We start from the raw sequence: 57,671 nt of genomic DNA, 5'->3' as shown, positions 1-57,671 counted from the left end.
AGTGGCGAAAGCACCCTCAGTTACCTCAGCCAGATGGCCGGGCTGGCCGTGCAGAACTTCTTGTCCGCCGCCACCGGCATCGCAGTAGCCTTTGCGCTGATCCGTGCCTTCACCCGCCGTTCCAGCGCCACCATAGGTAACGCCTGGATCGACATTTTCCGCGTGACGCTGTACGTACTGCTGCCGATTTCGCTGCTGATCGCGCTGTTCTTCGTCAGCCAGGGCACGCTGCAAAACTTCCTGCCTTATCTGCACACCACTACGCTGGAAGGCGCGCAGCAGACGCTGCCGATGGGGCCGGTAGCCTCGCAGGAAGCGATCAAAATGCTCGGCACCAACGGCGGCGGCTTCTTTGGCGCCAACTCGGCGCATCCGTTCGAGAACCCGACCGTTCTGACAAACTTTGTACAGATGCTGGCGATCTTCCTGATCCCGTGCGCACTGTGCTTTGCCTTCGGTCAGGTTGCCGGTGAGAACCGTCAGGGACACGCGCTGATCTGGGCGATGGCGCTGATCTTCGTGGTGGCGGTGGTCGTGGTGATGTTCGCCGAATTGGCCGGTAACCCGCATCTGAGCGCGCTGGGCGCCGACAGCAACATCAATATGGAAGGTAAGGAGTCTCGCTTTGGCATTCTCGCCACCAGCCTGTTCTCGGTGGTGACCACCGCAGCCTCCTGCGGCGCGGTCAACGCGATGCACGACTCCTTCACCGCGTTGGGCGGCATGGTGCCGATGTGGCTGATGCAGATTGGCGAGGTGGTATTCGGCGGCGTGGGCTCCGGCCTGTACGGCATGCTGCTGTTCGTGCTGCTGACGGTGTTTATCGCCGGGCTGATGATCGGCCGCACGCCGGAGTACCTGGGCAAAAAGATCGACGTCTATGACATGAAAATGACCGCGCTGGCGATTCTGGTCACGCCGACCCTGGTGTTGCTGGGCACGGCGCTGGCCATCGCCACCGACGCAGGCCGCGCCGGCATCCTTAACCCAGGCGCGCATGGCTTCAGCGAAGTGCTGTATGCCCTGTCTTCCGCCGCCAACAACAACGGCAGCGCCTTTGCCGGCTTGAGCGTCAACACGCCGTTCTACAACCTGCTGCTGGCATGCGCCATGTTCGTCGGCCGCTTCGGGGTCATCCTGCCGGTGCTGGCCATTGCCGGTTCGCTGTGCGCGAAAAAACGTCAGCCTGCGGGCAACGGCACCCTGCCGACCTACGGACCGCTGTTTATCGGCTTGCTGATCGGCACCGTGCTGCTGGTGGGCGCATTAACCTTCGTACCGGCGTTGGCGCTGGGACCGGTGGCCGAGCACCTGCAGCTCTGGTTGGCAAACTAACAGACGTCATAGAGAGAGAATAAAGAAATGACTCGCAAACAACGCGCACTGTTTGAACCGGCATTGGTCCGTACCGCGCTGATCGATGCGGTGAAAAAATTGGATCCGCGCACCCAATGGCGTAACCCGGTGATGTTCGTGGTGTATATCGGCAGCATTTTGACTACCGTCATCTGGCTGGCGATCCTGGCCAAACAGACCGACGGCAGCGCCGCCTTTACCGGCAGTATCGCCCTGTGGCTGTGGTTCACCGTGCTGTTCGCCAACTTTGCCGAAGCCTTGGCCGAGGGGCGCAGCAAAGCGCAGGCAGAAAGCCTGAGGGGCACCAAGAAAACCAGTTGGGCGAAGAAATTGGCCGCGCCGCGCCGTGACGGCGCCACCGAGAAAGTGTCCGCCGAAAGCCTGCGCAAGGGTGACGTGGTGCTGGTAGAAGCCGGCGATACCATCCCTTGTGACGGTGAAGTGCTGGAAGGCGGCGCTTCGGTAGATGAAAGCGCCATTACCGGTGAGTCTGCGCCGGTGATCCGCGAATCCGGCGGCGACTTCTCGTCGGTGACCGGCGGCACCCGCGTGCTGTCCGACTGGCTGGTGGTGCAGTGCAGCGTCAACCCGGGCGAAACCTTCCTCGATCGGATGATCGCCATGGTGGAAGGCGCCAAGCGGCGTAAAACCCCGAACGAGGTGGCACTGACCATTCTGCTGGTGGCGCTGACCATCGTGTTCGTGCTGGCGACCGCTACGCTGTTTCCGTTCTCGCAATACAGCGTAGATGCCGCCAAAGGCGGGTCAGTCGTCAGCATCACCGTGCTGGTGGCGCTGCTGGTCTGTCTGATCCCAACGACTATCGGTGGCCTGCTGTCTGCCATCGGCGTGGCGGGGATGAGCCGGATGCTGGGCGCAAACGTGATCGCCACCAGCGGCCGTGCGGTGGAAGCGGCCGGCGACGTCGACGTGCTGCTGCTGGACAAAACCGGCACCATCACGCTGGGCAACCGTCAGGCCTCCGAGTTTCTGCCTGCACCTGGCGTGAAGGAACAGGAGCTGGCCGATGCGGCGCAGTTGTCTTCCCTGGCCGATGAAACGCCGGAAGGCCGCAGCATTGTGGTGCTGGCCAAACAGCGCTTTAACCTGCGCGAGCGCGATCTGCAAGCGCTGAACGCCACCTTCGTGCCCTTCTCCGCCCAAACGCGCATGAGCGGCGTCAACGTGCAGGACCGCATGATCCGTAAAGGGGCGGTGGATGCCATTCGCCGCCATGTGGAATCCAATCAGGGCCACTTCCCGCAGGCGGTGGACGAACTGGTGGCTAGCGTAGCGCGTACCGGCGGTACGCCGCTGGTGGTGGCCGAAGGGCCGCGGGTGCTGGGCGTGGTGGCACTGAAGGATATCGTCAAGGGCGGCATTAAAGAGCGCTTCGCCGAGCTGCGTAAAATGGGCATCAAAACGGTGATGATCACCGGCGATAACCCCTTGACCGCTGCGGCGATCGCCGCCGAGGCCGGGGTGGATGACTTCCTGTCGGAAGCCACGCCGGAAGCCAAACTGGCCTTAATCCGCCAGTACCAGGCGGAAGGCCGGCTGGTGGCGATGACCGGCGACGGCACCAACGATGCCCCGGCGCTGGCGCAGGCCGACGTGGCGGTGGCGATGAACTCGGGCACCCAGGCCGCCAAAGAGGCAGGCAACATGGTCGATCTGGACTCCAACCCGACCAAACTGATTGAAGTGGTGCATATCGGTAAACAGATGCTGATGACGCGCGGTTCGCTGACCACCTTCAGTATCGCCAACGACGTGGCGAAGTATTTCGCCATTATCCCGGCGGCGTTCGCGGCAACCTACCCGCAGTTGAACGCGCTGAATGTGATGCACCTGCACTCCCCCGCTTCCGCCATTATGTCGGCGGTCATTTTCAACGCTCTGGTGATCGTGTTCCTGATCCCGCTGGCGCTGAAAGGGGTGAGCTATAAGCCAATGAGCGCCGCAGCGCTGCTGCGCCGCAACCTGTGGATGTACGGTGTGGGTGGCTTACTGGTGCCCTTTGTCGGCATCAAGCTGATCGATCTGGTCCTGGTCGCCTTGCATATCGCCGGTTAAGAATTAAGAGGAAATGAACATGTCATATTTACGTCCTTCGCTGGTGATGCTGATTCTGCTGACGTTGATTACCGGCATTGCCTACCCGCTGTTGACCACCGGGCTGTCGCAGTTGCTGTTTTCCGGCGCGGCCAACGGCTCGCTGTTGTATCAGGGCGACAAGGTGGTGGGGTCGGCACTGATCGGCCAAAACTTTACCAAACCGGAGTATTTCTGGGGTCGCCCTTCAGCCACCGGTGATTCAGCCTATAATGCCATGGCGTCCGCCGGCAGCAATCTGGCCGCCACCAACCCGGCGCTGGATAAAGCCATCGCCGAACGTGCGGTGCAGTTGCGTCAGGCCAATCCGGCGGCGAAAGGCCCGATCCCGGTCGATCTGCTGACCGCCTCCGCCAGCGGGCTGGATCCACAGATTTCCATCGCTGCGGCACAATATCAACTGGCCAGGGTTGCCGCAGCGCGCCAGCTGCCGCAGGAGCAGATCGCCAAGCTGATTGACGAAAGCACCGATCAGGCAACCCCCAACTTTATGGGCGAATCGGTAGTTAACGTGCTGAAACTGAACCTGGCGCTCGACGCATTGCGGTAATACGCCGCATTCAGCATAGTGAGAGGGTTCGGCTTGCCGAACCCATTTTTGCTTTGTTACGCAAGGAATTGTAATGGTCGAAGAAGAACAGCAGCGCCCCGATCCTGACAGCCTGCTCGCGGTAGCCAATGAAAAACCGCGCGGCCGGCTGAAGGTGTTCTTCGGCGCCTGTGCCGGGGTGGGTAAAACTTACGCCATGCTGCAAGAAGCGCAGCGCCTGCGCGGCCAGGGGCTGGACGTGCTGGTTGGCGTAGTCGAAACCCACGGGCGCAGCGAAACCGCCGCGCTGCTGACCGGGCTGGACATGCTGGCGAAAAAGCGTATCCAGTATCGCGGCAGGCTGGTGCAGGAGTTTGATCTCGATGCCGCGCTGGCGCGCCATCCTGCGCTGGTGCTGATGGACGAACTGGCGCACAGCAACGCCCAGGGTTCGCGTCACCCGAAACGCTGGCAGGATGTAGAAGAGTTGCTGGACGCCGGTATCGACGTGCTCACCACCGTGAACGTGCAGCATCTGGAGAGCCTGAACGACGTGGTCGGCGGCGTAACCGGGGTGCGGGTACGCGAGACCGTGCCCGATCACGTATTCGACGAAGCGACCGAAGTGGTGCTGGTCGATCTGCCGCCGGACGATCTGCGCCAGCGGCTAAATGAAGGCAAGGTGTATATCCCCGGCCAGGCCGAACGCGCCATCGAGCACTTCTTCCGCAAGGGCAACCTGATCGCCCTGCGCGAGCTGGCGCTACGCCGCACCGCCGATCGGGTCGATGACCAAATGCGCGCCTTTCGCGATACCCAGGGGCGAGAAAAAGTGTGGCACACCCGCGACAGCATTTTGCTGTGCGTCGGCCACAACAGCGGCAACGAAAAGCTGGTGCGCATCGCCGCCCGGCTGGCGGCGCGTCTGGGCTGCCACTGGCATGCGGTGTATGTGGAAACGCCGAAGCTGCACCGGCTGCCGGAAAACCAACGCCGGGCGATCCTGCGGGCATTGCGGCTGGCACAGGAACTGGGTGCCGAAACCGCCACCCTGTCCGATCCTTCCGAAGAACGTGCGGTGCTGCGCTACGCCCGCGAGCATAACCTGGGCAAAATCATTATCGGCCGGCGTGGCGAGCAGCGTTGGAAACTGCGCGGCAGCTTTGCCGATCGTCTTGGCCGCCTGGGGCCGGATCTCGATTTGGTGATCGTCGCGCTGGAGAACGACAGCTTCGCACAGCCCGGTAAAGAGCATGACAACCGTAATTTCACCGAGAAGTGGCGCATGCAATTGCGCGGCTGCGCCGTCGCCGTAGCCTTGTGCGCCCTGATTACCCTGCTCTCCCAGTGGCTGCTGCCGGGCTTTGACCAGGCTAACCTGGTGATGGTGTATCTGCTCGGCGTGGCGATCGTCGCGTTGTTCTTCGGCCGCTGGCCGTCTGTGCTGGCCGCGGTGATCAACGTCGCCAGCTTTGACCTGTTTTTCGTTCAACCCCAATGGTCGTTTGCCGTCAGCGATATGCAGTATCTGCTGACCTTCGGCGTTATGTTGATCGTCGGCATTACCATCGGCAACCTGACCGCCGGGGTGCGCTATCAGGCTCGCGTCGCCCGCTACCGCGAACAGCGAGCCCGCCACCTGTATGAGATTTCCCGCGGTCTGAGCCAGGCGCTGACCCCCGAAGATATCGCCAAAACCAGCCGCCATTTCCTCTCCAGCAGCTTCCAGGCCAAAACCGTGCTGCTGCTGCCACAAGAGGACGGCAAGCTGCAACAGATGGTCGGCGAGTCCGGAGGCTTGTTGTCGGTGGATGAAGCCATTGCCCGCTGGAGCTTTGACAAGGGGATGCCGGCCGGCGCCGGCACCGACACCCTGCCCGGTGTGCCTTATCAACTGCTGCCGTTAACCGCCTCGAAGCAGACCTTCGGCCTGTTGGCTATCGAACCCGGCAACCTGCGCCAGTTGATGGTGCCGGAGCAGCAGCGGCTGCTGCAGACCTTTGCGGTGCTGATCGCCAGCGCGCTGGAGCGGCTGCACCTGGCGCGCAGCGCCGAGGAGGCCAAGCTGGACGCCGAGCGTGAACAGCTGCGCAACTCTCTGTTGGCGGCGCTGTCCCACGATTTGCGCACCCCGCTGACGGTGCTGTTCGGCCAGGCGGAGATTTTGACGCTCGATCTGGCGGCCGAAGGCTCCAGTCACGCGCCGCAGGCCAGCCAGATCCGCCAGCAGGTGCTAAGCACCACCCGGCTGGTGAATAACCTGCTGGATATGGCGCGCATTCAGTCCGGCGGCTTTAACCTGCGGAAAGAGTGGCAATCGCTGGAGGAGATCGTCGGCGCATCGCTGCACATGCTGGAGCCGCTGCTGACCCAACACCAGATCAAGGTCGAGCTGCCGCCTGAGCTGGTGCTGGTCAATTGCGACGGCAGCCTGCTGGAACGCGTCTTCACTAACCTGTTGGAAAACGCCAATAAATACGCCGGCATCGATGCTATTATCGGCATTCGCGCCCATACTCTGCCGGAGTGGCTGGAAGTCGAAGTCTGGGACAATGGCCCCGGCATTCCCGAAGGGAAAAAACAGCTGATTTTCGATAAATTCGCCCGCGGCAATAAAGAGTCGGCAATCCCCGGCGTGGGGTTGGGGTTAGCGATTTGCCGTGCCATTATTGAAGTGCACGGCGGCCGCATCTGGGCGGAAAACGGCGCCAACGGCGGCGCCAGTTTCCGTTTTGTTCTTCCGCTGGAGAAACCGCCCGAAATTGACGGCGAATCCTTTGATCTGTAATCACCCTCTGGGAGCACTGTGAGCAGCACGCCAACCAACATTCTGATTGTCGAAGATGAAAAAGAGATCCGGCGTTTCGTGCGCATCGCATTGGAAAGCGAAGGTCTGCGGGTGTTTGAAAGCGAGACGCTACAGCGTGGGCTGATTGAAGCCGGCACGCGTAAACCGGATCTGATTATTCTCGATTTAGGGTTGCCGGACGGCGACGGGTTGAGCTATATCCGCGATCTGCGGCAGTGGAGCGCCATTCCGGTGATCGTTCTCTCGGCGCGCAATGCCGAAGAGGACAAAATCGCCGCACTGGACGCCGGGGCGGACGACTATCTCAGCAAGCCCTTTGGCATTGGCGAATTGCTGGCGCGGGTGCGGGTTGCCTTGCGCCGCCACTCCGGCAGCCAACAAGAAAGCCCGCTGGTCAGTTTTTCCGAAATCACCGTCGATCTGATCAACCGTCGGGTGCTGCGCAATGGCGAAGATCTGCACCTGACGCCAATAGAGTTTCGCCTGCTGGCCGAATTGCTGGCCAACTCCGGCAAAGTGATCACCCAACGTCAGTTGCTGAGCCACGTCTGGGGGCCGAACTACGTCGAACACAGCCACTATCTGCGCATTTATATGGGGCACCTGCGGCAAAAGCTGGAAGCCGACCCGGCCCGGCCGAAACACCTGCTGACCGAGACCGGCGTCGGGTACCGGTTTATGCCTTGAGGTTGACGGGAGCCGCATGCGGCTCCCCTACTGTTGTGGGCCCTTCTTCAACCCCATCATGAACTCCTTGAACGCCTCGCGCAGCGGTGCGAACACCGGATGCTTGCGGTTCTCGATCATCACCTCCGAAAACAGCTTCAGGCCGACGGCGAAGGCCGCACTTTTATCTTCGCCAAAATTCAGATCTTCACGCGATTTGATTCGCTCGACGATGCCGAGAATATCGTCGTGATTTTCCACTTCAAAACTCAACGGCGCTTTATCGACCGGATCGCCTTTGCGATCGTTAAGGGCTTCAACGGTGATACGGAAACGGTGGCCTGGCATCAGTCGTTCTCCTGCGTTGTCGTGTTAATGTTCATTTCACTTTCGATCGCCGTTACTGCAGTGAGCAACGCCTGATTGATACGTTCAACCTGCTGCGGCGAGAGATCGGCGCGCATTACGTTGCCGCGCAGCAAACTGCGCAGGCGGTTCATGGCTTCTGAGATACCTTCCGCCAGGTTGCCGTGATGATGATGACTGCGGCCGGCCCCGGCCAAACGGGCAAGGATCGGATCGACGGCGGCCTGGTGTTTTTGCAGTTCGCTCTGGCCCAACGCGGTGATTTGGTAGCTTTTGCGGCCGTTACCGGTGGTTATCGGCTCGAGGAAATCCTGCTCTTCCAACAGCGTCAGGGTCGGATAAATAACGCCTGGACTTGGCACGTACAAACCGGAGGAAGCCTCGTCGATCGCCTTGATCAGCTCATAGCCGTGGCTCGGCTTGCGCGCCACCAGCGCCAGCAACACCAACCGCAAATCGCCATGTTCAAACATGCGGTGACGCCCACCACGGCCGCCGCGCCCACCACGTCCGTGTTCTTCGCCGTGCTCGCCGCCAAAATGGTGGCGCCCGCCGCGACGACGATGTTCGTGCCCTTCTTCGCCGTCATGGTGGCAACCATGACGGCGGTGTAAACCTAATCGATGGAACATAGGGTTTTACCTCTCAATGAATAGTCAGTTGACGAGGTGATTTAGATATATCTAACTCACTTCGATATATCTAATCTAGATCGATATATCGAAATGTGCAACGGGTCTTTGTAAATAGATATATCTAAATTGCAGGCATAAAAAAAGCGCTGTAAAAACAGCGCTTTTCATCAGGCAGAAAAGAGATTATTTGGCGGAAGCCAGCACTTCGCTGACGATCTCTACCGCTTCATGCTCGATCTTTTCGCGGTGCTCGGCCCCCAGGAAGCTTTCGCAATAGATTTTGTAGGCTTCTTCGGTACCTGAAGGACGTGCGGCAAACCAGCCGTTGTCGGTCATCACTTTCAGGCCGCCGATGGAGGCGCCGTTGCCCGGAGCCGCCGTCAAACGAGCGGTGATCGGGTCACCCGCTAACGTGTTGGCCTTGACCATTTCCGGCGACAGCTTGGCCAATGCGGCTTTTTGCGCATGGGTAGCCGGTGCCTGAATGCGGTTATAGCTCGGTGCGCCGAAACGCTTGGCCAGATCCTCGTAATGATTCTGCGGATTTTCGCCAGTCACTGCGGTGATTTCCGCCGCCAGCAGGCACATGATGATGCCGTCTTTGTCGGTCGACCACGGGGTGCCATTGAAACGCAGGAACGAAGCCCCGGCGCTTTCTTCACCGCCAAAGCCGAAGCTGCCGTCGAACAGACCGTCGACAAACCATTTGAAACCGACCGGCACTTCCACCAGTTTGCGGCCCAGATCGGCCACTACGCGGTCAATCATCGCGCTGGAAACCAGCGTTTTACCCACGGCCACATCCGCGCCCCACTGCGGGCGATGCTGGAACAGGTAGTTGATGGCAACGGCCAGATAGTGGTTCGGGTTCATCAGGCCTTTAGGCGTGACGATGCCGTGACGATCGTAGTCCGGGTCATTGGCGAACGCCAGATCGAACTTGTCGCGCAGCGCCAGCAGGCCGGCCATCGCAGATTCCGACGAGCAGTCCATGCGGATAATGCCGTCGTGGTCCAGGTGCATAAAGCGGAAGGTCTGATCGATAGAGTCGTTGACCAGCGTCAGATCCAGCTTGTAGTGCTCGGCAATGCGCTGCCAGTAGGCAATGCCGGAGCCGCCCAGCGGATCAACCCCCAATTTCAGGCCGGCACGCTGAATGGCGGGCATGTCAACCACGTCCACCAGCCCTTCCACATAAGGTTGTACCAAATCCTGCGCGTGCAAATGACCGCTGTTCCAGGCTTTGTCCAGCGACTGGCGCTGAACGCCTTTCAGCTGTTGCGCCAGCAGCTCGTTGGCGCGCTTTTCAATCACCGAGGTCAGGTTGGTGTCGGCCGGGCCGCCGTTGGTCGGGTTATACTTGATGCCGCCGTCTTCAGGCGGGTTGTGCGAAGGGGTAATGACGATGCCGTCGGCCTGCGCCCCGCCGTTGCGGTTGTGGCACAAAATGGCATGAGATACCGCAGGGGTTGGCGTAAAGCCGTTATTTTCCTGCACGATCACATCTACGCCGTTGGCGGTCAGGACTTCCAGCACAGAAATGAAGGCCGGCTCCGACAGCGCATGGGTGTCTTTACCGACGTAACAAGGGCCGGTAACCCCTTGCTGGCGACGCACTTCGGCAATCGCCTGGGCGATAGCGAGGATATGGGCTTCATTGAAGCTGTGGCGCAGGGCGCTGCCGCGATGCCCTGAAGTACCGAACTTCACCGCGTGTGCGGCGTTGCCCGCTTCCGGCTGCAGTACATAGTACTGCGACGTCAGCTGGGCCACGTTGATCAAATCGCTTTGCTGAGCCGGCTGCCCGGCACGTGGGTTATTCGCCATCGACATATCTCCCTATTCCCTGTCCGGCAACCGGGCAATATGTCGCTCACGGCCACCATGACGGGCTGTTCGCTAAATTAGATAGTGCCGCAAACTTTATCTGTCAGTTCCGCAGGGAACTGCATAGCCTGCATGATGTGTTCAACCATGCTGCGTTTACGACCGGTGTTGGTATTGGTGATCACCCAGTAAGGCGTACCCGGAACGTGCTTTGGCTTGGTATGCGTTCCGTTCGCCAGCAGGGTTTGTTGATCGCCGGCAAAATAGGTGCGGGTACGACCATGCAATGCATCGGTAGCTGCGGCAAAGCCCGCCGCATCGAGGGTATACAGGGTCGAAAGAACCAGCATGAAACGATTCACGGCTCTGCTCTGCTCGGCATATTCGTCCGACAGCAGCAGCTCGCGCACCGCGCGTACGCGATCGCGAGGACGCTGCGCGGCGGCGACTTTTTCCTGCTCGGCGCTCTGAGCACTGGCGGCAGGTGCGGCGCGCAATGGCTGGCCTGCGGTAAACTTCAACATACGGCGCAAAATATCGGACGCGCTCTCACCAATATGTTGCGTGTGGCTGGCAATATAACGGTAAAGCTCTTCGTCGACTTCAATAGTTTTCATCTTTATCCAGTACTGTTTTTTTCTACTTAGAACCTGAAGCCAGATCCTGCATTCAAGCCATGGGATTATAAGGTTAAAAGCGCAAGGGCGAACACAACTATGTGCCTGCGGGCGGAAAAAGCAGACTAATACCTATAGCCGGCGCTGCCAAGCCCGAAACAAGAAAAATCCGAGTTATTATACCCTATGGATTTCAAGTTTCCGCCAACAAGGCTGAAGCTTGAAAGGCGACGGGTATATTCGTCGTGTGTTTTAATCATGATACCCTAATCTGAATCTCTCTCAGTATGAACTTCGCCATGAAATTACATTATCAACTGTTGGCCACCGACTCCTCCGCCCTGCCGGTCGTGCTGATCCACGGGCTGTTCGGCAATCTGGACAACCTGGGCGTGCTGGCGCGCGATCTGAATCAACAGCACAGCGTGATTAAAGTCGATCTGCGTAACCACGGCCTTTCGCCGCGTTCTGCGGTAATGACCTATCCGGAAATGGCGCAGGACCTGCTGGCGCTGCTCGATGAGTTGCAGTTGGAGAAGGCGATTGTGATCGGCCACTCTATGGGCGGCAAAGCGGCAATGGCGCTGACGGCGATCGCCCCCGAACGGGTTGAAAAGCTCATTGTTATCGACGTGGCGCCGGTGGATTACCGCACTCGTCGCCACGACGAGATTTTCGCCGCCTTAAAAGCGGTGAGTGCGGCCGGCATCACCCAACGCCAGCAGGCCGCGGAGTTGATGCGCAGCTACCTGCAGGAAGAAGGCGTGATCCAGTTCCTGCTGAAGTCCTTTCATCAGGGCGAGTGGCGCTTTAACCTGCCGGTACTGATCGACCAATACGAAAACGTCACCGGCTGGCAAGACGTCCCCGCATGGCCGCACCCGACGTTGTTTATCCGCGGCGGCCTGTCGCCCTATGTGCAAGACAGCTACCGTGGAGATATCGCGCGTCAGTTCCCGCAGGCGCGAGCGCACGTGGTTGCCGGCACAGGCCACTGGGTTCACGCGGAAAAACCGGAGGCGGTACTGCGCGCCATCCACCGTTTTCTCGACGAAGCCTGAATAAAAACCGCCCTCTGGCGAAAAAACGCGCTAAAGATAACGGCTTAGCGCGTTTTCGGCTCAGTTAAACATTGTCGTTGCTCTATCTGCTGGGGTAATATGGCGCGCTATAATTTTGCCGCCCTGCTCAGCGTGTTCAGTAACGCCAGGCTGGGGGTAAATTTGGGTTAGGGTTTATTGGCCCGAAGTGTGTTAACCGAACCGTCCGGAAGCGTATACGCTTTTTGATGCAAACTCCCTTGCAGTACCGCTACCTATGGCAAAAGAACAAACGGATCGCACGACGCTGGATCTGTTCGCAGATGAACGCCGTCCGGGGCGCCCGAAAACCAACCCGCTATCCCGAGATGAACAGCTTAGAATCAATAAGCGTAATCAGCTTCGACGCGATAAAGTCCGTGGCTTACGGCGTGTGGAACTGAAAATCAACGCGGATGCGGTGGACGCCCTGAACAAACTGGCGGAACAGCGCAATATCAGCCGCAGCGAGCTTATTGAGCAAATGCTGCTGGCACAACTGGCGGATGAACAGCCGGAACATTGATCTTTGCAGCCGCACATGCGGCGCGGTGTTATGGATGACACCGATCAACACCGTTTTATTCCTCCCGGCATCGCATAAACGCGATAAAACCCCGGGGTAAATCTCTGGCATGATACGCACTTACCGGTAAGAGGCAGATTCTTGCCATGTCATCATTTTAATCGGTGTTATCGCGTTCAACGCTAACATCGTGCAATGCAATTAATTGAATTTAAAGGTTATACGCGATATGGCTAATGTAGGCATTTTCTTTGGCAGCGACACTGGCAATACCGAAAACATTGCCAAGATGATCCAGAAAATTCTTCAGCAGCAGTTTGGCAAAGAGGTGTCGGAAATCCGCGACATCGCCAAAAGCAGCAAAGAGGATCTGGAAGCTTTCGACATTCTGCTGTTGGGTATTCCTACCTGGTACTACGGCGAAGCCCAGTGCGATTGGGATGACTTCTTCCCGACGCTGGAAGAAATCGATTTCAACGGCAAGCTGGTTGCGCTGTTCGGCTGTGGCGATCAGGAAGACTATGCGGAATATTTCTGTGATGCGATGGGCACCATCCGCGACATCATCGAGCCACGCGGCGCCGCGATTGTAGGCCACTGGCCGACCAAGGGTTACCACTTCGAAGCATCGAAAGGGTTGGCGGATGACAATTTCTTCATCGGCCTGGCGATTGACGAAGATCGTCAACCGGAATTGACCAACGAACGCGTCGCAGCCTGGGTGAAGCAGATCAGCGAAGAACTGAGCCTGGCCGATATCGTCGGCTAACCCTCAAAGGTTGAACAAAAGCCCTGCAAAGTGCATAGTGTTGCCAGCAGGGCCGTTCATCGGTAGCACGGATTTCTGCAATAGAAGCTACATGTTTGTAACTTCCCACATCGTCAAGGTAGACTGAGATATCGGTTTATCCCATCCATCAAGACGTTGCGTGTGTAACATGCAATTGTGCCATGATATCTTTGTTAACAACCGGCGGTTTCCATTTAGGGCAACCGGTTCTATAATGACACGCAATTAACTCTTTGTGCCGACCGATGCCACAGGCAAGAATGCCTCAACTTGATTAGCATAGTAACAGGACTGAATCCGCATGACTGACAACAACACCGCATTGAAGAAGGCCGGCCTAAAAGTCACGCTTCCGCGACTCAAAATCCTGGAAGTACTGCAAAATCCGGAATGCCATCACGTCAGTGCGGAAGATTTGTACAAAAAACTGATCGACATGGGCGAAGAAATTGGCCTGGCGACGGTTTACCGCGTACTGAACCAGTTTGATGATGCCGGGATTGTGACCCGTCACAACTTCGAAGGCGGCAAGTCCGTGTTCGAATTGACCCAACAACATCACCACGATCACCTGATTTGCCTGGATTGCGGCAAAGTGATCGAATTCAGCGATGAGTCTATCGAAGTGCGTCAGCGTGATATCGCCAAGCAGCACGGCATCAAGCTCACCAACCATAGCCTCTACCTGTATGGTCACTGTGAAATCGGTGATTGCCGTGAAGACGACACCTTGCACGACAAAAAATAATGCCCTAAACCGGTATTGAGAACCGCCTTAACGGCGGTTTTTTTATGCCTCCAGATGAGGGCAAAAAAATCCCCGGACAGGCCCGGGGAAAATCACATCAGAAAGACAACAATTGCAGCGGCACTTCTCCACGGTACTTCTCTCACTTCCCACTGACGCTCACGTCACCGTCAACTCACCCGCCGACACGCGGATGGGCAAACTCGTCACAATGCATATTCAAGAAACAGCAGCCGATCGAAGAAAATCGGCCAGGCATAGTCGAAAACGCCACGAACGCGAAACCCTTTGTTCAGGTAGATTTGGCAGGCATCGCTGCTTTGCCATACGCATAGCACGATATGTTTCGCCCGGCGCTGCTGCGCCTGCTGCTTAATCAGGGCAAACAGGGGGGTAAAATAGCCCTGTCCGCGGAATCGGCTCTCGATGGCCAGGCTGCAGACAAAGTAATCGTCCGCACCGCACTGGCTGTGCACAAAATCGTCGTAGGCCTCATCAAGCGGCTTTATTTCATCGCGATATAGATAGCTCGCCTCAACGCCATACAACTCGTCGAGACTCGCCGCCGTGAAAAATCCGATAAACGCCCCGCACCGATCGTAAGCCAGGGTAATCAGATCCAGATAGGGGTCGATATTTTGCGCCTGCTGCAGCGATACCAGATCCATCCCGGCCGGGTTGCCGGCAGAGCAGTATTCCAGGTAGCTGGTGGCAAAAAGCAGCTTCGCCATGCGGATCCTGTCCGCTTCGCCAGCTTGCCGCCCCGGCAGAAAATGCAGCCCGCCCTGCGCTAGCGGCAATGCCGCATCGCCCGCTCCGACGGTTAACCGCCAGTAATTGCCCTCGTCGATCTGCCGCCGGTTATCGGCTATCAAATACTCGCCAAAAAGCTGGTTCACCCGATCCAGCGCGCGGTCATGGGACAGCACCGAATAGTAATGGTAGTGATCGATATCGGACCTTATCTGCGCCGGGTAGGCCATGCGCGGCACTTCATCGACGGTAAATATTTCCGCGTGGCGCGCCAGATCCGTCGGTTGCTCAAGCTGCCAATCCACCTGCTCCAGCCGGCTTATACACTGTCGATAGCTGCGCAGTTCCTCCTCCCCGAGCGGCAACGTCTCATTGGTGAGCACATCCTCCAACAGGCGCATGCCGCGGATACCACAGGTCACCGCCTGCGGAACAGCGTCATAATGAACCCCATGATCCTTGCAAAAACTATCGTGGCTAAGGACAGTCCTGCCGATGTGGCGGCACCACAACAGATAAAACGCGTCGAACAGCCTTCTTTCATAAAGGGGGCTTTTATCCGGCACGCCACTGCTTTGCGCCGCATAGATCTGATCCAGACCCGCCAATATTTTGCACAGCGACCTATCGCCGCTGCGGCCAATGATCATCCCGGTTTCATCCAGAAACAAATTCAACCCGCTGACGTGGCTGACCTCGCCATTGGGCAGAAACTGAAGGTAATCAGGCACTTCGGGTTTCAGCAGGAAAAACGTCGCCGAACGGTGCGGTAGAGTGTCGATATCCATATACATTCCGCCCATTTCAATCAGGATCAAAAAGCGAAAGTAGTCAGAAAGCGTGGCGTAATAGCGCTTATCATGGAGCGCGTGGATAAAATCCAGGTTACCGCCGACCCTTTTTTGCGCCAGTTCGCTCAGCGAATGCACCTGCAACCGGTGGTTGCCGGCATCGAACTCCCCCAGCAGACCGCCTTTCACTTCCGAAGCTGGGGAAAAGTACGCCTCATTTTTGAGTTGCCGCGCATCCCATACCCACAACATCCCGACCCATTCGTCGGCGGTTGTGTTGCGAACAGCCTGCTGCGCATCTCCCCATTGGGAAATAACCTCTCTGGCATCGTCGGGAATCGCACCGCCCAACCAAATGCGGTGCAGCAATTTTTCCTGCGCGGCCAGCGGACGAGTAGGAACGCAGAACAACGAGGAGCACTGCGCGGCATCGAATAAACGCCCTTGCTCAACCAGCCACGCCCGCAGCTGGCTGACCCCACGCCGGTACTGTTCCAGCAACGCCGGGGAACGCTGGCGCTGAGATTTCACGAACGCTAACTTCAGGTTATTGATCCAGGCCTCATAGTCGGCACGAAACAGCTCATGCTGCATCAATCCCAAATGCTCGTCATCAAGCTTCATCGTCAGCCTCCCACCAGCGGTGTACAATGGCCGTATCCCTGTGGATTCTTGCTCTGCCAATGCCAGGCGTCGCGAACCATTTTTTCCAGGCTTCTTTTGGCTTTCCAGCCTAATTTTTCCGCCGCCAGCGTCGGATCAGACCAACACTCGGCAATATCTCCTGCACGGCGCGGGTTAATTTGATAGGCGATTTTAAATCCGCAGGCGCGTTCAAATGCCTGGATAATCTCCAGCACCGAATAGCCTTTGCCGGTGCCCAGGTTATACACGTTAAAACCCGGTCGCAGATTATCCAGCGCTTTCAAATGCCCTTCGGCCAGATCCATCACGTGAATATAATCACGTACCCCGGTGCCATCGCTGGTGGGATAGTCGTTGCCATACACCGGCAACACCGCAAGTTTGCCAATAGCCACCTGTGCCAGATAAGCCAGAAGATTATTGGGAATGCCTGCGGGATCTTCACCGATCAAACCAGACTCGTGCGCCCCGGCCGGGTTAAAATAACGTAGCGCGGTGATCGCCATCTGCGGTGCGGTTCTGGCAAACTCCGCCAAAATCTGTTCCACAATAAACTTGGAGGTGCCATAAGGATTCGTCGTCTGCCCGACGCGGCAACTCTCCGTGAGCGGGGTATATTCCGCCGGCCCGTAAACGGTGGCGGAAGAGCTGAAAATAAATTTCCGAACACCGGCATGGCGCATTCTGTCCAACACAATCAGCGAGCCGGAAATGTTATTTTGATAATATTTCAGCGGCTCCTCGGTAGATTCTCGAACCGACTTCAACCCGGCGAGATGAATAACCGCCTGAATATCATGCTGGCGAAAGAGGTGATCCAGTAAATGATGTTCTTGAATATCCCCTTGATAGAAAATCACTTTTTTACCGGTCAGCCTCTCTACCCGAAACAACGACTCCGGCGAACTGTTGGACAAATTGTCCAACACGACAACCTCCTCTCCCCTTTCCAGCAATGCCAATACCGTATGCGAACCGATATAACCGGCACCGCCCGTCACTAATATAGCCATCATGTATCCTTGTTTGTGTTTAAAAATAAACGACTCACTCAGAAACTACTAAACTTCCCGGACTTTCCCCCCCACGGGCAAAGCAATTAAAAGCAGTACTACGGCTAACAAATAAACGGAGAAGTGCGGCCCATATTCGGTCAGAAAACCTTGTAATATTCCGGCCAGGATCACGCCGGTTGAAATACTGTTGGTAAACAACGTGGTGGCCATTCCCGCCCGATCCGGCATCAGATCTTGAAAATACAGCATGCCGACGGTGGCGATAATGCCGATAAATATCGCGTTAAACACCTGTAAAGCCAGCAATCCGCCGGCCGAGGTAAACCACAACATGCCGGCGTAAAACACAATGCCGGCCACCATGGCCCCCGCCATCATCGGGCGTTTGCCTATTGTGTTCACATAACGTCCGGCCAGAATCATGATCGGGATCTCGACTGCGGCGGCAAGCCCCATGACCCAACCGGTCAGGCTATGCGGCAGGCCCAGCCCGGCGGTGATATACAGCGGCACGTCGATCAAATACATGGCGCTGCAGGTCCACATCAATACCGAGGCGCAAAACAGCAGGCCAACGTCTTTATCGAAGGCCCCTTTTTGCCGCAACGGCGGATCAATATCAACGTTGCCCTCTTCGGCTCGCACCACCCCGGGCAATATCCACCAAGCCAGCAGCGTGACCAACAAGAATAGGCCGGCGGCAAAAATAAACATGGCCGTGAAGCCGTAATTCATCACCAGCATAAAAGCCAATGGCGGACCAAAGACCCAGGCAAGCGAAAGCTGGGCGCGCATCATTGCGCTAAACATCGCCACGTTATGCGACGTTTTCTCTCCATATTCACGCGCCAGGGCAAATAATTGCGGTATCGCCGTATTGGCGATAGCGGTTAACAACACGCCTGCCGTAATTAACGTCAAATAATTGCGGTTAAACGCAAACAGCAGGCAGTTGCCCGCAGCCAATAAATAACAGATTAAAATCAGATTGCGCCGATCACGCCGGCGATCTGATTTTTTTGCCAGCAAGAAACTGACCACGATGCCCGTGCCGGCGTTAACCGCGTAAAAAAGCCCGACCCATAACGACGTGACCTGCACTTCAGTAGTAAGAAACAGGCTCAGCGTCGGTATTTGCAGTGCGCCGGCAATACCGGAGCAAAAAGCGACGACCAGAAACGTCAGCCGTATCGAATTCATGATTGATTACCGCCGAACGTTACCGTTGAAAAAAATGGCCCGCCTGCAATCAGACGGGCCACGGTTAAGGCTTACACTTTCTCTGCACGGCTATAACGCTTGCCATCCGGGCTTACCGCCCGAATCTGCACGTCGCCGGCTACCGCAGGTTTGGCTTTGCCGTCATAACGCTGCCAATGTTTGCCGCCATCGATGGAATACTCAATGCCCAGGCCCGGCAGCGAAATATTGGCTTCCAGCTTGCCGCCCACCACGCGGGCGCCCGGAACCGGCAAGCGATAGCTCACCCCGCCCTTGTCCAGTTTCGCCAACTCGCGCTGCCCCAGGATATTGGCAAAACGCAGCCAGTCCCGATCCAATTGCTTGCCGTCGACAAAATGGGTTTCCCCGCCTTTATACTCACGTCCCGCCCGGTAATCCTGTTCCCAACCGGCGCGGTGCCATGCGCGTTCGGCCACCGACAGTGAGCGAGGGAAAATCATGTATTCCATTTGCGGATCGGTGCGTTGGGTTTCACTCCACATCTGCGCGGAGATGCCGTAAGCGCCCGGCCACGGCTTGTCGCTCTTGGCGGTAAAGTGATTGCCGTCGCGGTCAACCGAGGTTTCGGCGTTCTGCGGCAGGTTGTTCGGCGCGAAGCTGAACATTTTCCGTTCGTCGCTGAAGCGAGTTCCCCAGTAGTAGCCGCGTTCGTCCGGGTTCACCTCATACGGGAAGTCCATGTAGACGTAATCCGGGTTGGAAAGGATAACTTCGTAACCTTTGTTCGCCCAATCGTTCGCGCTATCGAAACCGCCCCAATACAGGGTATCCCAGAAGTTCACCCCAACGCGTTGGGTAGCGAATGCCTTGGCGTCTTTCGCATCTTTCAGGCCATCCTGCCAGGCCTGCATTCTGTCAATGCCGTGCGCCTTCACCTGTTGGCTGACTTCCAGCCCGAAATAGCTTGGCAGGTGCTCCATATCGGCCACTTTGCCTTCTTTAATCATCGCTTGGCACACCTGAGATTTCGCCCAAGGTTTGTCTTCCTTGCTCTGATCGATAATGCCTTTGCCCGCCTCCGGCTTGGTCAGATTGGTATAGCCCGCGCCCAAGCGAATGTTTTTCGCCTCATCGCCGCCAAAGTGCCAGGTGCGCAGCGGCTGCCCTGCCTCTTTGTGCATCTGGGCAATCTCGCCGATTACCTTGTCGACAAAGCGCTTGGATGAGTCCAGACACGGATTCAGGTAGCTCTGACGGTTAAAATACTGTACCGAGGTGGTATTTGAGGTATCGGTCGGGTCTACCAGACGGAACTCGTCGGCCTCTTTCTCTTTCCCGACGGCATGCAGCTTTTTGTAGCGCGCCTCCATCGAAACCACCGCCGCACGGGCATGCGCCGGCATATCGATTTCCGGGATCACCTCAATCTGGCGCGCCTGGGCGTATTTGATAATGTCGATGTAATCCTGACGCGAGAAGAACCCGCCATACACGTCGGGCCCCTGGCCGTATTGCGGCAGCAGGCAGGTGGTTTCGCTCAGGTCGTGACAACGTTGTCCCCCTACTTCGGTCAACTCCGGCAGGCCCGGGATCTCGATGCGCCAGCCTTCGTCATCGCTCAGGTGGAAGTGGAATTTATTGAGTTTGTAAGCCGCCATCTGATCGAGCAAACGCAGCACCGCATCCTTCTGGTGGAAGTTGCGCGCTACGTCGAGGAAAATGCCGCGATACTGGAAGCGCGGCGCATCTTTAGCGTCCAGCGTGGCAATATTGGCGCTGCCGTCTGTCGGGACAAGCGACAAAATAGACTGCAGGCCATAGAACACCCCGGCCTGATCGAAGCCGATGACCCGCGCTTCCTTGTTGCCAATCTTCAGCTCATAAGCGCCCGGCACCGCCAGCTCACCTTTAAATTTACCCGGCTGGATATCGGTTTTGATTGGATAACCGCCCGCATTGTTGGTCACCCCCAGCAGCGCAAAGCGTTCAGCCGCCGCGTCGGCAGCAGGCTTGCTCAACGCGCTCAGTTCAAGCGCCACGCCTTTGCTCAGATCCACATCCTGCGGGTGCACTTTCACTTCCAGCGGCGTCGGCACGATTTGGCCACGCAGCGATGCTGCCGGTAAGGTTTTCAGCTCGGCGTTTTTAGTGAAACGGGAGGCCGGCGTCATCAGGATATTGTTGTCATCCTTGGTGCGCTTCCACTGGTCGCCGGTAAAAGGCGCAACGAACTGATTCAGATCTTCGGTATCGGTATTAACCAGAACTTTTGGCTTGGCATCGCCGGAGGTCGCGTACCAGCGCGGCACGAAGTCGGTTTTAAACAGCTGCCAGTATTCCGCAATAATCGGAATTTCCACCGTTTTACCGGCCGGGAACCCGGTAAATTTATCGGTCGGCTCCAATTTGTACAGATCACCGGTCAAATGAGAGACCCTAAACTGGTCGTTATCCACTCTCATGGTCTGGCGGGCACTGTGAAAATAAATCGCCCAGTCTTGGCCTTTAATGTCCTGATTATCGTTGGTCAGGCTGATCACGACTTTATTGCAGGCCGCCCAGTCGGCACCCAGCTTGCCACAGCCCAGGCCGCTGTCGGCCGCGCGGTTGTCCACCATCTTTAAATTCAGTTTTAACTGGCTCAGTTGATCCACCAGCTGTTGATCGGCCATTGCGTTCCCCACGCCGCCAAACAATCCAACGGTCGCCGTCAGGGCAGCAAGCGCGTTCAATTTAAATTTGTTCATCGTTAACATCATCCTTAATTAATTGTTATTTTCGCGGATCTCTTTCCAAATCTTGCCGCATTTGGCGTCGTAGGCCTGGCCGTTACCGCTGTGGGCTGCCTGAATGCAGCTTTGATAATCCATCACGCGTACCGTTTCCTGCGCGGCAAACTGTTGGTGCTGCTTTTCTTGCCGCAGCACGTTCAGCACCGCCTGGCACGACTGCAGTTTTTCCGGCGAACCTTCCGCAGTGTTAATGCAGGCGCTGTACGCCTGTTTCAATTTGGTATCTTCCGGCGGTGCGGCGGGCTGCACACAGGCATTCAGCGTGACCACGGCGGCCAACGCCAGCATCATTTTTTTCATCGTTATATTCCCTTTTAAGCGTCCCCGGCGTCACCGCCGGGGACGGCATCAGAAGATGGTGAATGGCGCGATAACCATGAATTTAACGTCTTTCTCATCCTGGAAGATGTTGCCGTAACCGCCGCTCCAGCTTGGGATATTGGTGTGATTGTCGTACTGGGTGTAATGCAGTTTCAGCAAGGTGCCTTTGGCGCGGCCTTCCTGAACGGTGTACATGGCGTCCAGACTCCAGGCGCTCTCTTTCAGGCGCTGGCTCTGATCGTAGATCGGGTTGGTGCTTGGTTTGGCATCCCAGGCATACACGTAAGAACCGCCCACCGCCATGCCCGGAAGATTCCAGTTGCTCAGGTCGTACATCACGCCGGCATAAACGGCTTTCTCGCCGTTGGCGTTGAAGTCGGAGCGGTTATCCCACCACACGTCGAGGCGGCCGTTGGAGGAGGCGTAGGTTGGCGTCATACGCTGCAGGAAGAAACCCTGATTGCCTTCGGCTTTCACCATGGTGCCTTCCAGCCGCCAGTTGAACTGACCGGTGGTGTAACCGAAGGTCAACGCCTGCAGCCAGGCCAGGCCGTCGTAAATGCTGTTAGCATCGTTTTTGTCGCTGATGCGGTCTTCCGCGCCATAGAACTGGTAGCTGGTGGTTAACGGGTTGCCCAACAGATCGAACTTATAAGACGCCTTGGTGAAGTATTGGTTTACATAGCCCTGGGCCTGACCGAACGCCGCTTCCAGCACCAAATCATTTTTGAAGTCGTACTTGGCGCCTAATGAGTGCAGGTAAGACACGCCGGTTTTTTTATCGTTTTGGCGGAAGTCGTCCATCTCGATATGCCATGGCGCCTTGTACTTGTTGGTCCACATGTAGGAGAAGCTCAACGCGCCGGCATCGCCGTAGTCAAACTTGGCGCCGGCCTCGGCCCCCTGATAGGTGCCAGGCATAAAACTCCAGTGCGGTGCCAACAGCGTCTGACCGCTTGGCTGGATATAACCGGCACGCGCCCAAAGCGGGCCGTATTTGAACTTACCGGCCGCTTTATACAGGCTGATGCCGCCTTTGTCGCCGCTGTAGTCTTCATCATAGGTACGGTTTTTCGCGGAGAATGCGATTTCGTTCGGGTGGCCACTGGCACTGGACTCGGCCAGCTCAATGGCGGTGAACGCGCCCACGTCCAGACCGAACATATCCCAGGCATAGCCCGAAGCGAAATCCAGGCTCAGGTTGGCCGTCGAGTGCGACAGGTTGGTGGTGTATTTATTGTAATCGTCACTGGTCGGATTGAGATCTTTACGGTCGCGCTCACGTTGCCAGTAATAAATACCGCCGGTCAGCGTGGAATCATCGACAAACCCTGCGGCTTTCGCCTCGGGGGCCATGGCAAACCCTGTTCCCAACAGCGCACCCGCTATAGCGAGCGCCAGCGTTTTACGCTGAGCACCGTGCGTACCCATAATGAAATTCCTCTTTGACTTAACTTTAAAAGTTGCAGCCGCCCGTGTTCACCACTGCCCTGCACGACTGCCAATAAAAAACCCAATCGGGTAAAAAAATATTGCGGCGGGGTGAAATCCCCACAGCACTTATTGCTATAGACAGACTATTTTTCGCGACGCGAATTATCAAATGAAAAATGAGAGAGATTTGTCAAAGTATGACAAAGAGCACATATCGATGAGATATCGTTACGCCGCTATGCAATGAGGATGTCGAATAAAAAATTCAATAAAATCAGAATAAATATTGATACAAGGTCAATCAGAGACGATTAATGGTTTCAGCTCAATGAAAATCGTCAGCCAGAAAGGAAACCATGAGAGCGCTCTCCAAATAACATTAATTCGCATCACGAATATATAAGATAATATTAACTGAAGGAGGCTTTATATCAAGGAATTGATGATTAACCGCTGTGATGAAAGTTTTAAATCAGATTGATGAAATGAGGCATGATCGGAGGGGAAAAGAGGCGAACACCATAAAAAAAGCGCAACCGAAGTTGCGCTTTCATCCATCAGCGTTGTATCACGCTCAGGCGTCGATTTTCGCCCAAGTGTCACGCAGGCCAACGGTGCGGTTAAATACCAGATGCTCAGCCGAAGAGTCGCGGCTGTCGGCGCAGAAATAGCCTTCACGTTCGAACTGGTGGGCTTTTTCCGGCTGTGCGGCAGCCAGGCTTGGTTCCACGAAGCCATGCTTGACGACCAGCGACTCCGGGTTGATGGTGGCGAGGAAGTCCTCTGCCGCCGCCGGGTTCGGCACGTTGAACAGGCGATCGTACAGGCGGATTTCCGCCGGCAGCGCATGCGCAGCGGAAACCCAGTGGATCACGCCCTTCACCTTGCGGCCATCGGCAGGATCCTTGCTCAGCGTGTCCGCATCGTAGCTGCAGAAGATGGTGGTGATCTCACCCTCGGCGTCCTTCTCAACGCGTTCAGCCTTGATCACATACGCATTGCGCAGACGCACTTCTTTGCCCAGCACCAGACGCTTGTATTGCTTGTTGGCTTCTTCGCGGAAGTCGGCGCGATCGATATAAATCTCACTGCTGAACGGCACTTCGCGGCTGCCCATTTCCGGCTTGTTCGGGTGGTTAGGCATGGTGACCATTTCAACACCTTCCGCCCGGTTCTCGATGATCACTTTCACCGGATCCAGCACGGCCATCGCACGCGGTGCGTTCTCGTTCAGATCCTCACGAATGCATGCTTCCAGCGCCACCATTTCGACGTTGTTATCCTGCTTGGTCACGCCGATGCGCTGGCAGAACTCACGGATCGACGCTGCGGTATAACCACGGCGGCGCAGACCGGAAACGGTCGGCATACGCGGGTCATCCCAGCCTTCAACGATGTTCTCGGTCACCAACTGGTTCAGCTTGCGCTTCGACATGATGGCGTACTCAAGATTGAGACGCGAGAACTCGTACTGACGCGGATGGCAAGGGATGGTGATGTTATCCAGCACCCAGTCATACAAACGGCGGTTGTCCTGGAACTCCAGCGTACACAGCGAATGGGTGATCCCTTCCAGCGCATCGGAAATGCAGTGGGTGAAATCGTACATCGGATAGATGCACCACTTGTTGCCGGTCTGATGGTGTTCCGCAAATTTAATGCGGTACAGCACCGGATCGCGCATCACGATGAACGGTGAAGCCATGTCAATTTTGGCTCGCAGGCAGGCAGCGCCTTCGGCAAACTCGCCCTTGCGCATTTTCTCAAACAGCGCCAGGTTCTCTTCCACGCTGCGGCCGCGATACGGGCTGTCTTTGCCAGGCGCCGTCAGGCTGCCGCGATATTCGCGGATCTGCTCAGGCGACAGTTCGTCGACATAGGCCAGACCTTTGTTGATCAGCTCAACCGCATAGTGGTGCAATTGATCGAAGTAATCCGAGGAGTAACGGACGTTGCCGCTCCACTCAAAGCCCAGCCACTCTACGTCGTGCTTGATTGACTCAACGAATTCGATGTCTTCTTTTACCGGGTTGGTGTCATCGAAACGCAGGTTGCACTGCCCCTGATAATCCTGGGCGATGCCGAAGTTCAGGCAGATGGATTTGGCATGGCCGATATGCAGATAGCCATTTGGCTCCGGCGGGAAACGGGTATGTACCGACGCGTGTTTCCCTGACGCCAGATCTTCATCGACGATCTGACGGATAAAATTGGTTGGGCGGGCTTCAGCCTCACTCATTTGACTATTCCTCAATGCAAAGCGCTACACATAACCGCCTATGATCCAACAAGCCACGCCCGGAAACAACCGTTTGTTTCACGAAAAATGCGCCGCGCTGCACCGCAATAGACCACAGCACCACAACGGGGCAAATTGCGCCCATAAAAAAGCGGGAAGAGATCGCTCTCTTCCCGCCAAAGGTAGGGTGTGTTCCGTCATGACTCGTTAAACACCCTGGGTACTACTCAGGTAAAACAGTTTACTTCTGGATGTCGAACAGCTTGGTCTGGCCGGCCACCACGGAACCGGTCGCCAGCGCCGCAAGGCCGGCGTAGTCGTCAGAGTTGCTGACCACCACCGGGCTTATCATCGAGCGGGCATTGGCGTTCAGGAAGTCCAGATCCAGCTCAAGAATCGGCTGGCCGGCTTTCACCTCAGCGCCCTCTTCTACCAAACGTTTGAACCCCTGACCGTTCAGCGCCACGGTGTCGATACCCATGTGCACCACGATCTCCGCGCCCTTGTCGGTTTCCAGACAGAAAGCGTGGTTGGTGTTGAAGATTTTCACGATAGTGCCGTCCGCCGGCGCCACCACGGTTTTGTCGGTCGGGCGGATAGCCACGCCGTCACCCACCGCTTTGCTGGCAAAGGCTTCATCAGGAACCTGATCCAACAACACCACTTCACCGGTTACCGGTGCCACCAGCGTCTCAAAAGCCACCTTAGGCGCATTAGGCACTGCTTGCGGCTTGGCTTCGGCAACAGGCGCGGCCGCCGGCGCTACAGTGGCAGCTATCGGACCTGCGGCGACCACATTGCGCATGGCGCTGGCAATCAGCTCCGCACGGGTGCCGACAATCACTTGCACACTTTGTTTGTTCAGGCGGATCACGCCGGAAGCGCCCAGACGTTTCGCCACCGCGTCGTTCACCAGCGCAGAGTCTTTCACGTTCAGACGCAGACGGGTGATACAAGCGTCGATGCCGGTCAGGTTGTCAGAACCGCCGATGGCGCCCACGTAACGGCGTGCCAGGGTAGTGGTTTCGTTTTCGTCTTTACCGCCGTCGGTACCAACGTTGACGTCATAACCGTCGGTTTCGTCACCGGCAACCGCCAGTTCGCGCCCTGGGGTCATCAGGTTGAACTTGTTGATGGTGAAGCGGAACACCACGTAGTAAATGGCGAAGAACACCAGGCCCTGCGGGATCAGCATGTACCAGTGGGTCGCCAATGGGTTACGTGACGACAGCACCATATCCACCAGACCGGCGCTGAAACCGAAACCGGCAATCCAGTGCATGCTGGCGGCGATGTATACCGAAATACCGGTCAGTATCGCGTGGATCACATACAACACTGGGGCCACGAACATGAAGGAGAATTCCAGCGGTTCGGTGATCCCGGTAAAGAAGGCGGCAAAGGCGCCCGCCATCATGATACCCAGCACTTTGGCTTTGTTTTCCGGACGTGCGCAGTGGTAGATCGCCAGTGCCGCCCCCGGCAGACCGAACATCATGATGGGGAAGAAGCCCGCCTGGTAACGGCCGGTGATGCCGACAACCGCTTTACCGGATTCGATAGACTGCTGGCCGCCGAGGAAGTTAGGGATATCGTTAATGCCGGCCACGTCGAACCAGAATACCGAGTTCAAGGCATGGTGCAGACCGACCGGGATCAGCAGACGGTTGAAGAATGCATAGATACCTGCGCCGGCAGAGCCCAGCTTCTGAATGTGTTCACCGAAGTTAACCAGGCCACCGAAGATCATCGGCCAGATATACATCAGGATGAAGGCCACCAGGATCATCAGGAAGGAGATCAGGATAGGCACCAGACGGCGGCCGCTGAAGAACGACAACGCCTTCGGCAACTCAACGCTGCTAAAGCGGTTGTAGACTTCGGCGGAGATGATACCCACCAGAATACCGACGAACTGGTTCTCAATCTTGCCAAACGCGGCAGGCACCTGGTCGAGAGGGATCTTCTGAATCATCGACACAGCGGCCGGTGAACACAGGGTGGTTAATACCAGGAAGCCGACAAAGCCGGTCAGCGCAGCGGCGCCGTCCTTGTCTTTGGACATGCCGTAAGCCACACCGACGGCGAACAGCACCGACATGTGTTCGATAATGGCAGAGCCGGATTTAATAAAGAAAGCAGCGAGAGCGTTGGAGGCGCCCCAACCAGTAGGGTCAATCCAATACCCGACGCCCATCAAGATCGCGGCGGCGGGCAGCGTGGCAACCGGCACCATCAAGGCGCGGCCCACTTTTTGCAAATAACTAAGAATGTTCACCTTTTCCCCCTATGTTGTCCGCGGACGGACCCTATTAGTAGTTTATTTAACTCTCTCACTACCTTTTAGAAATAACGCATGGCACGTATCACTCATGCGGAGTGTAAAAAAATTATTTCGTATCGCAAATTAAAAGCTCCTTTTTTGTGATTTATATCACCAAAAAGTAGTCTTAAGCTGCCACATTGCTAGCCATCACACAAAACTTATTTTATCATTCGAAAAATCATCGGGACTGACGCTTCACGTGAGAATCATAAAGTTGGATTACGCTTAGACTCTTATACAGGCCCGTACAGTATAGCTTTAGTTTACTTACCCAAAGAGGTGTTAGATGAGACTTATCCCACTGAAAGATACTGCACAAGTCGGCAAATGGGCCGCCCGCCATATCGTCCAGCGCATCAACGCATTCAAACCCACTGCGGAGCGTCCGTTTGTGCTCGGCCTGCCAACCGGCGGTACTCCGCTCGAAGCCTACAAACATCTGATTGCGATGCACAAAGCAGGTGAAGTAAGCTTTAAGCATGTTGTGACTTTCAACATGGATGAATACGTTGGCCTGCCGCAGGAGCACCCGGAAAGCTATCATACCTTCATGTACCGTAATTTCTTTGATCACGTTGATATTCCAAGTGAAAACATCAACCTGCTGAATGGCAATGCGCCGGACGTTGACGCCGAATGCCGTAAGTACGAAGAAAAAATCAAATCTTACGGTAAAATCCATCTGTTCATGGGCGGCGTCGGCGTTGACGGTCATATCGCGTTTAACGAGCCGGCTTCATCATTGGCGTCGCGTACCCGCATCAAAACGCTGACTGAAGATACCCGCATCGCCAACTCTCGCTTCTTCGGCGGGGATGTCAGCCTGGTGCCGAAATACGCGCTGACCGTAGGCGTAGGTACGCTGCTCGACGCAGAAGAAGTGATGATCCTGGTGACCGGCCATGCCAAGGCACAGGCGTTGGAAGCCGCAGTGGAAGGCAATATCAACCATATGTGGACCATCAGTTGCCTGCAGCTGCACGCCAAGGCGGTTGTGGTGTGCGATGAGCCTTCCACCATGGAACTGAAAGTCAAAACCGTTAAATACTTCCGCGAATTAGAAGCGGAAAGCGTTAAGAGTCTTTAATTTTTGCAGGGGGCTACGATGTTCGCTTTAACCCAATGCCGGATTTTCACCGGCCACGACGTGCTTGACGACCATGCGGTAATCATCGCTGATGGACTGATTGAACGAGTCTGTCCGCTGGCTGAACTGCCGGCCGGCATGGAAACGCGCGATCTGGGTGGCGCTATCCTGGCCCCCGGTTTGATCGACGTGCAGCTTAACGGCTGTGGCGGCGTACAATTTAACGATTCGCTGGAGGCCATTTCGGAAGAGACGCTGGAGATCATGCAGCGCGCCAACGAAAAATCCGGTTGCACCAGCTATCTGCCGACGCTGATCACCAGCAGCGACGAGTTTATGAAGCACAGCATCGATGTGATGCGCACTTATCTGAAAAAACACCCGAATCAGGCGCTTGGCCTGCATCTGGAAGGGCCGTATCTTAGCCCGCTGAAAAAAGGCACCCACAACCCGGCGTTTATCCGCAAACCGACCAGCGAGATGATCGACTATCTGTGCGCCAACGCCGATGTGATCACCAAAGTCACGCTGGCACCGGAGATGGTGGAGCCGCACTTTATCAAACAGCTGACCGCGGCGGGCATCGTGGTCTCCGCCGGCCACTCGAACGCCACCTACGATCAGGCCCGCACCGGCTTTGCCGCCGGCGTCACCTTCGCGACCCATCTGTATAACGCCATGCCGTATATCACCGGGCGCGAACCTGGGTTGATGGGGGCGATTTTCGATACGCCTGAAGTGTATACCGGCATCATTGCCGACGGCCATCACGTGGCCTGGGCGAGTATCCGTAACGCCAAGCGCATGAAAGGTGATAAATTGGTGCTGGTCACCGATGCCACCGCCCCGGCGGGCGCAGAGATTGACCAATTTATTTTTGCCGGTAAAACAATATACTATCGCGACGGGCTGTGCGTGGATGAGAACGGCACCCTGAGCGGCTCTGCGCTGACCATGATCGACGCGGTGAAAAATAGCGTAGAGCACGTCGGCATTGCGCTGGACGAAGCGCTGCGGATGGCGACCTTGTATCCGGCGCGCGCCATCGGCGTAGACCACCTGTTAGGCACAATCGAAGCCGGCAAGGTGGCAAACCTGACCGCATTTACCCGTGATTTTAATATCACCAAAACGCTCGTTAACGGTAACGAGGTTTAACTTAATGAACAGCGAGTAAAATTATTGATGAGTACTGGCGGACAGGCACAAATAGGGAACGTTGACTTAGTCAAGCAACTCAACGGCGCAGCGGTGTACCGCCTGATCGACCAGCAGGGTCCGATCTCGCGCATTCAGATAGCCGAACTCAGCCAGCTAGCGCCCGCCAGTGTCACAAAAATTACTCGCCAGCTGTTGGAGCGCGGGCTGATCAAAGAAGTCGATCAGCAAGCCTCCACCGGCGGCCGTCGCGCCATTTCCATTGTCTCCGAAACCCGGCACTTCCACACCGTGGCGGTGCGTCTTGGGCGTCACGACGCCACCATCACCCTGTACGACATGAGCGGAAAATCGCTCGGTGAAGAACACTACCCGCTGCCGGAACGTACGCAAGAGACGCTGGAAAATGCGCTGTTCAACGCCATTGCGCAGTTTATCGAAAGCTACCAGCGCAAGCTGCGCGAACTGATCGCCATCGCGGTGATCCTGCCGGGTCTGGTTGATCCGGCGCTGGGCGTGGTGCGCTACATGCCGCACATCAGCGTCAACCACTGGCCGTTGGTAGATAACCTGCAGCAACGTTTCAACGTCACCAGCTTTGTCGGCCACGATATCCGCAGCCTGGCGCTGGCGGAGCATTACTTTGGCGCCACCCGTGACTGCGAAGACTCTATTCTGGTCCGTCTGCACCGGGGTACCGGTGCCGGTATTATCGTCAATGGCCAGATTTTCCTGGGCAATAACGGCAACGTCGGCGAAATCGGCCACATTCAGATCGATCCCTTGGGCGAACGCTGCCACTGCGGCAACTTCGGCTGCCTGGAAACCGTGGCCGCCAACGCCGCGATTGAACACCGCGTGCGCCATTTGCTGACTCAGGGTTATCCAAGCAAGCTGACGCTCGACGATTGCAGCATCGCCGCCATCTGCAAAGCCGCCAACCGTGGCGATCTGCTGGCCAGCGAAGTGATCGAGCACGTTGGCCGTTACCTCGGCAAAGCGGTGGCTATCGCCATTAACCTGTTTAATCCGCAAAAAGTGGTGATCGCCGGGGAAATTACCGAAGCCGAAAAAGTGTTGCTGCCGGCGATCCAAAGCTGCATCAATACTCAGGTACTGAAGGACTTCCGCAGAAATCTGCCGGTGGTCACTTCCGAACTCAATCATCGCTCGGCGATCGGCGCTTTCGCCCTGGCCAAGCGGGCGATGCTCAACGGCGTGCTATTGCAGCGATTGCTGGAAAGTTGAGCCGCCGCTTCAGGCAGGTGTGCATCTTCGCGTTTTTGCCTGCCGTAAATCATGAGAAACAGCAACGATGACAATCAAGAACGTTATATGTGATATCGACGGCGTGCTGCTGCATGACAACACGCCGGTTCCCGGCGCCGATCTTTTCCTGGCGCGCATTCAGGAACAGGGCATGCCGCTGGTGGTGCTGACCAACTACCCGTCGCAGACCGCGCAGGATCTGGCGAATCGCTTTGCCGCCGCCGGGCTGGAAGTGCCTGAGAGCGCGTTTTATACCTCCGCGATGGCCACCGCCGATTTTCTGCGCCGCCAGGAAGGCAAAAAAGCCTACGTGGTCGGTGAAGGCGCGTTGATTCACGAACTATATAAGGCCGGTTTTACCATTACCGACATCAACCCGGACTTCGTGATTGTCGGCGAAACCCGTTCCTACAACTGGGATATGATGCACAAGGCCGCCTACTTCGTGAACAACGGCGCTCGCTTTATCGCCACCAACCCGGATAGCCATGGTCATGGCTTCACGCCGGCCTGTGGTGCGCTGTGCGCGCCTATCGAAAAGATCACCGGCCGCAAGCCGTTTTACGTCGGCAAGCCGAGCCCGTGGATCATTCGCGCTGCGCTGAACAAGATGCAGGCACACTCGGAAGAAACGGTGATCGTGGGCGACAACCTGCGCACCGATATTCTGGCGGGCTTCCAGGCGGGTCTGGAAACCGTGCTGGTGCTGTCCGGCGTCTCGACGCTTAACGATGTCGAAACCATGCCGTTCCGTCCAAGCTATATTTTCCCCTCCGTAGCCGACATCACTATTTTTTAATTCCTGCGGCGGCCTCAATGGCCGCCTCTGCCCCGTTATCTCAATAATAAAACCTTCGCCAGCGTGAATTTAATTTATTCATGGGCGCAAAAGGTTTCAGCCTGCCCTCGTTAAAAATCCGCACTATGTATTTACACCCCGCCAATCACTGAATTGCCGGCGAGTGAAAATACCCTTACTCAAAAAGATAACGAGGCCACCATGAGCACGAATAATATTATCAACGTACAAGCCGCAGACGCTGCTGCCGCGATGCCAGACCTGACCGGTAAAAAAATCCTGATGGGTTTTTGGCATAACTGGCTCGCCGGCGCCAGCGATGGTTACAAGCAAGGCAAATTCGTCAATATGGATCTGACCGATATTCCGCCTGAATATAATGTGGTGGCGGTCGCCTTTATGAAAGGCGAAGGCATTCCTACCTTCAAACCTTACAACCTGTCCGACGCCGAGTTCCGCCGCCAGGTTGGCGTGCTGAACAGTCAGGGCCGGGCGGTGCTGATTTCACTGGGCGGCGCAGACGCGCACATCGAGTTGAAAACCGGCGATGAAGATAAGCTGAAAGATGAAATTATTCGTCTGGTAGAAACCTATGGCTTTGATGGCCTGGATATTGATCTGGAACAAGCGGCGATTGGCGCAGCCAATAATAAAACCGTATTGCCCGCCGCGCTGAAAAAAGTTAAGGATTATTATGCCGCACAAGGCAAAAAATTCATTATCAGCATGGCGCCTGAATTCCCTTATTTGCGTACCAACGGCAGCTATCTGGATTATATTACCGCACTCGAAGGCTATTATGACTTTATCGCGCCGCAGTTCTATAACCAGGGTGGCGATGGCATTTGGGTTGACGAACTCAATGCCTGGATCACCCAGGTCGACGATGCCAAAAAAGAAGAGTTTCTTTATTACCTGACCGAAAGCCTGGTTACCGGCACCCGCGGTTACACCAAGATCCCGGCGGCCAAGTTTGTGATCGGCCTGCCAAGCAACGTGGACGCAGCAGGAAGCGGCTATGTGATCAATCCGCAGGCGGTGTTCAACGCTTTCAAACGTCTGGATGCCAAAGGGCTGTCGATCAAGGGGCTGATGACCTGGTCGATCAACTGGGACAACGGCAAAAGCAGCGCCGGCGTTGCCTATAACTGGGAGTTCAAAACGCGCTATGCGCCGTTGATCCAGGGTGGCGTCACCCCGCCGCAGCCGGGAAAGCCTGATGCGCCCACGGCGCTGACAGCCTCAGAACTGGCGACTACCTCGCTGACACTGAGCTGGCGCGCCGCAACCGGCCCCGCGCCGATCGCCAGTTACAGCGTTTACCGCAACGGCAACGCCATCGGCCAGACCGGCGGCCTTTCGCTGCAGGACAGCGGTCTGACCCCATCCACTCAATACAGCTATTTTGTCACCGCAACCGACAACCAGGGAAATACCTCGCTGCCAAGCAGCGCGCTGGCGGTGAAAACCGCAGACGGCGGTACTCCGCCTGAACCGGGTGTAACCGAGTGGCAGAGCAATCACACCTACAAGGCGGGCGATGTCGTGACCTATAAAGGCAAAAAATACACCTGCCTCCAGGCACACACCTCGAATCCCGGTTGGACGCCGGATGCAGCCTTCACCCTGTGGCAGTTGACCGCCTGATAGTCGGCAACGAGTCGCCGGTAAAATTGGCCGGCGACTCGCTCATCCACCTAAAAATTGAATATCCTCTAATTAAAAACGATAAAAACTGAATATCCGCTAAAAATCGACACCCCCCAAACAACTATTTTTCTGCGTAACGCTAAAACACTTGCATCCCCTGCCGGTTTTGACGCATTTTCATAAACACAACGCAGCAAAACCGCGTCATCGCTGATGAACCGGCCGCGCCGCCCATAACAGCAAATCAACATCACAGTCTAAAAAAGTCGTTAGGAGAGTCGTTATATGTGTTCTATTTTCGGTGTGCTCGATCTGAAGTCCGATCCCGTTGAACTGCGTAAGAAAGCGCTGGAGCTGTCTCGTCTGATGCGCCACCGCGGCCCGGACTGGTCCGGCGTTTACGCCAGCGATAAAGCCATTCTGGTGCATGAGCGCCTGTCGATTGTCGACGTCAACAATGGCGCCCAACCGCTGTACAACGCTGCGCACACCCACGTTTTGGCCGTAAACGGTGAGATCTATAACCACCAGGCTCTGCGTCAAGAACTGGGCGAACGCTACGAGTTCCAGACCGCATCCGACTGTGAAGTGATCCTGGCGCTGTATCAGGAGAAAGGCATCGACTTCCTCGACGACTTGCAGGGCATGTTCGCCTTCGCCCTTTATGATTCAGAGAAAGACGCTTACCTGATTGGCCGCGATCACCTGGGCATTATCCCGCTCTACATGGGCCATGACGAATTCGGCAACCTGTATGTCGCCTCCGAAATGAAAGCGCTGGTGCCGGTCTGTCGCACTATCAAAGAATTCCCGGCGGGCAGCTATCTGTGGAGCCAGGACGGCGAGATCCGCGAATATTACCAGCGCGACTGGTTCGATTACGACAATGTCAAAGACAACGTGACCGATGCCAACGCACTGCGCAACGCGCTGGAAGACTCGGTGAAAAGCCACCTGATGTCCGACGTGCCGTACGGTGTACTGCTGTCTGGCGGCCTGGATTCTTCCGTAATCTCCGCCATTACCAAAAAATACGCCGCACGCCGTGTGGAAGACCAAGAGCGCAGCGAAGCCTGGTGGCCACAGCTGCACTCCTTTGCCGTCGGCCTGGAAGGTTCACCGGATCTGCGCGCCGCGCAGGAAGTGGCCAACCATTTGGGCACCGTGCACCATGAAATTCATTTCACCGTGCAGGAAGGCCTGGACGCCATCCGCGACGTGATTTATCACATCGAAACCTACGACGTCACTACCATTCGCGCCTCCACGCCAATGTACCTGATGTCGCGTAAAATCAAAGCGATGGGCATCAAGATGGTGCTGTCCGGCGAGGGTGCGGACGAAGTGTTCGGCGGTTATCTGTACTTCCATAAGGCACCGGATGCGCGTGAGTTCCACGACGAGACCGTGCGTAAACTGCTGGCGCTGCATATGTTTGACTGCGCACGCGCCAACAAGGCGATGTCCGCCTGGGGCGTGGAAGCCCGCGTCCCCTTCCTGGATAAAAAATTCCTCGACGTGGCGATGCGCATCAACCCGAAAGATAAAATGTGCGGCAACGGCAAAATGGAAAAACACATCCTGCGCGAGTGTTTTGAATCCTATCTGCCGGCCAGCGTGGCCTGGCGCCAGAAAGAGCAGTTCTCCGACGGCGTGGGCTACAGCTGGATCGACACGCTGAAAGAAGTCGCTGCGAAGCAAATCAGCGATCAACAGCTCGAAACCGCACGTTTCCGTTTCCCGTACAACACGCCGAGCTCAAAAGAAGGCTACCTGTATCGCGAAATCTTCGAAGAGCTGTTCCCACTGCCAAGCGCGGCCGAATGCGTACCTGGCGGCCCGTCAGTGGCTTGTTCTTCAGCGAAAGCCATCGAATGGGATGAATCCTTCAAAAAGATGGACGATCCTTCTGGCCGTGCCGTTGGCGTCCACCAATCCGCCTACAAGTAATAACGCGGGTTTTATATCCAGGGCGGGCCTCATGGCCCGCTTTTTTATTGATGTTTTCAACCATTAATCACCTGAATTGATGCTTTTATCACCATACTGTTCACAACCCAGACAAACAACACATCCAGCCGCTTTTTCGGGAAAAAACTTGTTGACGCAAAACGGCCATATACGCATAATGCGCCCCGCAACGCCGATGAAGGTTGCGCGAAAAAAGATGGCTACGTAGCTCAGCTGGTTAGAGCACATCACTCATAATGATGGGGTCACAGGTTCAAATCCCGTCGTAGCCACCATCTTTTTGCGGGAGTGGCGAAATTGGTAGACGCACTAGATTTAGGTTCTAGCGCCGCAAGGTGTGCGAGTTCAAGTCTCGCCTCCCGCACCATTTCTTTTCATCGTCGAGCAGGCAGCAGGTGGGGTATCGCCAAGCGGTAAGGCACCGGTTTTTGATACCGGCATTCCCTGGTTCGAATCCAGGTACCCCAGCCATCTTTTTTAGGATGGGGATGCTGCAAAAAAGGTTTACGTGTTGATGGGGTATCGCCAAGCGGTAAGGCACTGGTTTTTGATACCAGCATTCCCTGGTTCGAATCCAGGTACCCCAGCCATACCAACACTGTTGACTTTTAAGGTAAAATATCGAAAAATGGCTACGTAGCTCAGCTGGTTAGAGCACATCACTCATAATGATGGGGTCACAGGTTCAAATCCCGTCGTAGCCACCATATTTTACTGTTATACCATTGGGGTGTCGCCAAGCGGTAAGGCTCTGGTTTCTGATACCAGCATACCCAGGTTCGAATCCTGGCACCCCAGCCACATTTAGAAAAGCCCGCTTCGGCGGGCTTTTTGCTATTCTGCGTTCGTGAAGTCTCGTTAAAGCGGGCGCAACCTGCTGCGCCCGTACCAGGAAAACACCACCTCGACTACAGCCCCAGTGCGTATTTCAGCGCATGCTCCTTCAGCTTGCCTGCCCGCTGGGCCGCCATCAGCGCAATATTGCGCGCTACGTTCAGCGGCGCCAAATTATTGCTGAACGCGGTATAAAACAGATCCATGCCACTTTGCATCAACAGATTGTCGGTGCGACGACGGCGCTGGTAGCGCATCAGCACCGCTTCACTGCTCCAGTCCTCGCCCTGCTCCCGGGCGTCACTCAGTACCGCCAGCAACGCTTCCACATCGCGATAGCCCAGGTTCACCCCCTGCCCCGCTAACGGGTTGATGGTGTGAGCTGCATCACCGAGCAACGCCAGCCCCGGCAGGACATAACGTTGTGCGTGGCGGCGCGCCAGCGGGAAAGCCCCGGCGGCATGCACTTTTACCGCTCCCAGGCGCACCGGAAATGCTTCAGCAATTTCCCTCTCAAGCTGCGCCGGCGGCATCGCCTGCAACTGGCGGATGCGTTGCGGGCTGTCATACCACACCAGTGAAGCCCATTGGTCATACAGGGGCAGGAAAGCGCGCGGCCCGGAAGGGAAAAACTGCTGCCAGGTCACATCCTGTTGCGGCGCGCCGGTATCGACGGTGATCAACATGCAGGATTGACGATATTGCCAACCGCTGGTGCCGATGGCCGCCAGATTACGTACCTGCGAATTCGCACCGTCTGCCCCCACCACCAGCCGCGCCTGCAGCTTCTCAGAAGAGTCCAGCTCCAATTGCCAGCGGTCACCTTCCCGTTGCAGCGAACGCAGCCTGGCGGGGCAACAGAGCGTCAAATTGTCGCACTGCTCCATTTGCTGCCACAGCGCCAATTGCAAAATCCGATTCTCCACCATAAAGCCCAGCTCAGGCAGCCCCAGAGAAGCCGCGTCAAACGCTACGCGTGAAGACGCCCATTCCCAGGTTTCCAACCGGCGATACGGCGCCACACGCATGCCCGCTACCGCTTTCCAGACGTCAAGCTGCTTGAGCAACCCGACCGAAGTGCAGCCGATGGCTGAAATACGCAGATCCGGCGGGCTTTGGGCATCGAACGCCTGCGGCGGCTGATGTTCCAGCAATGCCACCGACCAACCGGCCTGCGCCAACCCCAGCGCCGCCGCCGCGCCGACCATCCCGCCGCCTACCACTACGGCGTCATACCTTTTTTGAGATGTGTTCATTTTGGCCATGTTTTCTTAGTGAATTATCGCCATCCCAACGGGCACGGCGTTTGGCATCAGTGTACCGGATTTTTAATTGCGCATCAGGTCGCATACCGTTTTCCCCGCGCTGGTCACAACGGCGCCAAATGATTACAATACGCCCCCTGCATGTCGCGTATCGCAACTTTCGCTCCGCACTGAGTAATGGCAAGTCAATGACCAAAAAACTGCATATCAAAACCTGGGGCTGCCAGATGAATGAATATGATTCATCAAAAATGGCGGACTTACTGGGAAGCACACACGGGTTCGAATGGACCGACAACGCTGAAGAAGCGGATGTACTGCTGCTGAATACCTGCTCAATCCGTGAAAAAGCGCAGGAAAAAGTTTTCGCCATGTTAGGGCGCTGGAAACTGCTGAAAGAAAAGAACCCGGCGTTGATCATCGGCGTTGGCGGCTGCGTGGCTTCTCAGGAAGGCGAACACATTCGCAGCCGCGCACCTTGCGTCGACGTTGTGTTTGGCCCGCAGACCTTGCACCGCCTGCCGGAAATGATCAACCACGTGCGCGGCACCCGCAGCCCAATCGTCGACATCAGCTTCCCGGAGATCGAGAAGTTCGACCGCCTGCCGGAACCGCGCGCCGAGGGCCCAACCGCCTTTGTCTCCATAATGGAAGGCTGCAACAAATACTGTACTTTCTGCGTGGTGCCTTACACCCGCGGCGAAGAAGTGAGTCGCCCAAGCGATGACGTGCTGTTCGAGATCGCCCAACTGGCGGCGCAAGGCGTGCGTGAAGTGAACCTGCTCGGCCAGAACGTCAACGCCTACGACGGCGGCATCTGTTCGTTTGCCGAGCTGCTGCGTTTGGTGGCAGCGATTGATGGCATCGACCGCATCCGTTTCACCACCAGCCATCCGATTGAATTCACCGACGACATCATCGCGGTGTATCAAGACACGCCTGAACTGGTCAGTTTCCTGCATCTCCCGGTACAGAGCGGCTCCGATCGCATTCTGACCATGATGAAACGCGCGCACACCGCATTGGAATACAAAGCGATCATTCGCAAGCTGCGCAAGGCGCGGCCGAACATACAGCTAAGCTCTGACTTTATCATCGGCTTCCCGGGGGAAACCCAGGCCGACTTCGAACAGACCATGAACCTGGTCGCAGAGATTAACTTCGACGCCAGCTTCAGTTTTATCTATTCGTCACGCCCGGGCACCCCGGCGGCCGATATGGTGGACGACGTCAGCGAAGACGAAAAGAAACAGCGCCTGTACATCCTGCAGGATCGCATCAACCAGCAGGTGTTGCAGTTCAGCCGCCGCATGCTCGGTACCGTGCAGCGTATTCTGGTTGAGGGCACCTCGCGCAAAAGCGTGATGGAGCTGGCCGGTCGCACCGAATGCAACCGTATGGTGAACTTTGAAGGCACACCGGATATGATCGGCCAATTCGTTGATGTGGAAATCACCGAGGTAATGACCAACACACTGCGTGGCGCAGTGGTGCGTACCGAGCAGCAGATGGATCTGCGCGTACATGAATCCCCGCAATCGGTGATCGCCCGTACCCGCAAAGAAAATGCGCTGGGTGTCGGCACTTACCAGCCCTGACGCCATTTCCGCATTGCCGTAAGCCGTAAGCCGTCGCGCCCGTCGCCACGTTAACGTTTATCCTTATTATTTCTCCGCCGGGCGCTTGCGTCCGGTGATGTTCTTTTTTGTTTTTTATTATATAGAGGCGACATAGCATGCAACTCCCACACTGCCCGAAGTGCAACTCCGAATACACCTATCAGGACAATGCGATGTTTATCTGCCCTGAATGCGCCCATGAGTGGAGCGACAGCGCGCCGGCAGAGGACAGCGATGCGCTGATCGTCAAAGACGCCAACGGCAATCTGCTGGCCGACGGCGATGCCGTGACCGTAGTGAAAGATCTGAAGGTCAAAGGCAGTTCCTCGATGCTGAAGATTGGCACCAAGGTGAAGAACATTCGTCTGGTGGAAGGCGACCACAACATTGACTGTAAAATCGATGGTTTTGGCCCGATGAAGCTGAAATCCGAATTCGTGAAAAAGAACTGATCCCCACACAATTACGCGGCTGTTTTTGCCGCGTTTTTTCCTCTCCCGGCCCTTGAATTACGCCGCCGGCGCACAGATAGATCACGGGTAAACTTGCGCCGGTGCGGCGCACCATGAATAATTCAAGGTAGAAACATCAGGGTTTGCCCTGAATGCGCGTACCGAAAATCAACCAGGCCCGATGTGAGCCTTGAGGAATAGTTTGAACGTCGCAACACAAGAAATTTTGTTAGAGCCGGCAGACAATAAGCGATTGCTCAGCCTGTGCGGCCCATTTGATGACAATATCAAACAGATCGAACGCCGGTTGGGGATCGAGATCAACCGCCGTGACAACCGTTTTAAGCTGGTTGGCAAAAACCCGTGCGTGGTTGCCGCCGCCGATATCTTGCGCCACCTGTACGTGGACACCGCACCCATTCGCGGCGTGATCCCGGATATCGACCCGGAACAGATCCATCTGGCGATCAAAGAAAGCCGGGTGCTTGAGCAGGTAGCCGACAGCGTGCCGGATTACGGCAAAGCGGTGACCATCAAAACCAAGCGCGGCATGGTGAAACCGCGCACGCCCAATCAGGCGCAGTACATCGCCAATATTCTCGATCACGACATCACCTTCGGCATTGGGCCGGCGGGTACCGGGAAAACCTATCTGGCCGTCGCCGCTGCGGTAGATGCCCTGGAACGCCAGGAGATTCGCCGCATTCTGCTGACGCGCCCGGCGGTTGAAGCCGGTGAAAAACTGGGCTTCCTGCCGGGGGATCTGAGCCAGAAGGTCGATCCTTACCTGCGCCCGCTGTACGACGCCCTGTTCGAAATGCTGGGCTTCGAGCGCGTGGAGAAGCTGATCGAACGCAACGTGATTGAGGTCGCGCCGCTGGCCTATATGCGCGGCCGCACCCTGAACGACGCATTCATCATTCTCGATGAGAGCCAAAACACCACCATCGAACAGATGAAGATGTTCCTGACGCGCATCGGCTTCAACTCGAAGGCGGTGATCACCGGCGACGTTACGCAGATTGACCTGCCGCGCAACCAGAAATCCGGCCTTCGCCATGCGATAGAAGTCCTGTCGGATGTCGAAGAACTGAGCTTCAACTTCTTCCACAGCGAAGACGTGGTGCGCCACCCGGTGGTAGCCCGCGTGGTTATCGCCTATGAAGCCTGGGAAGCCGCCGAACAAAAACGCAAAGACGCGATTGCCGAACAACGTAAGCACGAGGCCATCATCGCCTCCGGGCAGGAGACACTATGAGCCAAGTGATTTTGGATCTGCAGATTGCCTGTGCAGACAGCAACGGCCTGCCGGACGAAGCCACCTTCCAGCGCTGGCTGGAAGGCGTGCTGCCGCAGTTTCAGGAAGAAGCCGAGGTCACCATTCGCCTGGTGGACGAAGCCGAAAGCAACGAACTGAACCTGACCTACCGCGGGAAGGACAAACCGACCAACGTGCTGTCCTTCCCGTTCGAAGCCCCACCGGGCATCGAGCTGCCGCTGCTCGGCGATCTGATCATCTGCCGTCAGGTCGTTGAACAGGAAGCGGTTGAGCAAGACAAGGCGCTGGAGGCCCACTGGGCGCATATGGTTGTCCATGGCAGCCTTCATCTGCTAGGGTATGACCACATCGAAGACGATGAAGCCGAAGAAATGGAGTCTTTGGAAACCGAAATCATGCACGGCCTGGGCTATCCGGACCCGTACCTGGCGGAAAAAGACCCCCTCTGACGTCAGCTGATTCCCCGCAGCCCCTGTAAGGGGCTGTCGCTGACGCCCCTAACTCTTACATGAGTGATATTAACTAAAACGCCATGAGCGACGACCATTCACAAAGCAATGACAGCCCCAGTCCCAAGAAGGGGTTCTTTACTCTCATCCTTAACCAGCTGTTCCACGGCGAACCGAAAAACCGTGGCGATCTGGTAGAGCTGATCCGTGATTCCGAGCAAAACGACCTGATCGATCCCGACACCCGAGACATGCTGGAAGGCGTGATGGATATCGCCGAGCAGCGTGTGCGCGACATCATGATCCCGCGTTCCCAGATGGTCACGCTCAAGCGTAACCAGACGCTGGAAGAGTGCCTGGACGTGATTATCGAATCCGCCCACTCGCGCTTCCCGGTGATCAGCGAAGATAAAGATCACATCGAAGGCATTCTGATGGCCAAGGATCTGCTGCCGTTCATGCGTGCAGAGTCTGAGCCGTTCAGCATAGATAAGGTGCTGCGCGCCGCGGTGGTGGTGCCCGAAAGCAAGCGTGTTGATCGGATGCTGAAGGAGTTCCGCTCCCAGCGCTATCACATGGCGATTGTCATTGACGAATTCGGCGGCGTTTCCGGCCTGGTCACCATCGAAGACATTCTTGAACTGATTGTCGGCGAAATCGAAGACGAATATGACGACGAGGAAGATCTGGATATCCGCCAGCTTAGCCGCCATATGTATACCGTGCGGGCATTGGCGCCGATTGAAGACTTCAACGAAGCCTTTAATACGCACTTCAGCGACGACGAGGTCGACACCATCGGCGGCCTGGTGATGCAGGCCTTCGGGCACCTGCCGGCGCGCGGGGAAACCATTGAAATCGAAGGTTACCTGTTTAAGGTTGCGATGGCCGACAGTCGACGTATCATCCAGGTTCATGTAAAAATTCCGGACGATTCTCCGCAACCGAAACTGGAAGACTAAATCAAACATGGCTAAAGCCTCTTTCCTTGAACGCCAGCGGGTTCGTGCCCTGCTGGCGCTGTTGTCTGGTGCCGGCGGCGCGCTGGCGTTTTCTCCTTACGATATTTGGCCTGCGGCCATTGTTTCCCTGTTCGGCCTGCTGGCCGTTACCCTCAACCGCACCACCAGACAATCCGCCCTGCTCGGCTTCTGCTGGGGGTTCGGCCTGTTTGGCGCCGGCGTCAACTGGGTTTACGTCAGCATTGCCGACTTCGGCGGCATGCCGTTTGCCGTCAATATTTTCCTGGTCGCCCTGCTGGCCGCCTACCTGGCGTTGTATACCGGGCTGTTCGCCGGCTTGCTGTCGCGCCTGTGGCCAACCACCAGTTGGTACCGCCTGGCGATTGCCGCGCCGGTGCTGTGGCAAGTGACCGAGTTTCTGCGCGGCTGGGTGCTGACCGGTTTCCCCTGGTTGCAGTTCGGCTACAGTCAACTCAACGGCCCGCTGAAAGGCGTCGCACCGCTGCTGGGGGTTGATGCCATCACCTTCATCCTGATGGCGATCGCCGGATTGCTGGTGTATGCCATCAATCAACGCCGCGTTGCCGCAGCGGCCGTCGCCGTCGCGTTGCTGCTGTTGCCCTGGCCGCTGCGTCAGTTGCAGTGGTTCACCCCGCAACCGGAGAAAGCGGTGAATGTCGCCATGGTGCAAGGCAACATCGCCCAATCGATGAAGTGGGATCCGAAAGCGCTGGTCAGCACGCTGCAAACCTATCTGGATGAAACCCGCCCTTACATGGGCAAGGCGCCGATCATCATCTGGCCGGAATCCGCCATCCCGGATTACGAAGCCAGCCAGAACGGTTTCCTGACCATGATGGACGACTTGATGCGCGCCAAAAACAGCAGCCTGATCACCGGGATTGTCGACGTGCGCGCCACCCCGCAGGGCCAGCAAATCTATAACAGCGCCATTGTATTGGGTGAACAGACGCCGTACGTCTACCCGGCCAAAGACCGTTATAACAAGCATCATCTGGTGCCGTTCGGTGAGTTTGTGCCGCTGGAGACGCTGCTGCGGCCACTGGCGCCGTTCTTCGATCTGCCGATGTCGTCCTTCAGCCGCGGCGATTACGTCCAACCACAACTGAGCGTGAAGGGCTATAACCTGACGGCAGCGATCTGTTATGAGATTGTTCTCGGCCAACAGGTGCGCGATAACTTCCGCCCGGACACCAATTTCCTGCTGACCATCTCCAATGACGCCTGGTTCGGCCATTCCATCGGCCCGTGGCAGCACTTCCAGATGGCGCGCATGCGTGCGCTGGAACTGGGGCGCCCACTGTTGCGCAGCACCAACAATGGCGTAACCGCCGCCGTTGACGCCAACGGCGAGGTGATTGCCGAGATCCCGCAGTTCACCCGCAGCGTGCTCGAGGTGAAAGTCACCCCGACCACCGGCATTACGCCATACGCCCGTTTTGGCGCCACACCGCTGTGGATCATCACCCTGCTGCTTGGCGGCATGGCGTTGATGCTCGGCCTGCGTCGCAGGTAATCTCAACCGGTGCGCAGTTCACTGAACTGCGCACCGCGTCCCTGTCCCCGTCAAATACCCGTTAAATAAACCTTTCTGGCACACTCCTTGCTTTAATCACTCTGTGATTTAAGACCGATTTACTTTTACTGACGTTTTGTCGCACTTATGCACAACTTGAGAGCATCACTGGCACCGGAAGGGTGCATCAGGGTTTTGTTGCATTAATTTGGTGCGCGTGGCGTCTCAAAAAATGAAACATTTTAGTTTCATTGCGTTCACAATCGGCTATTTTCTAACGGTTATCTGTGCCAAGACTATCTTTATATCTTGAGTAAGAGATCCCCCGTTTTAAACCTGACACTCTTGAGTCAGAACCACGACAACAGCAAAGGAGCTGGACCATGCAAATGCGTAAATTGGCGTTATCGTTACTGCTGATCGGTATGGCGGGTAACGTAGCCCATGCGGAAGAACTGACCGGTACGCTGAAGAAAATCAAAGACAACGGCGTGATCGTTGTCGGCCACCGCGAATCGTCAGTGCCGTTCTCCTACTACGACAACCAGCAGAAAGTTGTGGGCTACTCCCAGGACTACTCCAACCAAATCGTTGATGCTGTTAAGAAAAAACTGAACATGCCCGATCTGCAGGTAAAAATGCTGCCGATCACCTCGCAGAACCGTATCCCACTGCTGCAGAACGGCACCTTCGATTTTGAATGCGGTTCAACCACCAACAACGTTGAGCGTCAAAAACAGGCGGCCTTCTCCGACACCATCTTCGTGGTCGGTACCCGCTTGCTGGTGAAAAAAGGCTCTGACGTCAAAGACTTCAAAGACCTGGCCGGCAAACCGGTAGTGGTCACCTCCGGCACAACGTCAGAAGTGCTGCTGAACAAACTCAACGACAGCGGCAAGATGAACATGCGCATCATCAGCGCCAAAGACCACGGTGACTCGTTCCGTACCCTGGAAAGCGGCCGCGCCGTAGCCTTTATGATGGATGACGCGCTGCTGGCGGGCGAACGAGCCAAAGCGAAGAAGCCGGATCAATGGGAAATTCTCGGCACGCCGCAGTCGAAAGAAGCTTACGGCTGTATGCTGCGTAAAGACGACGCCGAGTTCAAAAAACTGGTCGATGACACCATCGCTCAGGCCCAAACCTCCGGTGAAGCGGCAAAATGGTTTGATAAATGGTTCAACCAGCCAATTCCACCAAAGAACCTCAACATGAACTTCGCCCTGTCAGACGACATGAAGCAACTGTTCAAAGAGCCTAACGATAAAGCACTGAACTAATAGAAAGAGAGCTGGTGCGGCCGCCAGGCCAAACCAGCCCTGTTGATGGCTGGGACAGACAGGAATGAGGGGGGCCGTTCCCCTCCCTCATTTTCCCCCGAACTCACAACCGATATCCGCGCACATAAGCCAGCCTGACTGGCCGCGATGCAATCGGCGCTGAATAGTCATCAATCTTTAGGCGCTCTGCGCCCGCTTAACGGAGTTTGTTATGTCAATAGATTGGAACTGGGGTATCTTCCTGCAGCAGGCCCCGTTTGGGAATACCACCTACCTCGGCTGGATTTGGTCCGGCTTCCAGGTCACGGTAGCCCTCTCCGTCTGTGCATGGATTATCGCTTTCTTTGTCGGTTCGCTGTTCGGTATTTTACGTACCGTGCCAAACCGTTTTCTTTCCGCTCTCGGCACCTGCTACGTCGAACTGTTCCGTAACGTGCCGCTGATTGTGCAATTCTTTACCTGGTATCTGGTGGTGCCGGAGCTGCTGCCTGCCAATCTGGGCATGTGGTTCAAAACCGAACTCGATCCCAACGTCCAGTTCTTTATCTCCTCCATGCTGTGCCTCGGGCTGTTTACCGCCGCCCGCGTGTGCGAGCAGGTACGCGCCGCGATTCAGTCCCTGCCGCGTGGCCAACGCGCCGCCGGGCTGGCCATGGGCCTGACGCTGCCGCAAACCTATCGCTATGTGCTGTTACCGAACGCCTACCGGGTGATTGTGCCGCCGATGACCTCGGAAATGCTCAACCTGGTCAAAAACTCCGCCATCGCTTCAACCATTGGCCTGGTGGATATGGCGGCTCAGGCCGGTAAGCTGCTGGATTACTCCGCGCATGCCTATGAATCCTTTACCGCCATTACGCTGGCCTATATCGGCATCAACGCCGTGATCATGCTGTTTATGCGTCTGGTAGAGAAGAAAGTGCAGTTGCCTGGCAATATGGGGAGTAAATAATGTACGAATTTGACTGGGCATCCATTGTCCCAAGCTTCCCTTACCTGCTGCAAGGGTTGGTCATCACGCTGAAGATCACCGTGACCGCCATCGTTTTTGGCATCCTCTGGGGCACCATTCTGGCGGTCATGCGTCTGTCGCCAATCAAGCCTATCAGCTGGTTTGCCACACTCTACGTCAACCTGTTCCGTTCCGTGCCGCTGGTGATGGTGCTGCTGTGGTTCTACCTGGTGGTTCCAAGCTTATTACAACAAGTTCTGGGGCTATCGCCGAAAACCGATATTCGCCTGATCTCGGCTATGGTAGCCTTTTCCCTGTTTGAAGCGGCCTATTACTCGGAAATTATCCGTGCCGGCATTATCAGTATTTCCCGCGGCCAATCTTCCGCCGCGCTGGCGCTGGGCATGACCCACTGGCAGTCGATGAAACTGGTGATCCTGCCGCAGGCGTTCCGCGCCATGGTTCCGCTGCTGCTGACTCAGGGCATCGTACTGTTCCAGGATACTTCGCTGGTCTACGTGCTGAGCCTGGCCGACTTCTTCCGTACCGCCTCAACCATCGGCGAGCGCGACGGCACACAGGTTGAAATGATCCTGTTCGCCGGTTTTGTCTATTTTGTTATCAGTCTCGCCGCCTCGGCGCTGGTAAGCTATTTGAAGAAAAGGACTGTTTGATGATATCCCTGAAAAATGTTTCTAAGTGGTACGGTCACTTTCAGGTTCTGACCGATTGCACCACCGAAGTGAAAAAAGGCGAGGTGGTGGTAGTCTGCGGTCCTTCAGGCTCGGGCAAATCCACCCTGATCAAAACCGTCAACGGTCTGGAGCCGATTCAGCAAGGCGATATCCTGGTGAATGGCACGGCCGTCAACAACAAGAACACCAACCTGGCGCAGTTGCGTTCCAAAGTGGGCATGGTATTCCAGCACTTTGAGCTGTTCCCGCATCTGTCGATCATCGACAATCTGACGCTGGCGCAGGTAAAAGTCCTCAAGCGCGACAAGGACGCCTCACGCGAGAAGGGCCTTAAGCTGCTGGAGCGCGTGGGGCTTTCCGCCCATGCCAACAAGTTCCCTGGGCAACTTTCCGGCGGCCAGCAGCAGCGTGTGGCTATCGCCCGGGCGCTGTGCATGGACCCGATCGCCATGCTGTTCGATGAACCGACCTCCGCGCTTGATCCGGAAATGATCAACGAAGTGCTGGACGTCATGGTCGAGCTGGCGCAAGAAGGCATGACCATGATGGTGGTGACCCACGAAATGGGCTTTGCCCGTAAGGTGGCCCACCGGGTGATCTTTATGGACGAAGGCAAAATTGTCGAAGACCGCAACAAAGACGACTTCTTCAACAACCCGGAATCTGAACGCGCAAAAGACTTTCTGGCCAAGATCCTGCATTGATTCATTGACACTATGCGCCCCGTCCGGGGCGCATTCTCCGCCCCTATCCCGGCACTAAAAGCGCTTGTTTCCCCCCTGTTTTGATCCGATGCTCGCTGGATAACAACAAAGGAGATAAACATGCCCCGCCCTATCATTATCGATTGCGACCCCGGCCTGGACGACGCCATTGCCCTTGCCATGGCGCTGCGCTCGCCGGAACTGGACATCAAGGCCATCACCACTTCCGCCGGCAACCAGACGCCGGAGAAAACCCTGCATAACGCGCTCGGTCTACTGACGCTGATGAAACGCGAAGATATTCCCGTCGCTGCCGGTGCCGCGGCACCGCTGATGCGCCCGCTGGTGATTGCCGATCATGTCCACGGAAAAACCGGTATGGGCAATACCCATCTGCCAACGCCAACGATAAAACCGGTCACGCAAACCGCCGTGGAACTGATCGCCGCCCTGCTGCGCACCAGCCCGCAACCGATCACTCTGGTGGTCACCGGCCCGATGACCAATATCGCCCTGTTACTGGTCCAGCATGCCGAGCTGAAAGGCAACATCGAGCGCATCGTATTTATGGGCGGCGGAATGAATGCCGGCAACGCCACGCCGGTGGCGGAATTCAATATCTTTGTCGATCCCGAAGCCGCAGAAATCGTGCTGAAGTCCGGCGTGCCGCTGACCATGGCCGGGTTGAACGTCACCCATCAGGCGCTGGTGCTGCCGCAGGATATCGAACGTATCCGCCAGGTTAACAATCCGGTGGCGCAAGCGGTTGCAGAGATGCTCGATTTCTATCTGCCGCTGTACCTCAGCCACCCACGCGGGTTGCCGGGCGCCGCGATGCACGATCCCTGCACCATCGCCTGGCTGCTGGCACCGCAGCTGTTTACCGGCATCGAACGCTGGGTCGGCGTGGAAACCCAAGGGGAATATACCCTCGGCATGACGGTAGTGGATAACTTCCAGCAGAGCGGTAAACCGGCCAACGTTGAAGTGCTGACCGGTATTGATCGCGAAGGATTTATCGAACTGCTGATTGAACGCGTGGCGCGTTACTGATTGGCCGGGGCGTTCACTGCGCCCCGGCACATTCAATTTTTTTGATTTAACCCAGCGAATTTTTACGCTATCACTGGCTGCGGCTTGCCTCTAAGATGCCTTATACACCGCATCACTAACACCTTAGAGCAAGTCTGGAGATAGCCCAATGAGTCGTATACTGGTCCTGAAATCAAGTATTCTGGGCGATTATTCCCAGTCTGGAAAATTAGTCGATTTTTTTGTTGAACAGTGGCGTGAAGCACATCCGAATGACACATTTACCGTTCGCGATCTGGCCAACCCAACCCTGCCCGAGCTGGATGGTGAAGTGGTTGGCGGTTTTAACGCCGGTGATAAACCCTTGACGCAGCACCAAAAAGAGACACTGGCGCTTTCCGATGAATTGATTGCTGAATTGAAATCGCACGACACTGTCATCATCGGTGCCCCAATGTACAATTTCAATATTCCTACCCAGCTGAAAATTTATTTCGACCTGGTGGCTCGCGCCGGCCAAACCTTCCGTTACACCTCTGAAGGCGCGGAAGGCCTGGTGACCGGGAAAAAAGCGATAGTGATCTCCAGCCGCGGCGGTATCCACGCCGATACGCCAACCGATCTGATCACCCCTTACCTGAAGCTGTTCCTCGGGTTTATCGGCATCACCGACGTAGAATTCGTGCTGGCGGAAGGTTTTGCCTATGGGCCGGAAGTCGCTGAAAAAGCCGCGCAAGACAGCCGCATTGCCGTGACGCAAAAGGTGCCGGCCAGGGCGCAATTGGCCCCGGCAACCCAGCCTGCGGCGTTACAAGCCCCGGCGAGCGGCGGCTTTCTGAGTAATCTGATGAAAAAGCTCTTCGGCTGATCGTCTCCCCTCATTCTGATTTGCCAAGCAAGAAGGATGAGGGGGCAACACTCAAGGTTCGAAGGGCCGACGCTGGAACTGGTCATGGCCGCACTTAGGGCACAGCGGCAGCACTTCCGGCGTGTAAAACGCCAAATGATGGTGGCACTGCTCGCACACCAGATTGCCCAACCCTACCACCTCACCGCTGTGGTAGACGCCGTGATGGCTGACGTCTTTAAACACTTCCCGCCATTCCAACTGGGTTTTGTCCGTAATATCCGCCAGCTCTTGCCACAGGCTCTCCTTGATTACCCGCATAAAGACGCTGTCGGTAAACTCGCCCTTGCTTTCCTGATAACTGCGGGCGAACTCTTCCAGGTCGCGTCGTACCGCCTGGATCACCTGCTCCACTTCGCCGCGCGTCAATTCACCCGCTTCGTTCAGCCGTTTTTCGGCACCGGCGACCAATTCGTCAATATCACGCTCTCCATTTTTCAGGCGTTCGGTCAGAGATGCCACCAATTCGCGGTAATACTGAGCAACCTTGTTCATATTCTCTCCTCGATGAACTTACGTGACAGGGCTTATCGCCTAAAACTATCTCTTATCATTTTAGTCGTAAATTGCTGATGTCACTTGGCAAGGCACGGGCTCCTCAAGATGTGAGTCATATCATGGCGGGGATTTTTTAAATGCGCCGAGTCGGGCGCTTGGTGTTGTTGCCGGGAGGTCTTATCAGCTATGCTATGCGGATCTATAAGTACTCAACAGAATGCTACGGATGTAGCTGTTTTACACCTACAGGACCACCAGCCGCCATGCAAGAGCAATACCGTCCAGAAGACATAGAATCGAACGTACAGCTTCACTGGCAAGAGAAGCAAACTTTCAAGGTTACCGAAGACGCAAGCAAGGAAAAGTACTACTGCCTATCCATGCTGCCCTACCCATCAGGCCGTCTGCACATGGGACACGTTCGTAACTACACTATCGGCGACGTGATCTCGCGCTATCAGCGCATGCTGGGCAAAAACGTGCTGCAGCCGATCGGCTGGGATGCGTTCGGCCTGCCGGCGGAAGGCGCTGCGGTTAAAAACAACACCGCACCGGCTCCGTGGACCTACGACAACATCGAATACATGAAGAACCAGTTGAAACTGCTGGGCTTCGGCTATGACTGGGATCGCGAGATCGCCACCTGCGATCCGGATTACTACCGTTGGGAACAGTGGTTCTTCACCAAGCTGTACGAAAAAGGCCTGGTCTACAAGAAAACCTCCGCCGTCAACTGGTGCCCGCACGATCTGACCGTGCTGGCCAACGAACAGGTTATCGACGGCTGCTGCTGGCGCTGCGACACCAAGGTCGAGCGTAAAGAGATCCCGCAGTGGTTCATCAAAATTACCGACTACGCCGATCAGTTGCTCAACGATCTGGATACGCTGGAAAGCTGGCCAGAACAGGTGAAAACCATGCAGCGCAACTGGATTGGCCGCTCCGAAGGGGTGGACATCACCTTTGAGGTGGCGGGCAGCGACGAGAAGCTGACCGTTTACACCACCCGTCCGGATACCTTCATGGGCGCCACCTATGTAGCCGTCGCGGCGGGCCACCCGCTGGCGCAACAGGGTGCGGTGAATAACTCGGCGCTGGCTGAATTTATCGAAGAGTGCCGCAATACCAAGGTGGCCGAAGCCGACATGGCGACGATGGAGAAGAAAGGCATGCCGACCGGCCTGTTCGCCATTCATCCGCTGTCCGGCGAGAAGGTGCCGGTTTGGGTTGCCAACTTCGTCTTGATGGAATACGGCACCGGTGCAGTGATGGCGGTTCCGGCTCACGATCAGCGCGACTGGGAGTTCGCCACCAAATATGGCCTGCCGATCAAACCGGTGGTGCTGGCGCTCGACGGCAGCCAGCCGGACGTACACGCCGAAGCGATGACCGAAAAAGGCACGCTGTTCAACTCCGGCGAGTTCGATGGCCTGGATCACGAAGCCGGTTTCAACGCCATTGCCGACAAACTGGTCGCCATGGGCGTGGGCCAACGCAAGGTCAACTACCGTCTGCGCGACTGGGGCGTGTCCCGTCAACGTTACTGGGGCGCACCGATCCCGATGGTGACGCTGGAAGACGGCACCGTAATGCCAACCCCGGAAGACCAACTGCCGGTGATCCTGCCGGAAGACGTGGTGATGGACGGCATTACCAGCCCGATCAAGGCCGATCCCGAGTGGGCGAAAACCACCGTTAACGGCCAACCGGCGCTGCGTGAAACCGACACCTTTGACACCTTTATGGAGTCCTCCTGGTACTACGCGCGCTACACCTGCCCGCAGTACGACCAGGGCATGTTGGATCCGGCTGCCGCCAACTACTGGCTGCCGGTCGATCAGTATGTCGGCGGTATCGAACACGCCATCATGCACCTGATGTATTTCCGCTTCTTCCACAAACTGCTGCGTGACGCAGGCCTGGTGGATTCGGACGAGCCGGCAAAACGCCTGCTGTGTCAGGGTATGGTGCTGGCGGATGCCTTCTATTACACCGGTAACAGCGGCGAGCGCGTCTGGGTTTCCCCGGTCGACGCCACCGTTGAACGCGACGACAAAGGCCGCATTGTTAAAGCCACCGATCCACAAGGCCGCGAACTGGTCTATGCTGGCATGAGCAAAATGTCGAAGTCGAAGAACAACGGCATCGATCCGCAGGTGATGGTCGAGAAATACGGCGCGGATACCGTGCGTCTGTTCATGATGTTCGCCTCGCCGGCAGAAATGACGCTGGAATGGCAGGAATCCGGTGTGGAAGGGGCAAACCGCTTCCTGAAACGCGTTTGGAAACTGGCCTACGAACACCTTGAGAAAGGCGCTGTCCAGCCGCTGAACGTCGCGGCACTGAACGAAGATCAGAAAGCGCTGCGCCGTGATCTGCACAAAACCATCGCCAAAGTGACCGATGATATTGGCCGTCGTCAGACCTTCAACACCGCCATTGCGGCCGTGATGGAGCTGATGAACAAACTGACCCGCGCACCGCAGGACAGCGAGCAGGATCGCGCTCTGCTGCAAGAAGCGTTGCTGTCCGTCGTTCGTATGCTGTATCCGTTTACCCCGCACGTTTGCTTCTCGCTGTGGCAGGCGTTGGGCGGCGAAGGCGATGTGGATACCGCAGCCTGGCCACAGGCTGACGAGCAGGCGATGGTCGAAGACTCCAAGCTGGTCGTGGTACAGGTAAACGGCAAAGTTCGCGCTAAAATCACTGTGGCAGCAGATGCAACCGAAGAGCAGGTACGTGCGCGTGCCGCCGAGGAACATCTGGTCGCCAAATATCTGGACGGGGTTACGGTTCGTAAAGTGATCTATGTTCCGGGCAAATTGCTTAACCTGGTTGTGGGTTAACACAAGGAGGAGTTGTGCGACATCGTATTCTGACGCTGTTGCTGGGGTTGGCGGTGCTGGTCACCGCCGGCTGCGGTTTTCACCTGCGTGGCACCACGCAGGTCCCCTCGGAAATGAAAACGCTGATACTGGACAGTGGGGATCCTTACGGTCCGCTGGCCCGCGCAGTGCGTGAGCAATTGCGTCTGAACGACGTGACTATCGTCAAAGATCCGAAACGTAAGGATATTCCTTCCCTGCGTCTCGTCGGTTCCAGCGAAAGCCAGGACACCGCCTCGATCTTCCGGGACGGCAAAACCGCTGAGTATCAGATGGTGCTGACCGTTCAAGCGCAGGTCCTGATCCCGGGTCATGATCTGTATCCGCTGAACGTGAAAGTCTTCCGTTCGTTCTTCGACAACCCGCTGACCGCGCTGGCAAAAGACTCCGAACAGGACATTATTCGCCAGGAAATGCGTGAGCAGGCCGCCCAGCAACTGGTCCGCAAACTGTTGACGGTGCATGCGGCGGAAGAACAAACCCAGCAAAAAGCTGCCGCCGCCGGTGAAAAAGCGGAAAGTCTCTCAGCGCAATGATCCGTATTTATCCTGAACAACTTGCCGCGCAGCTCCGAGAGGGGCTGCGCGCTTGTTATTTATTGAGTGGCAATGAGCCGTTATTGCTGCAGGAAAGCCAGGATCTGATCCGGCAAGCCGCGCAACAACAGCAGTTCACCGAGCACTACAGCATTTCTCTCGACGCCCATACCGACTGGGACGCCATTTTCAGCATCTGCCAGGCCATGAGCCTGTTCGCCAGCCGCCAGACCCTGCTGCTTATCTTCCCGGATAACGGCCCGACGGCCCCGCTCGGCGAGCAACTGATCAAGCTGGCGGCGCTGCTGCATGACGACATTTTGCTGATGCTGCGCGGCCCTCGCCTGACCAAAGCGCAGGAAAACAGCGCCTGGTTCAAAGCGCTTAGCCCAAATGGCGCTTACGTCAGTTGCCAGACGCCGGAACAAGCGCAGTTACCCCGCTGGGTGGCACAGCGCGCCAAAACCATGAAGCTCGAGCTGGACGATGCGGCCAACCAGTTGCTGTGCTATTGCTACGAAGGCAACCTGCTGGCGCTGTCGCAGGCGCTGGAAAGGCTGTCACTGTTGCATCCGGACGGTAAGCTCACGCTGCCACGCGTTGAACTGGCGGTGAACGACGCCGCTCACTTTACGCCGTTTCATTGGCTGGACGCCCTGCTGGCGGGCAAAAGCAAACGCGCCTGGCACATTCTGCAGCAAATGCAGCAGGAAGATGTCGAACCGGTGATCCTGTTGCGCACCCTGCAACGCGAGCTGCTGCAACTGCTCAACCTGCAACGCCGCATGGCATCCGTGCCGCTGCGCACGCTGTTCGATCAATACAAGGTCTGGCAAAACCGCCGTAACCTGGTGACTCAGGCCCTGCAGCGGCTGTCCGGCGCTCAATTGCAGCAGGCGGTCCATCTGCTGACGCAAATTGAGATCACCCTGAAGCAGGATTACGGTCAGTCGGTATGGCCGGAACTGGAAACCCTGTCTATGCTGCTGTGCGGCAAACCTTTGGCCACGAGTTTTTCAGATGCCCACTAATCCGCAAAGCGCGACAATCCTGCATGCCCTGTTCGGCGGCACCTTTGATCCTATCCATTACGGCCATTTGCGGCCGGTGGAAGCGCTGGCCGCAGAAGTCGGCCTGAACCAGGTCACGCTGCTGCCAAACCACGTCCCCCCGCACCGCCCGCAGCCAGAGGCCAATGCCCAACAGCGGCTGAAGATGGTTGAGCTGGCGATCGCCAATAACCCGCTGTTCGCCGTTGACGATCGTGAACTGCACCGCACCACGCCGTCCTATACCATTGAGACGCTGGAAACCCTTCGTAAAGAACGTGGCCCCGCGTTGCCATTGGCCTTTATTATTGGCCAGGATTCTCTGCTGACGCTGCACAAGTGGCACCGCTGGCAAGCATTGCTGGATGTCTGTCATCTGTTGGTGCTGGCCCGCCCTGGCTACAATGACCAAATGGATACGCCGGAACTGCAACAGTGGCTGGAGCGTCATCGGGTCACCGACGCCGCGCTGCTCAGCCAACGGCCGCAGGGACATATTTACCTGGCCGACACGCCGCTGTTGGAAATTTCCGCCACGGAAATCCGCCAGCGCCGCCATCAGGGCCTCAGTTGTGACGACCTGTTGCCGCGTTCGGTGCAGCGCTATATCGAGTTACAGGGTTTATATCGCTAGCCGGAGTCGCGTGATATACTGCGCCGCTATTTTTCAGGTATTCGCTGAAAACCCCGGAAACCTTAGCTGCCGGGCAATTATCAGCTGGCTTTCAGCGGCATCCTGCCGACATTATCATTGATTCAGGCCGCATGCGGGCATTTGCCTGCCGCAGTCGAACAAACAGAACACACCCGAGGGGGAACCTTTGCAAGGTAAAGCGCTCCAAGATTTCGTCATCGATAAAATCGATGACCTGAAAGGCCAAGACATTATCGCTCTGGATGTACAGGGCAAATCCAGCATCACCGATTGCATGATCATCTGCACCGGGACCTCTACCCGCCACGTGATGTCGATCGCCAACCACGTAGTGCAGGAAGCCCGCTCCGCAGGGATGGAACTGTATGGCATGAAAGGTCAGGAAGCCTCCGACTGGGTCGTGGTCGATTTGGGCGATGTGATCGTACATATCATGCAGGAAGAAAGCCGTCAGCTTTATGAACTGGAAAAGCTCTGGAGCTAAGCGGTGAAACTGCAACTGGTAGCGGTCGGCACTAAGATGCCAGACTGGGTGCAGACAGGTTTTATGGATTATCTGCATCGTTTTCCGAAAGACATGCCGTTTGAGCTGACCGAAATCCCGGCAGGCAAGCGCGGCAAGAATGCCGACATCAAACGCATTCTGGAAAAGGAAGGCGAGCAGATGCTGGCTGCGGTGGGCAAAGGCAACCGCATTGTCACGCTGGATATCCCCGGTACGCCGTGGGAAACGCCGCAGTTGGCGCAACAGCTCGAACGCTGGAAGCAGGATGGCCGCAACGTCAGCCTGCTGATTGGCGGCCCGGAAGGGCTGGCACCGGCCTGCAAAGCCGCTGCCGAACAAAGCTGGTCGCTCTCGCCATTGACATTGCCGCATCCTTTAGTGCGCGTATTGGTGGCTGAAAGCCTCTATCGCGCCTGGAGTATTACAACAAATCATCCTTACCACCGGGAATAACCGGTGGTGACAGTGACAGAGTGAAATAAAGCAGCGGGATGAAAATAGAACGTAACCCTTTTCGCGACTATACGGCTGAATCTGCCCTGTTTGTACGCCGCGCCCTGGTGGCGTTTTTGGTCATTCTGGTGCTGAGCGGCACCCTGATCGCCAATCTGTATAATCTGCAAATTGTCCGCGTCGAGGATTACCGCACCCGTTCCAACGAAAACCGCATCAAGCTGGTGCCCATCGCCCCCAGCCGCGGCATTATTTACGATCGTAACGGCACCCCGCTGGCGCTCAACCGCACCATCTATCAGTTGGAGCTGATGCCGGAAAAGATCGACGATCTGAAAGCGACGCTGCAGGCGCTGCGCCCGGTGGTCGATCTGACCGACGACGACATCACCAACTTCGAGAAAGAGCGCAAACGCTCACGCCGTTTCGTCTCCATCCCGGTGAAAACCGCACTGAACGAAGTGCAGGTCGCCCGCTTTGCGGTCAATCAGTTCCGCTTCCCCGGCGTGGAAGTGAAAGGCTACCAGCGCCGCTATTATCCCTATGGTTCCGCCCTCACTCACGTCACCGGTTACGTCTCGAAGATCAACGATCGCGACGTCGAACGGCTGGACAAAGACGGCAAGCTGGCGAACTACGCCGCCACCCACGATATCGGCAAGCTGGGTATCGAGCGCTATTACGAAGACACCCTGCATGGCAAAACCGGCTACGAAGAGGTCGAGGTCAACAACCGCGGTCGGGTAATCCGTCAGTTGCACGAACAGCCGCCTTCCGCCGGCCAGGACGTTTACCTGACGCTGGATCTCAACCTGCAACGCTATATCGAGCAATTGCTGGTGGGCAGCCGGGCAGCAGTGGTGGTGAGCGATCCGCGCACCGGCGGCATTCTGGCGATGGTCTCCAACCCCAGCTATGACCCGAACCTGTTCGTGGACGGCATCTCCAGCAAGGATTACCAGGGGCTGTTGAACGATCCTAACCGGCCACTGATCAACCGTGCCACGCAAGGGGTTTACCCGCCTGCGTCAACGGTGAAACCCTATATTTCCGTCTCGGCGCTCAGCGCCGGGGTGATCACCAAAAACACCATAGTGTTCGATCCCGGCTGGTGGCAGTTGCCCGGTTCGGAAAAACGCTTTCGCGACTGGAAAAAATGGGGCCACGGCCGCCTGAACGTCACCAAAGCGCTGGAAGAATCGGCAGATACCTTCTTCTATCAGGTGGCGTACGACATGGGCATCGATCGCCTGTCGACCTGGTTGACCAAGTTTGGCTACGGCCAGTACACCGGCATCGATCTTTCCGAAGAACGTTCCGGCCTGATGCCGACCCGCGACTGGAAATTCAAACGCTATAAAAAACCCTGGTATCAGGGCGACACCATTCCGGTGGGCATCGGCCAGGGCTACTGGACGGCAACGCCGATCCAGATGTCCAAGGCGCTGAATACCCTGATTAACGACGGCAACGTCAAAACGCCGCATCTGATGCAGAGCACCCGAATCAACGGTGCGCTGGTGCCGTTCCGTCAGGAAGAGAACACGCAGATCGGCGATATTCATTCCGGCTTCTGGGAAATTGCCAAAGACGGCATGTATGGTGTAGCCAACCGCCCTAACGGGAC

48 protein-coding genes and 6 tRNA genes (2 of these 54 cut by a window edge) are annotated in these 57,671 nt (G+C 56.5%); 40 read left to right on the top strand and 14 right to left on the bottom strand.

Annotated elements, in window-relative coordinates; translation table 11 throughout:
- The 5 genes from kdpA to kdpE all read left to right on the top strand — a co-directional run.
- Positions 1-1,335, top strand: partial view of a potassium-transporting ATPase subunit KdpA gene (gene kdpA / locus ACTJJ1_RS15570; protein ID WP_004949716.1) — the 3' portion only. 354 nt of this gene lie to the left of the window's left edge; 1,335 of the gene's 1,689 nt are visible here — the last part of the coding sequence; the start codon falls outside the window, past its left edge; it ends in the stop codon at positions 1,333-1,335.
- A gap of 27 nt (positions 1,336-1,362) precedes the next feature.
- Complete coding sequence (gene kdpB / locus ACTJJ1_RS15565) at positions 1,363-3,432, top strand: potassium-transporting ATPase subunit KdpB (protein WP_004949714.1); 2,070 nt, start codon at positions 1,363-1,365, stop codon at positions 3,430-3,432.
- 19 nt (positions 3,433-3,451) lie between these two features.
- Positions 3,452-4,021, top strand: coding sequence for a potassium-transporting ATPase subunit KdpC (gene kdpC / locus ACTJJ1_RS15560; protein ID WP_004949712.1), 570 nt, complete (start codon positions 3,452-3,454; stop codon positions 4,019-4,021).
- Positions 4,022-4,094: 73 nt separating this feature from the next.
- Complete coding sequence (kdpD, locus tag ACTJJ1_RS15555) at positions 4,095-6,788, top strand: two-component system sensor histidine kinase KdpD (RefSeq protein ID WP_122289278.1); 2,694 nt, start codon at positions 4,095-4,097, stop codon at positions 6,786-6,788.
- A gap of 18 nt (positions 6,789-6,806) precedes the next feature.
- Positions 6,807-7,496 carry a two-component system response regulator KdpE gene (kdpE, locus tag ACTJJ1_RS15550; RefSeq protein WP_004949708.1) on the top strand — a complete coding sequence of 230 codons (690 nt, stop codon included), beginning with the start codon at positions 6,807-6,809 and terminating at the stop codon, positions 7,494-7,496.
- 27 nt (positions 7,497-7,523) lie between these two features.
- Here kdpE and ACTJJ1_RS15545 read toward each other — a convergent pair whose 3' ends face one another.
- The 4 genes from ACTJJ1_RS15545 to seqA form a co-directional block, all read right to left on the bottom strand.
- Positions 7,524-7,823: a DUF3861 domain-containing protein gene (locus tag ACTJJ1_RS15545; protein WP_004949705.1), complete on the bottom strand. Its 300-nt coding sequence runs from the start codon at positions 7,821-7,823 to the stop codon at positions 7,524-7,526.
- A complete protein-coding gene (locus tag ACTJJ1_RS15540) occupies positions 7,823-8,473 on the bottom strand; it encodes a PadR family transcriptional regulator (protein ID WP_440834360.1) in 651 nt (216 codons plus the stop codon). The genes ACTJJ1_RS15545 and ACTJJ1_RS15540 overlap by 1 nt, the downstream gene beginning before the upstream one ends.
- 186 nt (positions 8,474-8,659) lie before the next feature.
- Positions 8,660-10,303: a phosphoglucomutase (alpha-D-glucose-1,6-bisphosphate-dependent) gene (gene pgm / locus ACTJJ1_RS15535; RefSeq protein ID WP_006319960.1), complete on the bottom strand. Its 1,644-nt coding sequence runs from the start codon at positions 10,301-10,303 to the stop codon at positions 8,660-8,662.
- Between the two features lie 77 nt (positions 10,304-10,380).
- Positions 10,381-10,920, bottom strand: coding sequence for a replication initiation negative regulator SeqA (gene seqA, locus ACTJJ1_RS15530; RefSeq protein ID WP_004949696.1), 540 nt, complete (start codon positions 10,918-10,920; stop codon positions 10,381-10,383).
- A 287-nt stretch (positions 10,921-11,207) separates the two neighbouring features.
- On the opposite strand from seqA, the gene ybfF reads away from it, so the two are divergent.
- The 4 genes from ybfF (at position 11,208) to fur (ending at position 14,063) form a co-directional block, all read left to right on the top strand.
- Complete coding sequence (gene ybfF / locus ACTJJ1_RS15525; protein WP_440834358.1) at positions 11,208-11,981, top strand: esterase; 774 nt, start codon at positions 11,208-11,210, stop codon at positions 11,979-11,981.
- A gap of 256 nt (positions 11,982-12,237) precedes the next feature.
- The gene (ybfE, locus tag ACTJJ1_RS15520) at positions 12,238-12,525 is read left to right on the top strand and encodes a LexA regulated protein (protein WP_004949692.1); all 288 of its coding nucleotides are present in this window, start codon (positions 12,238-12,240) and stop codon (positions 12,523-12,525) included.
- 229 nt (positions 12,526-12,754) lie between these two features.
- Complete coding sequence (fldA, locus tag ACTJJ1_RS15515) at positions 12,755-13,294, top strand: flavodoxin FldA (protein WP_004949690.1); 540 nt, start codon at positions 12,755-12,757, stop codon at positions 13,292-13,294.
- A gap of 322 nt (positions 13,295-13,616) precedes the next feature.
- On the top strand, positions 13,617-14,063 hold the full coding sequence (fur, locus tag ACTJJ1_RS15510) for a ferric iron uptake transcriptional regulator (protein WP_004949689.1): 447 nt from the start codon (positions 13,617-13,619) through the stop codon (positions 14,061-14,063).
- Between the two features lie 206 nt (positions 14,064-14,269).
- Here fur and ACTJJ1_RS15505 read toward each other — a convergent pair whose 3' ends face one another.
- The 8 genes from ACTJJ1_RS15505 to nagE form a co-directional block, all read right to left on the bottom strand.
- Positions 14,270-16,231: a glycosyltransferase gene (locus ACTJJ1_RS15505; protein ID WP_440834355.1), complete on the bottom strand. Its 1,962-nt coding sequence runs from the start codon at positions 16,229-16,231 to the stop codon at positions 14,270-14,272.
- Positions 16,232-16,233: 2 nt separating this feature from the next.
- The gene (gene galE / locus ACTJJ1_RS15500; protein WP_004949685.1) at positions 16,234-17,265 is read right to left on the bottom strand and encodes a UDP-glucose 4-epimerase GalE; all 1,032 of its coding nucleotides are present in this window, start codon (positions 17,263-17,265) and stop codon (positions 16,234-16,236) included.
- 48 nt (positions 17,266-17,313) lie between these two features.
- A complete protein-coding gene (locus tag ACTJJ1_RS15495) occupies positions 17,314-18,468 on the bottom strand; it encodes an MFS transporter (RefSeq protein ID WP_202290259.1) in 1,155 nt (384 codons plus the stop codon).
- A gap of 71 nt (positions 18,469-18,539) precedes the next feature.
- The gene (locus tag ACTJJ1_RS15490) at positions 18,540-21,197 is read right to left on the bottom strand and encodes a beta-N-acetylhexosaminidase (RefSeq protein WP_440834352.1); all 2,658 of its coding nucleotides are present in this window, start codon (positions 21,195-21,197) and stop codon (positions 18,540-18,542) included.
- 18 nt (positions 21,198-21,215) lie between these two features.
- Positions 21,216-21,542 (bottom strand): ChiQ/YbfN family lipoprotein, encoded by a 327-nt coding sequence (gene chiQ, locus ACTJJ1_RS15485; protein ID WP_004949677.1) that lies wholly within the window; start codon positions 21,540-21,542, stop codon positions 21,216-21,218.
- Positions 21,543-21,590: 48 nt separating this feature from the next.
- Entirely contained in the window at positions 21,591-22,994 is a 1,404-nt protein-coding gene (chiP, locus tag ACTJJ1_RS15480) for a chitoporin ChiP (RefSeq protein WP_004949673.1), read from the bottom strand.
- A gap of 577 nt (positions 22,995-23,571) precedes the next feature.
- A complete protein-coding gene (gene glnS, locus ACTJJ1_RS15475) occupies positions 23,572-25,236 on the bottom strand; it encodes a glutamine--tRNA ligase (RefSeq protein WP_004949671.1) in 1,665 nt (554 codons plus the stop codon).
- 241 nt (positions 25,237-25,477) lie between these two features.
- The gene (gene nagE, locus ACTJJ1_RS15470; RefSeq protein WP_006324090.1) at positions 25,478-27,514 is read right to left on the bottom strand and encodes an N-acetylglucosamine-specific PTS transporter subunit IIBC; all 2,037 of its coding nucleotides are present in this window, start codon (positions 27,512-27,514) and stop codon (positions 25,478-25,480) included.
- Between the two features lie 334 nt (positions 27,515-27,848).
- Between nagE and nagB the strand changes: the two genes are divergently transcribed.
- The 12 genes from nagB (at position 27,849) to ACTJJ1_RS15410 (ending at position 36,297) form a co-directional block, all read left to right on the top strand.
- Positions 27,849-28,649, top strand: coding sequence for a glucosamine-6-phosphate deaminase (gene nagB / locus ACTJJ1_RS15465; protein ID WP_006324089.1), 801 nt, complete (start codon positions 27,849-27,851; stop codon positions 28,647-28,649).
- An 18-nt stretch (positions 28,650-28,667) separates the two neighbouring features.
- Positions 28,668-29,807: an N-acetylglucosamine-6-phosphate deacetylase gene (nagA, locus tag ACTJJ1_RS15460; RefSeq protein WP_006324088.1), complete on the top strand. Its 1,140-nt coding sequence runs from the start codon at positions 28,668-28,670 to the stop codon at positions 29,805-29,807.
- Between the two features lie 27 nt (positions 29,808-29,834).
- Positions 29,835-31,055, top strand: a complete 1,221-nt coding sequence (gene nagC, locus ACTJJ1_RS15455) for a DNA-binding transcriptional regulator NagC (RefSeq protein ID WP_004949658.1) — start codon at positions 29,835-29,837, stop codon at positions 31,053-31,055.
- A gap of 67 nt (positions 31,056-31,122) precedes the next feature.
- A complete protein-coding gene (locus ACTJJ1_RS15450; RefSeq protein ID WP_004949656.1) occupies positions 31,123-31,875 on the top strand; it encodes an HAD-IIA family hydrolase in 753 nt (250 codons plus the stop codon).
- Positions 31,876-32,076: 201 nt separating this feature from the next.
- A complete protein-coding gene (locus tag ACTJJ1_RS15445) occupies positions 32,077-33,522 on the top strand; it encodes a carbohydrate-binding protein (protein ID WP_122289284.1) in 1,446 nt (481 codons plus the stop codon).
- 288 nt (positions 33,523-33,810) lie between these two features.
- Positions 33,811-35,475, top strand: a complete 1,665-nt coding sequence (asnB, locus tag ACTJJ1_RS15440) for an asparagine synthase B (protein WP_004949649.1) — start codon at positions 33,811-33,813, stop codon at positions 35,473-35,475.
- Between the two features lie 219 nt (positions 35,476-35,694).
- Positions 35,695-35,771 (top strand) — tRNA-Met (locus tag ACTJJ1_RS15435).
- A gap of 7 nt (positions 35,772-35,778) precedes the next feature.
- Positions 35,779-35,863 (top strand) — tRNA-Leu (locus ACTJJ1_RS15430).
- A gap of 29 nt (positions 35,864-35,892) precedes the next feature.
- Positions 35,893-35,967: transfer RNA gene (locus tag ACTJJ1_RS15425), tRNA-Gln, on the top strand.
- A 44-nt stretch (positions 35,968-36,011) separates the two neighbouring features.
- Positions 36,012-36,086: transfer RNA gene (locus tag ACTJJ1_RS15420), tRNA-Gln, on the top strand.
- Positions 36,087-36,126: 40 nt separating this feature from the next.
- Positions 36,127-36,203 (top strand) — tRNA-Met (locus tag ACTJJ1_RS15415).
- A gap of 19 nt (positions 36,204-36,222) precedes the next feature.
- A tRNA-Gln gene (locus tag ACTJJ1_RS15410) sits at positions 36,223-36,297 on the top strand.
- A 107-nt stretch (positions 36,298-36,404) separates the two neighbouring features.
- On the opposite strand, the gene ubiF is transcribed toward ACTJJ1_RS15410, so the two are convergent.
- Positions 36,405-37,586, bottom strand: coding sequence for a 3-demethoxyubiquinol 3-hydroxylase (gene ubiF, locus ACTJJ1_RS15405; RefSeq protein ID WP_037430392.1), 1,182 nt, complete (start codon positions 37,584-37,586; stop codon positions 36,405-36,407).
- Between the two features lie 197 nt (positions 37,587-37,783).
- Here ubiF and miaB point away from each other — a divergent pair, with 197 nt between their 5' ends.
- From miaB to ACTJJ1_RS15345, 12 genes are all read left to right on the top strand, one after another.
- Complete coding sequence (miaB, locus tag ACTJJ1_RS15400; protein WP_440834347.1) at positions 37,784-39,193, top strand: tRNA (N6-isopentenyl adenosine(37)-C2)-methylthiotransferase MiaB; 1,410 nt, start codon at positions 37,784-37,786, stop codon at positions 39,191-39,193.
- A gap of 137 nt (positions 39,194-39,330) precedes the next feature.
- Positions 39,331-39,666 carry a zinc ribbon domain-containing protein YjdM gene (locus ACTJJ1_RS15395; protein WP_004949642.1) on the top strand — a complete coding sequence of 112 codons (336 nt, stop codon included), beginning with the start codon at positions 39,331-39,333 and terminating at the stop codon, positions 39,664-39,666.
- A gap of 202 nt (positions 39,667-39,868) precedes the next feature.
- The gene (locus tag ACTJJ1_RS15390; RefSeq protein ID WP_004949638.1) at positions 39,869-40,924 is read left to right on the top strand and encodes a PhoH family protein; all 1,056 of its coding nucleotides are present in this window, start codon (positions 39,869-39,871) and stop codon (positions 40,922-40,924) included.
- Positions 40,921-41,394 (top strand): rRNA maturation RNase YbeY, encoded by a 474-nt coding sequence (gene ybeY / locus ACTJJ1_RS15385; protein ID WP_004949634.1) that lies wholly within the window; start codon positions 40,921-40,923, stop codon positions 41,392-41,394. The genes ACTJJ1_RS15390 and ybeY overlap by 4 nt, the downstream gene beginning before the upstream one ends.
- A gap of 83 nt (positions 41,395-41,477) precedes the next feature.
- A complete protein-coding gene (gene corC, locus ACTJJ1_RS15380; protein ID WP_004949631.1) occupies positions 41,478-42,356 on the top strand; it encodes a CNNM family magnesium/cobalt transport protein CorC in 879 nt (292 codons plus the stop codon).
- Between the two features lie 7 nt (positions 42,357-42,363).
- Positions 42,364-43,893 carry an apolipoprotein N-acyltransferase gene (lnt, locus tag ACTJJ1_RS15375; RefSeq protein ID WP_006324079.1) on the top strand — a complete coding sequence of 510 codons (1,530 nt, stop codon included), beginning with the start codon at positions 42,364-42,366 and terminating at the stop codon, positions 43,891-43,893.
- A 383-nt stretch (positions 43,894-44,276) separates the two neighbouring features.
- Positions 44,277-45,173: an amino acid ABC transporter substrate-binding protein gene (locus ACTJJ1_RS15370; protein WP_006324078.1), complete on the top strand. Its 897-nt coding sequence runs from the start codon at positions 44,277-44,279 to the stop codon at positions 45,171-45,173.
- A 211-nt stretch (positions 45,174-45,384) separates the two neighbouring features.
- Complete coding sequence (locus ACTJJ1_RS15365; protein WP_004949619.1) at positions 45,385-46,125, top strand: amino acid ABC transporter permease; 741 nt, start codon at positions 45,385-45,387, stop codon at positions 46,123-46,125.
- Positions 46,125-46,799, top strand: coding sequence for a glutamate/aspartate ABC transporter permease GltK (gene gltK, locus ACTJJ1_RS15360; RefSeq protein ID WP_004949616.1), 675 nt, complete (start codon positions 46,125-46,127; stop codon positions 46,797-46,799). Before ACTJJ1_RS15365 ends, gltK begins: the two co-directional genes overlap by 1 nt.
- A complete protein-coding gene (locus ACTJJ1_RS15355) occupies positions 46,799-47,524 on the top strand; it encodes an amino acid ABC transporter ATP-binding protein (protein ID WP_004949614.1) in 726 nt (241 codons plus the stop codon). The genes gltK and ACTJJ1_RS15355 overlap by 1 nt, the downstream gene beginning before the upstream one ends.
- A gap of 120 nt (positions 47,525-47,644) precedes the next feature.
- Complete coding sequence (gene rihA / locus ACTJJ1_RS15350; RefSeq protein WP_004949612.1) at positions 47,645-48,577, top strand: pyrimidine-specific ribonucleoside hydrolase RihA; 933 nt, start codon at positions 47,645-47,647, stop codon at positions 48,575-48,577.
- Positions 48,578-48,725: 148 nt separating this feature from the next.
- A complete protein-coding gene (locus tag ACTJJ1_RS15345; protein ID WP_004949610.1) occupies positions 48,726-49,424 on the top strand; it encodes an FMN-dependent NADH-azoreductase in 699 nt (232 codons plus the stop codon).
- Between the two features lie 51 nt (positions 49,425-49,475).
- On the opposite strand, the gene ACTJJ1_RS15340 is transcribed toward ACTJJ1_RS15345, so the two are convergent.
- Positions 49,476-49,958 carry a zinc ribbon-containing protein gene (locus ACTJJ1_RS15340; protein WP_004949608.1) on the bottom strand — a complete coding sequence of 161 codons (483 nt, stop codon included), beginning with the start codon at positions 49,956-49,958 and terminating at the stop codon, positions 49,476-49,478.
- Positions 49,959-50,224: 266 nt separating this feature from the next.
- Here ACTJJ1_RS15340 and leuS point away from each other — a divergent pair, with 266 nt between their 5' ends.
- The 7 genes from leuS to mrdA all read left to right on the top strand — a co-directional run.
- Complete coding sequence (gene leuS / locus ACTJJ1_RS15335) at positions 50,225-52,807, top strand: leucine--tRNA ligase (RefSeq protein ID WP_440834342.1); 2,583 nt, start codon at positions 50,225-50,227, stop codon at positions 52,805-52,807.
- A 14-nt stretch (positions 52,808-52,821) separates the two neighbouring features.
- Positions 52,822-53,382: an LPS assembly lipoprotein LptE gene (lptE, locus tag ACTJJ1_RS15330; RefSeq protein WP_004949605.1), complete on the top strand. Its 561-nt coding sequence runs from the start codon at positions 52,822-52,824 to the stop codon at positions 53,380-53,382.
- Complete coding sequence (holA, locus tag ACTJJ1_RS15325) at positions 53,379-54,413, top strand: DNA polymerase III subunit delta (RefSeq protein WP_004949603.1); 1,035 nt, start codon at positions 53,379-53,381, stop codon at positions 54,411-54,413. Before lptE ends, holA begins: the two co-directional genes overlap by 4 nt.
- Positions 54,403-55,065 (top strand): nicotinate-nucleotide adenylyltransferase, encoded by a 663-nt coding sequence (nadD, locus tag ACTJJ1_RS15320; protein ID WP_004949600.1) that lies wholly within the window; start codon positions 54,403-54,405, stop codon positions 55,063-55,065. The genes holA and nadD overlap by 11 nt, the downstream gene beginning before the upstream one ends.
- A gap of 187 nt (positions 55,066-55,252) precedes the next feature.
- Positions 55,253-55,570: a ribosome silencing factor gene (gene rsfS / locus ACTJJ1_RS15315; RefSeq protein WP_004949598.1), complete on the top strand. Its 318-nt coding sequence runs from the start codon at positions 55,253-55,255 to the stop codon at positions 55,568-55,570.
- Positions 55,571-55,573: 3 nt separating this feature from the next.
- A complete protein-coding gene (gene rlmH, locus ACTJJ1_RS15310; protein WP_004949595.1) occupies positions 55,574-56,044 on the top strand; it encodes a 23S rRNA (pseudouridine(1915)-N(3))-methyltransferase RlmH in 471 nt (156 codons plus the stop codon).
- 38 nt (positions 56,045-56,082) lie between these two features.
- Positions 56,083-57,671, top strand: partial view of a peptidoglycan DD-transpeptidase MrdA gene (gene mrdA, locus ACTJJ1_RS15305; protein WP_004949593.1) — the 5' portion only. 307 nt of this gene lie beyond the right edge of the window; only the first 1,589 of its 1,896 coding nucleotides appear in the window; it begins with the start codon at positions 56,083-56,085; its stop codon lies beyond the right edge, outside the window.

Source organism: Serratia sp. 22264 (assembly GCF_052045345.1).
GTDB lineage: Bacteria > Pseudomonadota > Gammaproteobacteria > Enterobacterales > Enterobacteriaceae > Serratia > Serratia plymuthica.
The sequence above is the reverse complement of the archived record's forward strand: the minus strand, read 5'-3'. Positions and strand labels throughout refer to the sequence as shown.

Excerpts from the sequence above, each read along its gene's own strand:
- kdpB (WP_004949714.1), top strand. The coding sequence starts at position 1,363 with ATGACTCGCAAACAACGCGCACTGTTTGAACCGGCATTGGTCCGTACC.
- kdpC (WP_004949712.1), top strand. The coding sequence starts at position 3,452 with ATGTCATATTTACGTCCTTCGCTGGTGATGCTGATTCTGCTGACGTTG.
- kdpD (WP_122289278.1), top strand. The coding sequence starts at position 4,095 with ATGGTCGAAGAAGAACAGCAGCGCCCCGATCCTGACAGCCTGCTCGCG.
- ACTJJ1_RS15545 (WP_004949705.1), bottom strand. The coding sequence starts at position 7,823 with ATGCCAGGCCACCGTTTCCGTATCACCGTTGAAGCCCTTAACGATCGC.
- ACTJJ1_RS15540 (WP_440834360.1), bottom strand. The coding sequence starts at position 8,473 with ATGTTCCATCGATTAGGTTTACACCGCCGTCATGGTTGCCACCATGAC.
- pgm (WP_006319960.1), bottom strand. The coding sequence starts at position 10,303 with ATGGCGAATAACCCACGTGCCGGGCAGCCGGCTCAGCAAAGCGATTTG.
- seqA (WP_004949696.1), bottom strand. The coding sequence starts at position 10,920 with ATGAAAACTATTGAAGTCGACGAAGAGCTTTACCGTTATATTGCCAGC.
- ybfF (WP_440834358.1), top strand. The coding sequence starts at position 11,208 with ATGAACTTCGCCATGAAATTACATTATCAACTGTTGGCCACCGACTCC.
- ybfE (WP_004949692.1), top strand. The coding sequence starts at position 12,238 with ATGGCAAAAGAACAAACGGATCGCACGACGCTGGATCTGTTCGCAGAT.
- fldA (WP_004949690.1), top strand. The coding sequence starts at position 12,755 with ATGGCTAATGTAGGCATTTTCTTTGGCAGCGACACTGGCAATACCGAA.
- fur (WP_004949689.1), top strand. The coding sequence starts at position 13,617 with ATGACTGACAACAACACCGCATTGAAGAAGGCCGGCCTAAAAGTCACG.
- ACTJJ1_RS15505 (WP_440834355.1), bottom strand. The coding sequence starts at position 16,231 with ATGAAGCTTGATGACGAGCATTTGGGATTGATGCAGCATGAGCTGTTT.
- galE (WP_004949685.1), bottom strand. The coding sequence starts at position 17,265 with ATGGCTATATTAGTGACGGGCGGTGCCGGTTATATCGGTTCGCATACG.
- ACTJJ1_RS15495 (WP_202290259.1), bottom strand. The coding sequence starts at position 18,468 with ATGAATTCGATACGGCTGACGTTTCTGGTCGTCGCTTTTTGCTCCGGT.
- ACTJJ1_RS15490 (WP_440834352.1), bottom strand. The coding sequence starts at position 21,197 with ATGAACAAATTTAAATTGAACGCGCTTGCTGCCCTGACGGCGACCGTT.
- chiQ (WP_004949677.1), bottom strand. The coding sequence starts at position 21,542 with ATGAAAAAAATGATGCTGGCGTTGGCCGCCGTGGTCACGCTGAATGCC.
- chiP (WP_004949673.1), bottom strand. The coding sequence starts at position 22,994 with ATGGGTACGCACGGTGCTCAGCGTAAAACGCTGGCGCTCGCTATAGCG.
- glnS (WP_004949671.1), bottom strand. The coding sequence starts at position 25,236 with ATGAGTGAGGCTGAAGCCCGCCCAACCAATTTTATCCGTCAGATCGTC.
- nagB (WP_006324089.1), top strand. The coding sequence starts at position 27,849 with ATGAGACTTATCCCACTGAAAGATACTGCACAAGTCGGCAAATGGGCC.
- nagA (WP_006324088.1), top strand. The coding sequence starts at position 28,668 with ATGTTCGCTTTAACCCAATGCCGGATTTTCACCGGCCACGACGTGCTT.
- nagC (WP_004949658.1), top strand. The coding sequence starts at position 29,835 with ATGAGTACTGGCGGACAGGCACAAATAGGGAACGTTGACTTAGTCAAG.
- ACTJJ1_RS15450 (WP_004949656.1), top strand. The coding sequence starts at position 31,123 with ATGACAATCAAGAACGTTATATGTGATATCGACGGCGTGCTGCTGCAT.
- ACTJJ1_RS15445 (WP_122289284.1), top strand. The coding sequence starts at position 32,077 with ATGAGCACGAATAATATTATCAACGTACAAGCCGCAGACGCTGCTGCC.
- asnB (WP_004949649.1), top strand. The coding sequence starts at position 33,811 with ATGTGTTCTATTTTCGGTGTGCTCGATCTGAAGTCCGATCCCGTTGAA.
- ubiF (WP_037430392.1), bottom strand. The coding sequence starts at position 37,586 with ATGAACACATCTCAAAAAAGGTATGACGCCGTAGTGGTAGGCGGCGGG.
- miaB (WP_440834347.1), top strand. The coding sequence starts at position 37,784 with ATGACCAAAAAACTGCATATCAAAACCTGGGGCTGCCAGATGAATGAA.
- ACTJJ1_RS15395 (WP_004949642.1), top strand. The coding sequence starts at position 39,331 with ATGCAACTCCCACACTGCCCGAAGTGCAACTCCGAATACACCTATCAG.
- ybeY (WP_004949634.1), top strand. The coding sequence starts at position 40,921 with ATGAGCCAAGTGATTTTGGATCTGCAGATTGCCTGTGCAGACAGCAAC.
- corC (WP_004949631.1), top strand. The coding sequence starts at position 41,478 with ATGAGCGACGACCATTCACAAAGCAATGACAGCCCCAGTCCCAAGAAG.
- lnt (WP_006324079.1), top strand. The coding sequence starts at position 42,364 with ATGGCTAAAGCCTCTTTCCTTGAACGCCAGCGGGTTCGTGCCCTGCTG.
- ACTJJ1_RS15370 (WP_006324078.1), top strand. The coding sequence starts at position 44,277 with ATGCAAATGCGTAAATTGGCGTTATCGTTACTGCTGATCGGTATGGCG.
- ACTJJ1_RS15365 (WP_004949619.1), top strand. The coding sequence starts at position 45,385 with ATGTCAATAGATTGGAACTGGGGTATCTTCCTGCAGCAGGCCCCGTTT.
- gltK (WP_004949616.1), top strand. The coding sequence starts at position 46,125 with ATGTACGAATTTGACTGGGCATCCATTGTCCCAAGCTTCCCTTACCTG.
- ACTJJ1_RS15355 (WP_004949614.1), top strand. The coding sequence starts at position 46,799 with ATGATATCCCTGAAAAATGTTTCTAAGTGGTACGGTCACTTTCAGGTT.
- rihA (WP_004949612.1), top strand. The coding sequence starts at position 47,645 with ATGCCCCGCCCTATCATTATCGATTGCGACCCCGGCCTGGACGACGCC.
- ACTJJ1_RS15345 (WP_004949610.1), top strand. The coding sequence starts at position 48,726 with ATGAGTCGTATACTGGTCCTGAAATCAAGTATTCTGGGCGATTATTCC.
- ACTJJ1_RS15340 (WP_004949608.1), bottom strand. The coding sequence starts at position 49,958 with ATGAACAAGGTTGCTCAGTATTACCGCGAATTGGTGGCATCTCTGACC.
- leuS (WP_440834342.1), top strand. The coding sequence starts at position 50,225 with ATGCAAGAGCAATACCGTCCAGAAGACATAGAATCGAACGTACAGCTT.
- holA (WP_004949603.1), top strand. The coding sequence starts at position 53,379 with ATGATCCGTATTTATCCTGAACAACTTGCCGCGCAGCTCCGAGAGGGG.
- nadD (WP_004949600.1), top strand. The coding sequence starts at position 54,403 with ATGCCCACTAATCCGCAAAGCGCGACAATCCTGCATGCCCTGTTCGGC.